This is a genomic window from Pseudomonas sp. Z3-6, from assembly GCF_051131985.1.
GTDB classification, from domain to species: domain Bacteria; phylum Pseudomonadota; class Gammaproteobacteria; order Pseudomonadales; family Pseudomonadaceae; genus Aquipseudomonas; species Aquipseudomonas zanjanensis.
Genome location: NZ_CP071644.1, coordinates 2,463,362 through 2,517,650 on the forward strand (window position 1 = coordinate 2,463,362; position 54,289 = coordinate 2,517,650).

A 54,289-nucleotide genomic window follows, 5' to 3' on the forward strand; every position below is an offset into this window, starting at 1 on the left:
TGATAACTTCTGGGTGTAAAACGCAAATCTGGAAAAGGGGAGCGGACTGTACTCCCCTATGATTTTCATGAAACTCGATGATAGAAGGTCCGCTTCTGCGGGCCTGTCCGGTTAAATGAACTTGATCAGCAACTTGGTGACGGTGGCCACCGTGCCGATCCTGTCGGTGGCGATCGCGACTGGATACCAGAAAGTTTCGCGAGAGAGTGGGTCATAGATGGCTCGCAGGCGCGCTGGTCGTGTGTACCTTGGCCAGGCGCAAGCGCCAGTCGCCGCCATGCCGGAGGCGGCATTCTTCTTCGGAGTCGAAACTGACGCAGCGGGCCATATGGGGGACGTGTACGCCGACGTCGTTCAGGGCGACGGCGGTCAGCTCACGCATGCGTTTGTCTGCCCCCGTTGAGAGGGCGTGTTCCTGGCTGGCGCGGCTGTCGAAAATCCAGATCACGCGCGGTGTGTCAGGCTAATTGAGTTGACGACATGGGTCTGCTGCGCAGCCCAACGGGAGCAAGCTCCCTCGCCACAAAGGCAATAGCTTGCACCTGATGAACTGACCCGCCACCGAACCGCTCTTGTGGCGAGGGAGCTTGCTCCCGCTGGGGCGCGAAGCGGCCCTGAAACCTGGCACCCTTGGCTTTGGGGAAAGGCGCGATAGTCGACGGTGTGGGTGAGCCAGGCGAAGCCAGGGATTTCAGTTTTGGCGGTTTCACAGGCTTCGGTCAGGGTGGCGATGAGACGACGCTCAATACGGGCGTCGTCATCGTTTCATGGTCCGGTCCATTCATTTCTGCATGCCTGTTGTTTCCAACGTCGAAGCAATAAGCTCGCGTAGCCACATGTGGGCAGGATCGCGATGCAGTCGCTCGGGCCATAACATCAGCATTTCAAACCCGGGGATGGCGAGGGGAGGTGGCTGGACGTGAAGCGCTGGCTCATGTTTCACCAGGCTTTCCGGCACCACCGCAACCAAATCGCTGTGCATCAATGCTGAGACCAGCGAGTTGAAATTGGACACGGACAATACCACTCGCCGTTCCAGACCTTCAGCTGCCAGCGCGTGATCGGTACTGCCAACGAAGCCGGCGCCATCAGGTGACATGATGGCATGTTCAAGGGCGCAGAACGCTTTGAGCGACAGCTTGGTTGCCAGAGCGGGATGGCCGCGCCGCGCCGCAAGCACATAGCGTTCGTGAATCAAGGAGCGCTGACGCAACTTGGGCGGCGCTTCATCGCGGGTGTGCAGCGCCAGATCGATAAGGCCGTTCTCCAGATCCTTGGCATAGTCGCCAGTCGGTTTATTCATAAGCGCCAACCGCGTGTACGGGGCCAGGTGCCTGAGCTGCGAGAGCGACGGCCAGATCAAGGCAGTCGTCGCATAATCACTGGCAGCGATCTTCCACGTTTGATGGGACCGTCCGGGTTCAAAAGCGGCAACAGGACTCAGTGCGCTTTCCAGCGCGGCCAACGCGTCACGCAGGGGCCCCTGCAACTCGCGAGCTCGCTCGGTGGGCGACATTCCTCGGGGGCCAGGCAGCAAAAGCGGATCATCAAGCAGATCTCTCAGCCTGCCCAGCTGCAGGCTGACGGTCGGTTGCGCGAGATTGAGCAAGCGCGCCGCCCGCGTCACATTCTGCTCGGCCAGCAAGGCATCCAATGTGACCAGCAAATTAAGATCCAGACGGCGCAAGCTATTGTGCATGCAAATACCATGTGTTTCGGGAATTCATTTCTATCATAGCGGATGCATGCTTACGCTGAGGGACAAACTCAACGCGGAGCCCTCATGAACATACTGCTGATCTACGCCCACCCCGAACCTCGTTCGCTCAATGGCGCACTCAAGGATTTTGCGATCACTCACCTGGAAACAGCAGGCCACGAGGTCCAAGTCTCGGATCTCTACGGCATGGGGTGGAAAGCATCCCTCGATCCGGACGACGCCCCAGGCTATGACGCAGAAATGCCTTTCAACCCGGCGCTTGAATCCCAGCGTGTATTTGCCGCTGGCAGCCAACCGGCGGACATCCAGGCAGAGCAGGCCAAATTGCGCTGGGCCGATGCCGTCATCTTCCAATTTCCGCTGTGGTGGTTCTCGATGCCCGCGATTCTCAAGGGCTGGATCGAACGCGTCTACGCTTACGGGTTTGCCTATGGTGTCGGCGAACATAGCGAAAACCACTGGGGCGATCGCTACGGCGAAGGCAGCATGACAGGCAAGCGCGCCATGTTGGTGGTCACCATGGGTGGTTGGGAATCCCACTACAGTGGCCGAGGGGTGAACGGCGCGTTGGATGACCTGCTATTTCCCATCCAGCATGGGGTGCTTTTCTATCCTGGCTTCACGGTCATGCCGGCCTTCCCAATCTATAAGACCAGCAAGATGGACGCCGCCCGGTTTCAATCCATTTGCACGGCTTATGTCGCTCGCTTGGATACGCTTTTTAGTGATCAACCCTTGTCATTTCGTCGCCAGAATCATGGCGATTATGAAATCCCGGCGTTGACGCTTAAGCCGCATCTTGCAGTTGGTCGTTGTGATCTTGGTATTCATATCGGTGACGGTGAGAGGGTTTGAGGTGAAATACGCATTGGAGAAAGTGGCCTAGCGCGCGACTTGGCGCGTAGCTGGAGGCTTGAGCCCAAGGGTGCTGGTAGCCGGGTTGTGTGCCTCAGGATTGATCATTCCTGGAGGTCAGAACGAGAAAGGGGACGGATTTAATTGCTTTTAAATATATCCGTCCCTTTTTGGTGGTAGGGGACCACTTCGGGTATCGTAATTTGGACATCGTCTTTGCCGAGCCGGGGGCCTGTCCGGTTAGATGAACTTGATCAGCAGCGTGGTGACAGTAGCCACCGTGCCGATCAAACCGGTGGCGACCGCGACTGGATACCAGAAAGTTTCGCGAGTCATTTTCCCGGCTTCGGCGTTGAGCTTCTTCGTCTCGGCCATCAACTTAGCGATTTCGACGTGGACCTTTTCCAGCTCTGCGCCGCTCATATTGAATTCCTGCATGGTGTTCATCCTTTCGGGTCAAGTCGCGCTTTGTGCGCTGCCCATGAGACCCATGCGGTCTATCTCTTGCGGGACACGTCCGGTGAGCACCAGGAAGCGTCGCCAAACGCCATAGGGCGGGGCCTTGCTGCCGTTCATAAAGCCCTAACCCGGCGATCCGATGACAGCCCCAACAGCATAGAAAAGGGGACGGGTCTATTTGCTTTGGCTTTTTATACTTGAAACAGACTGCCGTCATCGTTCAGTGGCCGAAAGTAACCTTTGATGCAGCTGATTTCACGTATGCAGATTTGTATATGAGTTTTTTCCCGAAAGCTTGTCCCCGGATAAAGTTCTAATCCTTCATTAAATGGTGAACGCACTGTTTCATAGGAAGGGACGTCAAGTTTTGTACGGGCTGCATGCATGTTCTCAAATACAGCGCAGTCCAAATGACGTTTCAGCAAATCCAAGTCGCCGTGGAACCCTGGGCTGTTTATTGGTAGAGGATTACCGGTGGCGGCTGTGGTTGCTTCCAATAGTGCATAAGCCCCCTGAAGCTCCAACAAGGCGCCTTCCTCGGTCAAGTTGAAGCAGAGTCCAAGATCAAGCACTGCACCAATGACATAAGGGTTCTTGATCGCTCCCTTGCCTCGTTTCTTGTAGCGTCTGATGCTTTCGGCGTAACTCAGGGCGCGCTCTGGACTGTTTTCCCAGAAATAGATCCCTTGCCCTAACCAGTCATAATCGTTCGTGCTTGGTGTGAGAGACTCGCCAGCAAGGACTGCCTCACCGACATCTCGATCACATCCATGAAAGCCCAAAACAAATGACGGGAGGTTTTGATACATTATCGATACGCAGCCGTAAGTTCGCCCGAATTAGTGTAGACCCCCGTCTTTTTAGCGAACACCTTGGCTTCTTCAGGATCCTGTGACAGGAATTGAGCTAACTGCATCATTCGTTCCGCCACGTCAGAATGAGAATTGTGCATTCGCTTTGAAGCAACGGCCTTTGCTCGGGGAGCCTTCGCTTTGGAAGCGGTCTTTGGTTTGGCGGCGAGATTTTTCACCGGCTCGGCGGTATGGGCTTTCGCGGCTGCGATCTTAGGTTTTTTGGCCATCACGACCTCCTGCGATGTTCAGTTCTACGGGTTGACTCTATCGTCAAAGCGACCAGAAGTCAGCCACATTGATATTCTGCAACGTTTTGAAGCGCGAGTAGGAAGCGGCCACTCTCAACGTAAGGACCTACTGGCGAAGGCAGGTGGCCAAGTCGGTGCATTTTTTAGTCTGTCTAAAACACAAAAAAACGGGCGCTCTCAGGCGCCCGTCGCGCCATTAGCTCTCGACCCGCGCCTGAAGCCGCCGACCAATCACCTCCAGCAAATCACACCCATCGCGTAACGGAATCACCAAAAGCTGAGCGAAGTCCGAAAGCACCACCGTATCGCTGGTGATCTCAGAGCGAAACGCAATGTTCTCCAATACCTGCGTCACCACACGGATGCGGTAATCAGCGGTTGCATGCAGGACGTCCAGCGGGGCTTGGGTGTCGATGAGCAGGGAGGCGGGGGTACAGTCGATGCCAGTGATAGGGACGTATCTTTCCATGTTAAAAACTCCGATCTAATGAGGTTTTAACCACTCAATCGTCGCCAAACAATTAGGTGGCAGTTGTACGCAGGTTGGCGAACCGGGATCGAAAACCGGCAGACCCGAAGGCCTCCCACGCACAACTGCCGTAACGGGCAGCCGTGCAAGTGTGCCAAAGCCTCCGCAAAAAACGCAGTACTTTCGCACTCGATCCTCAGGTCGCCAAACCTGATCGCCATTGAGCGATGGGCATCACTATAGATTTTGTCGGATTGGGTGGGGAAGGTGACGGGTTCCTAAAGCTTCGTAGGAGTTGCGATCGTTTTTTGCCGGAGGGATCTGACGAGGTCGAATCGACTTATTCAAAATCATCAACGGGCCGAGCTGTCAGCTTGCCTGGGCTTCAGCAGTTCCCTCTCAAACACAGTCCCAAGTTTCCAGTCTGAAAAAAACACCTTCAGTCCGCCTCTCTTGAAATCGGCGAAGCCCCGAACGCCTCCCGCAACCTTTCAATCACCTGGCTAATAGAAGGCCCTTGGATCGCGGGCGGCGTAGGGCTCTCACCAAACTCACGCCAGATGAACAATGTCAGCTCCGCACCATCGGTCAATGCCTGGGCGTTTTCTTGAACCCCAAAGGTTTCCAGCAACCTGTACCGCGCATCTTTCCAGAACAGTGCCTCGACCCAGTCGTACACCGGGATGAAATGGAAGTGGATGGGATAGCGGGGATCGTGGCCGAAGCGGCTGATGTAAAGCCATTTGGGGTTCAGTTGTGTTTCAAGAACGCTCTGGATGTTTGCCATCAGGCTGCCCAGCTCTGCGAGTGCGGGTTCGGGCAATTGGGCCAGTGAGTTAACGTGGTGCTTGGAGCCGAACATGAGGTAGCCGGGTAGGGCGGAGGCCAGGTGGTGGTTGACTATCCAGTGGGTGGTTTCGTGGAGGATGAAGTGGGGGGCTAATTTCAAAGCTGACTCCCTGTTAATTTGAAATCTTCGTTTATCAGGATGATCGGGTATTGGGACTGCTTCGCAGTCCAGCGGGGATAAATCCCCTCGCCACAGGGGAGAGTGCTGCAATTAGCCTTCGAACTCCGTTTGTAACATCGTCAAAAACGCCTCCCGGGCAGGATGCCGGCCGGAGTTTTCGTGCCAGTAGAAAAGGTTATCGATGCCCGTCAGCTCGGGAAACTCATACCCTGTCCAACCCGCCCCCTGGCGATATTGCTCATAGATCCCTCGGGGCACCAGCGAGACGCCGGCACCGGCGCTGACACAGCCAACAATGGCGCCATAACTGGCGATGCTGATGATCGGTTGCACTTGGTCATGACGCAGCAGCCACTGCTCCAGCGCCAAGCGGTACGGACAGCCTGTGGGCCACATGAAGATCGCCTTGCCTTGCAGATCGGCGGCGCTGCGCAACGGGCCATGGGATTCGGAAGCGATGAGCACCAGGTCTTCGCGGTACATCACGGCTCGCTTGAGTCCAGGCCGTTCGATGTCCACCGCGACGATCACGCCGTCGAGCCGGTGATGCTGGATATCGTCCAGCAGCTGCGCCCAGGTGCCCGTGCTCAGTTCCAACGACACCTGCGGATACTGCGCGTGGTATTTGGCGAGCAGCTGGGGTAGGCGGCCCGTGGCGCTGGACTCGATTGCGCCGATACGCAGTGGGCCACTCGGGGCGCGGGTGGGAGCGACTGCGCGGCGGGCTTCTTCCGTCAGGCTCAGGATTTTGGTCGCGTACTCCAGAAACACTTCGCCCGCCGGGCTGACCCGTAGCCCGCGGCCTTCGCGGAAAAACAGCGGCGTGCCGAGTTCCCGTTCCAGGGCCTTCAGGCGTGCGGTGATGTTGGACGGCACGCAGTGCAGCACTTCGGCGGCGCGGGCGATACTGCCGGTGTCGCAGACCGTCTTGAGCATGCGCAGTTGGGACAGTTCCATAGCTCACCAAAAGTGAATGGTGGGCTGAGTTTAAGTCACTTGTGCTGAGGTTGGGTGGTTTCGATACTTCGAGGCAAATCGGCCAGTGAGCAGGAACTCTAGATGGAAACGCGTTTTGCGCTGGTTGAAGGTTCCTCCGGCAAAACCGGTGTGAAGGTCATTCTGGCAACGATGTTGGTGATTGTTTGCTGGGCCTATTCGCCGATTGGTATCCGCATTGGCTTGCAGGCTTATGAGCCGGGTCAATTGGCGTTGATGCGGTTTCTCATCGCGTCAGTGTTCATGGGCTTCGTTGCGATGGTGAAGGGTATTTCCTCGCCGCGTCTCAGGGATTTGCCGTTGCTGGCGGTGTTGGGTTTCTTTGCCGTCAGCCTGCACCACATCGCTCTCAATTACGGTCAGCGGGGCGTCAGCGCCGGGGCGGCCAGTGTGCTGGCCCAGTCCACACCGTTGTTCAGCACGCTGCTGGCGCATTTTGTCTTCAAGGACAGGGTCAGTGGTTGGCAGTGGGGGTGTGTGCTGTGCGGCTTGCTTGGCGCAGGCGTGGTGGTCGCGGGGGATCGTGGCTTGGGTGACATGGACGCTCATGGGCTATTGATCCTGTTGGCGGCGCTGTCCTGGAGTTTGTATTTCGCTTTGCAGAAGCGCCATGCCCATCGTTATGACGGTTTGACCGTGGTTTGCTACACCGTTTGGTCGGGCACGATCCTGTTGTTCATTTTTGCGCCGGGGGTGTTGAGCGCGGCGCGACAGGCTTCGGCTTCGGTGAATCTGGCGGTGTTGGTTCTCGGTATTTTTCCCAGTGCGTTGGCGTACCTTGCTTGGGCTTACGTGTTGGCGCACAGCAACGTGAGCCGCGCTTCCATGGCGCTTTACCTGATACCGCCCACGGCGATGTTGATGGCCTCTTTGGTGCTGGCTGAGCGCCCGTCAGCGATGGTTATTGTGGGGGCGGTGATTGTGTTGATGAGTGTGGTGGCGTTGAGGCTTGAGCCGGGGAGTGGGGCAAAAGTCGGTTGATGCTGTCGTGGGTTTAGACAATGAAGGGGATGTTGTAGCGGCTTTTTTTGGGGCTGCTGCGCAGCCCAGCGGGAGCAAGCTCCCTCGCCACAGGGTGTGTTATGGCTACAACTTTTTCCATCCTCGTCCATCGGTCGTGTGGTAGGTTCCCCCAGTGGTGGCGGGCCCTTGAAAACGAGCTCAGGTGGCGCGTCGAGCAGGGCGGTTTTTAGCGCGTCTGGCTCTGAGCTGTACTCGCAAGCCGTTAGCGTGCACATGGCGAGAACCAGGCACGCTTGCCAGCACGCTGCGGCATTACTTCTTGACCGGGTAATCCTCCCCCCACATCCGCACCGTGCTGACCGCCTCGTTCATGCCTTCAAACACGAACTTCTGGCGCACGGCGGTCTTCGGCGGGATGGTGACTTCGTCCGGGTTGTCCAGGCCGGTGAGGCGGTTGGAGTAGCCCGCCTGGTCAATCGCCAGCAGCACGCCGGTCTGGCCGAGGTTGACCACGCGCAGTTGGGTGTCGGTGCTGTTCTTGAAACCGAGGGTAATGCTGACGTTTTCGTCGCTGGGTTCGAGCTTCAACACTTCAACGGCGATGCGGTCTTTCATTTGCTCGCCGGAGGAAATGATCGCGGCGCCATCGGTGCCTTGGGCCGATTCGCGGCCATCGAGCACGCCTTCGCTGACGCCGCCCAACAGGTTCTTGCCGGCGGTAATGAACGTTGAAACGGCGGCTTTGGTCGAGTCCTTGATGAGGCTGCCGTCGGTTGGCTCGCCTTCGGCAAAGCACAGGGAGCTGAGCAGGAGGCTGGAGACGAAGAGGGTGGTGCGTGACGGCAGAAAAGTCATACCTGGATCCTTGAGGGTGGCCTGCGACATCGCCTGTCAGAAGGGCGAGCGGCAATCATAGCCGTGATCGAGGACCGTTAGCGATTTACCTGCTTGAGTTTTCGGTCGTGCGCCAGGGCCCAGTCCCGGGTTAATTGCATTGAGCGAGTCCTGTGCTGGCCTGGGGGGCGTCTGATCCGTACTTTCCTGCCTCAGGTGCCTCTGTAACGCGCCCAGTCCCCACCCCAGAATAACCACCCGTTGGCCTATCGGACGGCCCGTGTACTGCAATTTCTTGATTCAGGAGTGCTCATGGCAAAGATGGCGATTTTTTTAGGTGGGTTTTTGGCACTGACGCTTTTGATCGGCGTACTGGCGACGATTTCGCCGGTATAGGCAAGGTGGTTGGCGCTTTTTCCGGGCGACGACGTGACGATTTCATTGAACACTGCGGTGCCCATAACGACTAATTCCCAACAGGCCACTTGATTTGCGCAAGGGATCAAGCGGCGTTTGACCTGGCGCGGCTCCATCACTCATGCGCAGCCGCAGGATTTCAAGGGTGGGGCGATGATTGAGGGTTTCGAGGCGTTTTTCACGGGGTACATGATTCTAGGTATTTCACTGGCTAGCTGGATCTTTGCATGTTGTGCGGCTGTGCTCAGCTACGTGCTTGCAAAAACCGCGATCCGGTTTGTGTTCAGGAGAATCCAGGCAAGGGCGAAAGCGGGCAATGGTCATCTCAGCTACATTGCCAGCCAAGTGCTCTCAGCGACCAGTAACACGCTGCTGTTATTGGCGTCGATTCTGGTGGGGATAGGCATCCTTGATTTGCCTGAGCGTTGGCTCAGTCGCGTCAGCAGCCTTTGGTTCGTGGTGGCGGCGTTGCAGGTCGGCTTATGGACGAACCGAGCGTTGGCGCTGTTGCTGCATCGCTATTTCTCGGTCCATGGTGCGAACGGGACATTCCAGGCAAGTGCCTTGGCGACCCTGAGCCTTTGGGGCGCAAGGGTGCTCCTGTGGGCGGTGATCTTGCTCGCGATGCTCTCGAACGTTGGCGTTAACATCACCGCCTTCGTGGCGAGCCTTGGTGTGGGTGGTATCGCCGTGGCACTGGCGGTGCAGAATATTCTTGGCGATGTGTTCGCCTCGCTGTCGATCGCCGTGGACAAGCCATTTGAGGTCGGCGATTTCATCGTGGTGGGTTCGCTTGCCGGTACGGTGGAGCACGTTGGCCTGAAAACCACCCGGATACGAAGCCTGGGGGGCGAGCAAATCGTCATGGCCAACGCCGATATGATCGGCAGCACCATCCAGAACTACAAGCGGTTGCAGGAGCGTCGGATAGTCTTCGAGTTTCGCCTGACTTATGAGTGCTCCACCGAACAGATCAGGCAGATCACGCAACGGGTTGAAGCGATCATCAGGAATGAAGACAAAGCCCGGTTCGACCGGTGTCATTTCAGAAGTTTTGGCGAAAGCGCCCTGGAATTCGAGACGGTGTATATCGTTCTGGACGCCAGTTACAACGTCTACATGGACGTCCAGCAACGGATCAACCTGGCGATAATGGAAGCGGTTGCAGAACTCGACACGCAGTTCGCTTTCCCGTCACGCATGGTCCATGTCGCGTCATTGCCCGACTCGGTGGCACTGCGCCCGGTCACACAGCATTCGTCGCGTGCCGGGCGTGCTTGATCCATTCCGTTGCTAGCGATGCAAAATCACCTGCGCAATCTCCTGCAACCCCATCACCCGTTGCGCGGCATTGAGCTTGATCGCTTCCTTGGGCATGCCGAAGACCACGCAGCTGGCTTCGTCCTGGGCCACGGTGCTGGCGCCGGCGTCGAGCATTTCCTTCAGGCCGCGGGCGCCGTCGTCGCCCATGCCGGTCATGATGATGCCGGTGGCGTTGCGGCCGGCGAACTTGGCCACGGAGCGGAACAACACGTCCACCGAGGGCCGATGGCGGTTGACCAGCGGGCCGTCCACCACTTGCACGTGATAGAACGCCCCGCTGCGAGTCACCATCATGTGTTTGCCGCCCGGTGCGATGAGCGCCAGGCCCGGGTGGATACGGTCGTTGTTGCGGGCTTCGCGCACTTCGATCTGGCACAGGCTGTTGAGCCGGGCCGCGAACGAAGCGGTGAATTTTTCCGGCATGTGCTGGACGATGACGATGCCCGGGCTCACGCGCGGCAGGGCGGTGAGCACCGCTTCCAGCGCCTGGGTGCCACCGGTGGACGTGCCGAGGGCGACGATGCGTTCGGTGGTCTGCGCCATGGCGTGGCCGTTGGCGGCGGGCAGCATGGCGTCGGCGGTGAGTTTGGTCGCTGGCGTCAACGCCGCCGGGGCCGGGCGCTTGCCCAGGTTGCGCACGTTGACCTGGGCCGCGGCGCGGATCGCCGAGACCAGTTCCGGTGCCGATTCCAACAGGAAATTCTTCAGCCCGGTGGTGGGCTTGGTGATGATTTCCACCGCGCCAGCCGCCATCGCTTGCAAGGTGGTTTCCGCACCCCGGGGCGTCAGGGACGAGCAGATCACCACCGGCGTGGGCCGCTCGCTCATGATTTTCTTCAGGAAGGTGATGCCGTCCATGCGCGGCATTTCCACGTCCAGCACGATCACGTCGGGCCATTCCTTGGCCAGTTTGTCCATGGCGAAAATCGGGTCGGACGCCGCGCCCATGACGTGGATGTCCGGCGTGTCGCTGAGGATCGCCAGCAACACCTGGCGAACCACGGCAGAGTCATCCACCAGCAGTACATTGATCTTTTTTGACATGGTCAGTGCCGGGTCCTTATGGGTTGGTGCCTGACCCACACATCGCCACTGCACAGGTCGAAGATAATGCTGCGGTGGCCGGTGCTGCCCATGTCCTGGGCGATCAGGTCGAGGCGATAGAGGGCGGCCATTTCCAGCGCGGCGTTGACGTTGAGCCGCGCCACATCGCCATAGGGCACGTGGCGTTGCAGCTCGGGGAACATCTCGCCGCCGCCGAACAGCTTGAGTTGGTAGTCCTCGGGGTCGGTGCGATGGGCCCTGGCCTGGCGGATGAACAATTCGATGGCTTCGTCGGCGTAGAGGCCGTTCAGTGCGGTGGAGCAGCGCACCCGACTGGGCAGCATGAAATGGCACATGCCGCCGATTTTGCGTTCCGGATGCCACAGCGTGATCGCCACGCAAGAACCGAGGATCGTGCGCAGGCGGGTCGGGCAGGTGGCGAAGCGAAATTCCCCGGGCGCCAGGTACACCTCGGCCACATCCCTGATGGCGGCGCTCATGGTTTGCGGTAGATCGAGGGCGCCACCAGTTTCAATGCATCGGACACGCCGTTGAGGCTTTCCGAGTGGCTGACGATGAAATAGCCGCCGGGCTTGAGCCGGGGGAGCAGGCGGGCAACCACTTTGCTTTTGGTGGGCTGGTCGAAATAGATCATGACGTTGCGCAGGAAGATCACGTCGAACTCACCCAGCTCCGGCAAGGTGTCGTTGAGGTTGACCTGGATGAAGTCGACTCGGCTGCGCAACGCCCGGTCGATGAGGAACGTGCCTTGCTGGCTGCCGGTGCCCTTGAGGCAGTATTTCACCAGCAACGGCTGGGGCAGGGTACGGGCGCGTTCCATCGGGTAATGCCCCGAGCGCGCCTTGGCCAGCACCTGGCTGCTGATGTCCGAACCGATGACTTCCCAAGGCGTGGTGCCGAGCCCTTCGGCGAGGGTCATGGCCAGGCTGTAGGGTTCTTCCCCCGATGAGCTGGCCGCGCTCCACAGGCGGAAGGTCTTGCCGGGCGTGGCGTGGGGCAGTACGTGTTGGCGCAGGAAGTCGAAATGCTTGGGCTCGCGGAAAAAATAGGTCTCGTTGGTCGTCAGCAGGTCCAGCGCCACCTGCAATTCATCGGTGCGCTGGCCGTTCATGATCAACTTGAAATACTCGCCGTAGCTGTCCAGCCCATAGTGCTTGAGGCGCTTGAACAAACGCCCGGCCACCAAGGCTTTCTTGGCCTCGGACAAGCTGATGCCGGCGGCTTGGTACAGCCAGGACTGGAACTGGCCGAACTCTCGGTCGGTGAGCGCCTGCGCGTTCAGCGTGCGTTCCTTGCAGGTATCGGCGTTCACGGGGCATCCACTTCCAGCGCGTTCGGGCTGGCTTCGGCGAGTTGGGACATTTCGTCGATGGACAGCACGCGGTCCACCTCCAGCACGATGACGAACTTGCCATCGACCTTGGCCATGCCACTGATGAAGTCGGCACGAATCTTCGCACCGAAGCTCGGTGGCGGCTCGATCTGCGAGGCCGGGATTTCCAGCACCGCCGACACCGTGTCCACCAGCAAGCCGATGTCCTGGGCGAGGCCGTCGGCGCTGGACGCTTCGATGATCACCACGCACGAACGCCGGCTGATCGCCGAATTCGGCCGACCGAAACGGGCCGACAAATCCACCACCGGGACCACCGCGCCCCGCAGGTTGATCACCCCGCGCACGAAGGCCGGCATCATCGGCACCACGGTGAGGTTGCCGTACTCGATGATTTCCTTGATGCACAGGATGCCGATGGCAAACATCTCCGTGCCCAGCATGAACGTCAGGTATTGCGCTTCTTCCTCGACCGCGAGGGCGGTTTGACGTGTGGTCGCGATGGCGCCCATTGCCTTTTCTCCTTTAAGCAAACCTGTGGAACCGGGCCATCAGAACCGGGTGAACTCGGATTCGTCCGGGGCGCTGGCCATGTTGTAGGCAAACGCCTTGGGCATGACCGGTGCCGGAGTCCGGGCCGGTTTGCGGCTGGACGGGCCGGGGGTGTTGTCGATCCGAGCGACCTGGACGGCGGATTTGGGCGGCGTGTCCAAGGTGAAGAAACTCATGGCCTGTTGCAGTTGCTCGGCCTGGCTGCTCATTTCCTCGGCGGTGGCGGCCAGTTCTTCGCTGCTGGAGGCGTTTTGCTGGGTCACTTGGTTGAGCTGGGTCATGGCGGTGTTGATCTGCGCCACGCCGGCGGCCTGTTCTTCGGAGGCGGCGCTGATTTCCTGCACCAGGTCCGAAGTCTTGTTGATGGAGGGGACCATCTCGTTGAGCAGGTTCCCGGCTTTTTCTGCCATGTCGACGCTGCTGGAGGACAGCTCGCCGATTTCCTGGGCGGCCACCTGGCTGCGTTCGGCCAGCTTGCGCACTTCGGCGGCGACCACCGCGAAGCCTTTGCCGTGTTCGCCGGCACGGGCAGCTTCGATGGCGGCGTTGAGCGCCAACAGGTTGGTCTGGTAGGCGATGTCGTCGATGATGCTGATGCGCTGGGCGATTTTTTTCATCGCCACCACGGTCTGCTGCACCGACTCGCCGCCGTCGGTGGCTTCCTTGGCGGCCTTGCTGGCCATGCCGTCGGTCACCTTGGCGTTTTCGGTGTTCTGGTTGATGCTGGCGCTCATCTGCTCGATGGAGGCACTGGTTTCCTCGACGCTGGCCGCCTGTTCGCTGGTGGCCTGGCTCATCGACTGCGCGGTGGCGCTGACTTCTTCGGAGGCGCTGGCCAGGTTGTCCGCGGCGTTACGCACTTCGCCGATGATGTGCGAGAGCTTGCCGACCATGTTCTGCATGGCGTTGAGCACCATGCCGGTTTCGTCCTTGGAGCCGCCTTCGATTTTTGCGTTCAGGTTGCCTTCGGCCAATTGTTCGGCGACAACCGCCGCCTGTTTCAACGGACGGGAGATGATGCGCGAGATGAACAGCGCCAGGCCCAGGCCCACCAGCAGGGCGGCAACCAGCACGGCGATGATCGACAGGCGTGCGTTTTCATACAGCTTGGTGCCGTGTGCACTGGCGACATCAGCGCCAGCCGCGTTGAGCTCGACCAGTTTTTGCAGGTCGCCGGTCACCAGGTCGAACCGACGCTTGGACTCGCCCTTGAGCATCGCATTGGCCTGCTCGGCCAGGTTCTGCCGCGACAATGCGAGGAGGTCTTTGCTGACCGCCAGATAAGCAGCCCAGTCGTTGCGGGTGGTGTCGAATACCTGCCGATCTTCAGCGCTGGAGAGCAATTTTTCGTAAGTGTCCAGGCGCGTGTCGAAGGCCTTCTTGGCTTCCTCGGCTTCTTGCTCGAGGGTGATTCGCTCTTGCTCGGAGTCGGCGACAATATGGCGGTTTTCCTTGAGGCGATAGCTCGCCGCATAGAAGCGCATGCCCGAGGCGGCGCGCATGGACGGCATCCAGTTTTCACGGATGTCGAGGGCGGTGTGGTTCACCTGGCCCAGTTGAATGATCGAGAACACCCCCATGACGGCGGTCAGCGCCAGCACCACAAGAAATGAAGTGATCAGTTTGGTGGCGATTCTAAGGTCGTAGAACCATTTCATTGGGAAGTACCTCTCCATGGAGTTGCTAAAAGCGTCAGCGAGCGTTGGCTTGTTGTAATTGGGTCGGGTTGAAGCGGTTTTCGGCCTGGGCGATCTGCGTGAGCAGGGCCGGTACGTCGAGAATCAACGCCACGGCGCCACTGCCCAGGATGGTCGAGCCACTGATGCCGCGAAGGGCGCCAAACAGTTTGCCCAGGGGCTTGATCACGGTCTGGAATTCACCGAGCAAGTCATCCACCACCAGCCCGGCCTTGAGTTCGGCGTAGCGCACCACCACCACGTTCTGCCGACGCGCGGGCGGGCCTTCATGGTTGAAGTGATCGCGCAGGTAGACCAGGGGCAGCACCTCGCCACGCAGGTCGAGGTAGCCTTGTTCGCGGCTGGCGAGCCCATCGTCTTCGCTCAGTTCGATGCATTCCTGGACCATGTCCAGCGGAATGACATAGGTCGACTGACCGATGCCCACCAGGAATCCATTGATGATCGCCAGGGTCAGCGGCAGGCGGATGCGCACCACCGTGCCCCTGCCGGGCTGGCTGTCGAGGTCGACGGTGCCGCGCAGCAGGGTGATGTTGCGCTTGACCACGTCCATGCCCACGCCACGCCCCGACAGGTTGGTGACGGCCTGGGCGGTGGAGAAGCCGGGTTCGAAAATCAGGTTGTAGATCTCCTGGTCGGTGGGGCTGGCACCCTGGGGCACCAGGCCACGTTCCTGGGCTTTTTCCAGGATCCGGTCGCGGTTCAGGCCGGCGCCGTCGTCGGCGATTTCCAGCACGATGCTGCCGGAGTCGTGGTACGCATTGAGGTGCAGGTGCCCCTTGGCCGGTTTGCCGGCGGCCAGGCGGGCCTCGGCGGTTTCAATGCCGTGGTCCATGGCGTTGCGCAGCAGGTGCATGAGTGGGTCGCCGATTTTTTCCACCACGGTCTTGTCCAGCTCGGTCTCGGCGCCGCTGATGATCAGGTCGATGTCCTTGCCCAACTCCTGGCTGACATCGCGCACCACCCGACGGAAGCGATTGAAGGTTTCGCCGATGGGGATCATGCGCAGGCGCAGGGCGCCGTCGAGGATTTCTTCCACCAGCCCGGAGACTGACGAAGTGGCTTCCTGCAACGGGTCGTTGTGGCAGGTGCGGGCCAGCAGGCTCGCACCGGCGCTGGCGATGACCAGTTCGCCCACCAGGTTGATCAACTCGTCGAGCTTGTCGGCATTGACCCGCACGTAGGTGCCGTCCTTGCCCTTGCTGTCGCTGGTCACCGGTTGTTTGTCGGTGGCGATCTGGGCGGGCATGCGCGGCGTCTTACGCTGGTCGCCGAGCAATTCGCCGGTGGCGACTAACGCGGTGTTTTCCTCGGGCGGCTCCGGCGAGGTCGTGACCAGGCCAGTGTTTCCCTGTGGCGCGGCGGCGTCATCGATGGCAACGATGTCGATTTCGCAGTCTTCCCGGACGAAGTCGAACACTTCGTTGATCGCGCTGTGACTCGCGGCCGAGCGAAACGCGATGTCGAAGCCCAGGTAACAGGACTCGGCGTCCCAGGCCTCGGCGGCGGGCAGGGCGTCGGTCAGGGTGGCGATGTCGACGATTTCACCCAGGGTTTGCAGGTAGCGCAGGAACGACAGCGGGTCCATGCCGTTGCGGAACACGTCCTGGCCGAAGCGCAGGGAGATGTGCCAGAGACGCGTTTCGCCGGGTTCGCTGGGGTTGGTTTCAGGGGCTGGTGTCGGGGCCGCGGCGGGCGAGGGCGCCTGGTACTCCTGCAGGATCTGGCACAGCTCCACTTCCCGTTGCAGGGCCGGCGGCGGCAGCGTTCCGCCCTGGTTGGCGGCCACGTTGATCAGTTCCAGCATGTGATCGCTGGACTTGAGCAGCACCGCGATCAGGCCGGCGTCCACCTCGACGCTGCCGTTGCGCAGGCGATCGAGCACGTCTTCGACGATGTGAGTGAAACTGACGATCGGTTCCAGGCCGAACAGCCCGGCCGAGCCCTTGATCGTGTGGGCCGCCCGGAAGATCGCGCCAATGGCGTCATCGTCGCCGGGGTCGGTTTCCAGTTGCAGCAGCGACTCTTCCATCGCTTGCAACTGTTCCCGTGCCTCGACGATGAAGGTCTGTTGTGCCTGATCGAGATTGATGCTCACGCTCATATCCTTTGTCGTGTCCGACGTCCCTAGGCAACCAGGTTGCACAGGGCAAGTGTTTCGGTGACGGCCTTGCTTTGGCCGGTCAGGCTCAGTTGAGTCCCGGCCCTGGAGGCCTCGCGCTGTACCATCAACAGCAGTTGCAGGCCGGCGCCGTCCATCTCGGTGATCTGCGACAGATCCAGGGCCATCCGCGGTGTTGCGCCCAGGTGCGGCAACCATTGCGCGGCCAGTTCGGCCGCGGTGTAGATCGTCAGCTCGCCGTCGATGTGCACCTGGGCGGTGTCATCGGTTGTTTCGTAGTGCAACGGCATCTAAGCCTCCGGCCATCAAGGAAGAATCAGCTTGGAGACCGCCGCCAGCATCTGCGCCGGCTGGAACGGCTTGACCACCCAGGCTTTGGCCCCAGCGGCCTGGCCTTCCTGTTTCTTCGATTCCTGGGATTCGGTGGTGAGCATGATGATCGGCGTGAACTTGTAGCTGGCCAGCTTCTTGACCTCCTTGACGAAGGTGATGCCGTCCATGTTGGGCATGTTCACGTCGCTGATGATCAGGTGCACTTTCTGGCCGTTGAGCTTGCCCAGGGCGTCCCTGCCATCGCTGGCTTCGATCACGTCATAGCCGGCACTTTTCAACGCGATGCCGACCACCTGCCGAACGCTCGCGGAGTCGTCGACAACCAATACACTTTTAGCCATGAACGGCTCTCCTAAAAGAAGGTTATTTCCTGTGAAGTCTGTTGCGCGCTCGAGTCGCCGTGGTGATTGCGGCGTTGCTCGTCGGTGGCGTAAGTGGTTTCCATGCGCGCCAGCCATTGGCGGGCGTCGATGGAGACGGCCTGTTCGGGCGACTGACTGGCCTGCTGCAAATGCACATGCAGGTCCTCGATGTTGTCGCGCACGTGGCTGAGGATCTGGCTGACCCGGTCTTGGAATTGCAGGCTGACCAGCACCTCGGTGAGCTCATCGCGAATGCCGAAACTTTCTTGTTGCAGCATGTCGGCCGAGTCGGCCAGCCGGCCAGTGACACTCTTGAAGCGCTCCAGCACTTGCTGGATGCTCTGCTCGGAGGCGCTGACGGAATGGCTGTCCTGGTCGGCACCGCTGGACGCGGCATGGACCAGTTGGGTGATGGCGGTGTTGATGATGTCGACCTTGGCCGACATCTGCTGGCCGGTCTCGCTGGACTTGCTCGACAGGCTGCGCACGGCGTCGGCCACCACGGCAAAGCCACGCCCGGCTTCGCCGGCACGGGCGGCTTCAATGGCGGCGTTGAGGGCCAGCAGGTTGGTCTGCGCGGCAATCGCCGCGACGTCGGCGGCCATGGTCCGCAGTTCGCCGGTATAGGCCGTCAGGTTGCGCACCTGGGCCAGGGTTTCGTCGCGGCTGGCCTGGGTGGCCTTCAGGGAATCGATGACCTTGACCAGTTCGCCTTCGCTCTGGGCCAGCACCTGCACAGCGCCGCCACTGCTCTGCCCGGCCAGTTCACCGGCGGCCAGTTGCGAGGCTTGCACGGTGTCTTCCAGGCGCGACGAAATGCCGGTGAAGCGGCTGGTCAGGGAGACGATCGCGGTTTCGGTCTGCTGTCGGGAGCTTTCGACTTGCTTGGCCCAGATCGGCATGGCACCGAGAATGACTTCGTTGAATTGTGCGTGGGTTTTATGAGCCTGGTGCTCGCTGCCCTGCAGGTCGTGGTCGGCCATGGCGGCGGCGAGGGCGCTGTCGAACTGCTGGCGTTGTACGCGCGCTCCCCATATGCCACTAACCACGCCCAAGGCCAGGATCGCCACGCTCAAGCCGATGTTCGATGCACTCGCGCCATTGAGCGCGAGCACGCCAACGCTCGCGGCAATGGCCACCAGCACGGCACTCCAGAGGATGCGCGGTTGTGGTTGGGAAAGGGAATGACCGTGAGAATACGACGTCATGGTTCGGTCCTTGAACAGTGTTGCTAACAGGTTATTTGCGAATAACTGGTTATCTGCGACCCTTACTCGGACTTTAAGACCGGCTGTCCGATTCCGGTATTGCGGTAGGCATTGGCCTACCCAGTACGTGGCACTGTGCCTTCAGATTAGACGCTGTGTGGGAAATGTCGAATGGCCCCGACGAAGGTATGAACCCCATTGGCGAGATAGCGGGTGCGCGGGGCTTTTGTGGCGAGGGAGATGGCTCAAGGGAACCTTTGTGGTGAGGGAGATGGCTCAAGGGGCCTTTGTGGCGAGGGAGCTTGCTCCCGCTGGAGCGCGAAGCGGTCCCAAAAGCGGCTGGCGAGGTCAGCCTGATACACGGCGTGTCCAGGTTTCGGGGCCGCTGCGCAGCCCAGCGGGAGCAAGCTCCCTCGCCACAAGAGCCACAAGAGCCACAAGAGCCGCAAGAGCCAAAAGAGCCAAAAGAGCCAAAAGAGCCAAAAGCCAAGAGCCACAAGAGCCACAAGAGCCACAAGAGCCACAAGAGCCACAAGAGCCATAAGAGCCACAAGAGCCATAAGAGCAGCCTGCGCCGAATCTTCTGAAACGAGTTGTATGGATTGAGCTAAATTACCGGCACCCGGATTTTCAAACCTGCCATCAGAGTCCTCATGCCCACCCAGCCTCTCTGGAAAACCTATCTCCTATTCCTGCTTCCCATGGTCCTGTCCAACTTCCTGCAGTCCATGTCCGGCACGCTCAACAGCATTTACATCGGTCAGATGCTGGGGACCCAGGCGTTGGCAGCGGTGTCGGGCATGTTTCCCATCGTGTTTTTCTTTATCGCGTTGGTGATCGGCCTGGGCGCGGGGGCCGGGGTGTTGATCGGGCAGGCCTATGGCGCCGGCGAAACCGGCAAGGTGAAGGCGATTGCCGGGGCGACCTTATTGCTGGGGGCGATCATCGGCCTGGCGGCGGCGGTGCTTGGCAGTGTCTTTGCGCGGGAGGCGTTGCAGGGGCTCGGCACGCCGGCCGATGTGCTGGAGGACGCCGTTTCCTACGCCCGGGTCATGCTGTGGATCTTGCCGATGTTGCTGGTATTCGTGCTGTTCACCCAACTGCTGCGCGGGGTGAGCGATACGGTGTCACCGATGTTGGCGCTGCTGGTGTCCACCAGTGTCGGGCTGCTGCTCACGCCGGCGTTGATTCGCGGCTGGCTGGGTTTGCCGCAGATGGGCATCCAGAGCGCGGCATGGGCGGGGCTGGTGGGGACGACGTCGGCGATGCTGATGCTGGCGTGGCGCCTGAATCGTCGCGAGCATGCCCTGGCGCCGGACCGTGCGTTGTTCGCCGCGATGCGCCTGGACAAGGACATCCTTGGCAAAGTGCTGCGCATTGGCCTGCCCACAGGGTTGCAGATGGTGGTGATTTCGTTGTCAGAGTTGGTGATCCTCGCGCTGGTCAATCGCCACGGTTCCGAGGCCACGGCGGCCTACGGCGCGGTGACGCAGATCGTCAACTACGTGCAGTTTCCGGCGCTGTCGATTGCCATCACCGCCTCGATCCTCGGCGCCCAGGCCATCGGTGCCGGACGCCTGGAGCGCCTGGGGCCGATCCTGCGCACGGGGCTGGCGATCAACCTCTGGCTCACCGGTGGGCTGGTGCTGCTGGGCTATCTGTTGTCCCACTGGCTGTTGGGGCTGTTCATCACTGACCCGGCGGCGCGGATCCAGGCCGAACACCTGCTGCATATCATGCTTTGGAGCTTGCTGGTGTTCGGTTTCCAGGCAATCGTTGGCGGCATCATGCGCGCCAGCGGCACGGTGCTGGCGCCGGTCGCCATTTCGATCTTCTGCATCGTCGCCGTGCAAGTGCCGGCGGCGTATCTGCTGGACGCCCGCTTCGGGCTGCAAGGGGTGTGGATGGCGTTTCCGGTGGCTTACCTGAGCATGCTGCTGTTGCAGACGCTGTACTACAAGCGGGTGTGGCAGCATCAGCCGATCGAGCGGTTGGTGTAGATCGCTGCTGTGTGACACAACTCAAATCCAAATGTGGGAGCGGGCTTGCTCGCGAATGCGGTGTTGCATTCAACAACAACATTGACTGATCCACCGCCTTCGCGAGCAAGCCCGCTCCCACAGGTTCGGGGCATAGCGATGTTACAGTGGCCGTCATGCGCCCCTTCATCATTGAGGATCCGATGCCTGTCACTCTGCGCTCTAACATCGCCTACCGCGCCTTCCTGTTCGACATGGACGGCACGCTGCTCAATTCCATCGCCGCCGCCGAACGGATCTGGACACGCTGGGCCCTGAGCCATGGCGTGGACGTGGCGACGTTCCTGCCGACCATCCATGGCGTGCGCGCCATCGACACCATTGCCCGCCAGCAACTGCCGGGAGTGGATGCCGAGGCGCAGGCCGAGAAGATTACCCGGGAAGAAATCGAAGACGTCGAAGGGGTGGTGCAAGTGCCCGGTGCGCTGACGTTCCTGGAAAGCCTGCCGCCGGAGCGCTGGGCAATCGTCACCTCCGCCCCCATGGCGTTGGCCTTGCGTCGCATGGAAGCGGCGGGCATTCCCCGTCCCGCCGTGATGGTCACCGCCGAAGACGTCAGCGACGGCAAGCCCAACCCTACCTGCTATCGCCTGGCTGCCGAACGCCTGCACGTGGCGCCCCAGGAGTGCCTGGTCTTTGAGGACGCCGAGGCCGGAATCCGGGCAGGCGAGGCCGCCGGGGCTGACGTCCTGGTGGTGACGGCAACGCACACGCACCCAGTGGTGACCCTTCATCCGCAGATCAAGGATTACCTCGGGCTAGGCCTTGAAGTGGATGAAGCCGGGCTGATGCGACTGACCCCTCTTTCGTAATCTCAGCAGATCCCCTTTATGGATGCGAGCCTAGGGGCAAACCTGTGGGAGCAAGCTTTGCTCCCACCTTGGACCTGCAGTGGTCTTTGAACCGGTCAGGTCACCACGCGATAGCACGGCACATACGCCGCGCCGCCCGGCAGTTTCATGCGGTGCTGGGCGACGAAGGCCTGGAGCAGGCGGTCGAGGGGTTCCATGATGGCGGGGTCGCCGTGGATTTCGTAAGGGCCGTGTTCCTCGATCAGGCGGATGCCCTTGTCCTTGACGTTACCGGCCACGATTCCCGAAAACGCCCGGCGCAGGTTGGCGGCCAGTTCGTGGGCCGGCAGGTCGCGGCTCAGGCCCAGGCTGGCCATGTTGGCGTGGGTCGGGTCGAACGGGCGCTGGAAGCCCTCGTCGATCTTCAGCAGCCAGTTGAAGTGGAAGGCGTCGTTGCGCTCGCGGCGGAACTGCTTGACCTCCTTGAGCCCCTGGGTCATCTGCCGGGCCACTTCGGCCGGGTCATCGATGATGATCTGATAGTGCTTCTGCGCCGCCTCGCCCAGGGTGGCACCGACAAACGCGTGCAACTGGTCGAGGTACGGCGCGGCGCTTTTCGGCCCGGTGAGCACCACTGGGAAGGGCAGGTCCTGGTTGGCCGGGTGCATCAGGATACCCAGCAGGTAGAGGAACTCTTCCGCCGTGCCGGCGCCGCCCGGGAAGATGATGATGCCGTGGCCGACCCGCACGAAGGCTTCCAGGCGTTTCTCGATGTCCGGCAGGATCACCAGCTCGTTGACGATCGGGTTCGGTGCCTCGGCGGCGATGATGCCCGGCTCCGTCAGGCCCAGGTAGCGCCCGCCATGGATGCGCTGCTTGGCGTGGGCGATGGTGGCGCCTTTCATCGGGCCTTTCATCACGCCCGGGCCGCAGCCGGTGCAGATGTCCAGGCTGCGCAGGCCCAGTTCGTGGCCGACCTTCTTGGTGTATTTGTATTCTTCGGTGTTGATCGAATGACCGCCCCAGCACACGACAATTTTCGGCTCGACACCCGGGCGCAGGGTGCGGGCGTTGCGCAGCAGGTGGAACACGTAGTCGCTGATGCCCTGGGACGAGCTGAGGTCGATGCGCTGGCTGTCCAGCTCGTTCTCGGTGTAGACGATGTCGCGCAGGGCGCTGAAGAGCATTTCCCGGGTGCTGGCGATCATTTCACCGTCGACGAACGCATCGGCTGGCGCGTTCAGCAGCTCCAGGCGCACGCCCCGGTCCTGCTGGTGAATGCGGATCTCGAAGTCCTTGTAGGCTTCCAGGATGGTCTTGGCGTTATCGACATGGGCGCCGGTATTGAGGATGGCCAGGGCGCACTGGCGGAAGAGGTCGTAGATGCTGCCGGAGCCGGCTTCGCTCAGTTGTTGCACTTCGCGCTGGGACAAGGTTTCCAGGCTGCCTTTCGGGCTTACCGAAGCGTTGATTACATGTCTTTGAGTCATTCAGCTTTCCTTGAAAACGATGCCATGCACACAACGACGGCATCTTGAAAAAAACGTCCACACCGAAAGATCGCACGATCCTTGCGCCATCGCCATGGACTTCGATCCTCGCCCGGCGAGTCGGTAGCGATACAAAATGAGCCCCAGCATAGCTAAATCGACCGGGCAGGCGATAATGCGTGACTCTTTTGATGCCGTACAAGGAAATTGCGCCACGATGTTCGAGATCAAACCGTGGGATGGCGACACCTACCGCAGGCAGACCCGCCGCAGCACCCTGATCATCGCGGTGGTGTTCCTGGCCCTGGCGATGTTGCTGTCCAGCCTGGCCGTGATGCTGTTGGGTACGCCCGGAGGCGATAACTTTCGCTTCAACCTGGGCGGAGTGATGGTCGCCGTGTTGGCGATGGCGGTGCTGATGCGCCAGTATTTCTGGTCGCAGCCGTGGATGGCCGCCGCGGTGTACGGCTGGCAGCTCAAGCGCAGCCTGATGAAAATCACCAACGTCATGCACCAGGTGACGGCCGGTGTGCAGGCCCAGGACCCCGCCGCCATGAAGCTGCTGCGCTTCTATCACCTGGGGCTGGCGCAGATGCATCAGCTGGACGCCAACTCCAGCGCCCAGGGTTCCCTGGCGCGAGAGGCCGACGCGCATCTGGCCAAGATGCAGGCGTTGGGCCTGGACCCTGAACAGTCGCGCCTGGACCCGAGCTGGATCGAGACGGTGAAGCAAATCCATAGCGCCGGTTGATCGCAGAGTTGCCGAGGCGCGCCATTCGTCGGTAGGCCGCCAGGAAAATCAAACCCGCCCCCGGCACTGTCTTTCTCATGAACAGTCATGAAAAGGAGAGATGACATGCCAGATCGAAGCGTTTATGGCGTCTGGACACTGCTTTGGGCGACGGCTTTGGGATTGACCGGTTGCGCGGGCGGCACGAGCGGCTCGCCCGTCGATGCGCCGGGCGCTGCGAAGACCCCGACCACCGCGACGCTGGAAACCGGAGCGCGGCTCATGCAGGACAAACCGCCGTTGCGGGCCCTGGACACCTACCTCGATGGTTTTCATTTCTATAACGGGCGGATGTCCGGGCAAATGGAAGCGCATCACTACTGCACGGCGCTGAACGAGGAAGTCTTTCAGTGCGCGATCTTCGACGGCAACACCGCCAGCGCCAAGCTGATGGGCGTCGAGTACATCATCAGCAAGCGTTTGTTCGAAGGGTTGCCAACCAGTGAAAAACAGCTGTGGCACAGCCATGTGCATGAGGTGAAATCCGGACAATTGATCGCGCCGGGGATCCCCCAGGCCGCGGAAACCCGGCTGATGGAAAACCTGGTCGGCACCTATGGCAAGACCTGGCACACCTGGCATACCGAACAGGGCAACGCACTGCCTTACGGTGTGCCTCAGTTGATGATGGGGTTCACGGCCGACGGGCAGATCAGCTCACGGCTGGTACGCGAGCGGGACGGTCGGATGGGCATCGACAGCGAAGCGAAAAAGCGGGCCCGAGCGGGTATTGAAGCGCCGGCGATCGATCCCGGTGCGGACGCCTGGCAGAAAGGGCAGGTGTGGCAAATCAAGGATCCGACTGGGGATCACACCCATTAAGAGGTTGTCGAAATTCCGCTTTTTTGTGGCGAGGGAGCTTGCTCCCGCTGGGCTGCGCAGCAGCCCCATTAACCCTCAGGCATATCACTGACCGAGTTGAGCAATAGAGGGGGCTGCTTTGCAGCCCAGCGGGAGCAAGCTCCCTCGCCACAGGGTATTCGGAGTAATAAAGGGAGTAAGTGCGTTTCGGAATAGTTTGAACTACGGCTGTTTGAAATGCCCCGGCACACCATGTTCTTCTTCGTTGGGCCGGGTTTTTTTCTGAACTTGGACATCGCTGAGTTCAACATCCTTGAGTTCACTGAACGTCGCCCTCAAGAGTGCTTCGGCTTCGTCGGCACTCAATGTCTCGGTGCTTGCCTCCACCACACGATTGTCAGGTTGGTTGTTGCTGATGAAACTGATGATGAATCGATCCTGGTTGCTCATGGGCGGCCTCGCTGCGGTTAAGCGCCAGGGCGCAGCAGTACTGCGCCCCGACGGTTTTCCAGGTTACGATTTCCTGCCGCCGCCATGGCTGCGTTCGCCACCTTTGCGGCCGGCTTCAGAGGCTTTTTCCCGGTCATTTGCAAAATTGCCGCCCGAAGCGTGTCCGCCTTTCTTGCCGGCTTCCGAAGCTTTCTCACGGTCATTTGCGAAATTACCTGGGTTCTTGTTTCCGGTGTTAGCCATTTTGAGAATCCTCATTTTGGTTAAAGCGAGCAAAAACTGCCTCGCCTAACTGTGAAAGAAAATTCCCGAGGGAAGTTTAAAGAAAACGTTTCGTTGGCGACGAACGGTAATCAGCTTGTTAAGCGCAGGGGGAAAGTTATACAGCCGCTTCGCTTGGAAGTTGTACAAGATTGCCGCTTTTAATTGAAAATCCAACGAACATGTTATTTGTTAATGCCATGGTTTAATCTTCACCACCACTGACTTTCCAATGCTTGGCTTGCGCAGGGAACACCACTTGTTCGACCCGGTGGGCGATGCCAAAGGCCAGGGAATTCTCGGCCGGAATCACTCGTTCCTCGGCGCACAGGCACTTGAAAATATCCAATTGGGTCGCCGCGCCGGCGGTTTCCTTGACGTAGATCTCCACGTACCGCGCCACGTCGTTGTCCAGGCTGGACAGGTACTCGCGCAAGCGTGAGTGGTCCACGGATTTCTGGCCGAAATACCAGTTCATCGGATGAATCAGGAAGCGCGAATGGGGGGTGGTGGTGCGGTCGCTGGCGGCCAGGAACATGACGATGCCCATCGACTCGATATTGCCGGCATTGACTGCACGCACCGGCACCGGGAGGGACTTGATGAAGGTATACAGCGTAAAACCGAAGTTGGTGCTGCCGCCGACGGTGGAGAGGTTGAGCATCAGTGAGTCGGCGCCTTGCTCGATGGCCTCCAGGCAGTTGTCGCGAAAGCGTTCCGTGGTTCCCTGGTCGATCTGGCAATGAAAATGGACGATGTGTTCGGACATCTGAAACTCCTGTCGATTTCACCCTTTTTGAATACCTGCGCAGTGGTCGTGCCCTACAGTTGGGAGTCCGGTGGTCTGCCGATGTTCCACCGCCTTGACTCGCCGCGGGTCCATTGCGTTAACCCGATTGCGCCTGTTCGCAGGCCTCGGCCGTTTGGGTCATCCGCTTCAAGAATAGCGCCAGTCCGGCTTCTTCTTCGCTGAGGCCTTTGCGGGCCCGGGGTTTGGGCAAGGCCTTCAGGGCACCGAGCAGGAAACCTTCTACTACTGCGGGGTGGATGTAGCATTTACGACAGACGGTCGGCGTGTTGCCCAGCTGTCGAGAGACCTGCCTGACCATCTCGGTGACGTGTTTCTTGGCTTCGGTCTCGGTTTCCCAACGCAGCGCCCGCAGCCCGGCCAGCGCCGCTGCGCTGCCGGCCCAGGTGCGGTAGTCCTTGGCGGTGAAATCGGCGCCGGTCAGCGTCTTGAGGTAGGCGTTGATGTCCGAGGAGCTGATGGAGTGGCGCTCGCCATGTTCGTCCAGGTACTGGAACAGGTTCTGCCCGGGGATCTCCTGGCAGCGCTTGATGATCCGCGCCAGGCGCCGGTCCTTCACGGTGATCTGGTGCTCGACGCCGCTCTTGCCACGGAACTGGAAGGCGATGGCGCTGCCGTTGACCTCGACATGTTTGTTGCGCAGGGTGGTCAGGCCGTAGGAGCGATTGGCGCGAGCGTATTGGGGGTTGCCGACGCGAATCAGGGTCACGTCCAGCAGGGTGATGACCGTGGCCAGCACTTTGTCCCGGCTGAAGCCAGGCGTGGCGAGGATTTCTTCCAGGCGTTTGCGCAAGCGTGGCAGGGCGCGCCCGAACTCCAGCATCCGCGAATACTTGTCCGCGTCGCGCACCTCACGCCAGCGCGCATGGTAGCGATATTGCTTGCGCCCGCGGGCATCGCGCCCGGTGGCCTGGAGATGACCACGGGGGTCGGTGCAAATCCAGACATCGGTGTAGGCCGGCGGCACCGCCAGGGCGTTGATGCGCTGGATCTCGGCGGCGTTGGTGATGCGTTGGCCCTGCGGGTCGAAATAACAGAATTTGCCCCGGAGCTTCTTGCGGGTGATGCCCGGGGCCGTGTCATCGACATAATGCAGGTCGGCCGGCAGTGCATCCGGCGGCAGGGTGTCGGGCATGAAAAAAGTCCTTGGCAACGAATCCGGTGGCCTGTGAATTCATTGACCGCAGCCCGTTGCGGTCGTGCCAAGATTCTGAGGTCCCCCCAAACCTGTGGGAGCGGGCTTGCTCGCGAAAGCGGTGGGTCAGCCAGCAAAAGTATTGAATGTGCCGTCGCCTTCGCGAGCAAGCCCGCTCCCACAATAGAGTGGTGTGGCTCGATACCCTAAGCCAACACCGCCACCGCCTTGATCTGCGCCCACAACACCTGCCCCGGGTGCAGCTTCAACTGGTCGCGGGAGTAGCGAGTAATGCGCGCCAGCAGCGGGGTGCCGGCCGCTTCCAGGCGGATCAGCACATGGGCGGCGTTGTCGGCGGCCTGTTCGCTGATCACGGTGACCGGCAGGCGGTTGAGAATACTGGTCTGGGCATCGTTCGCCAGGCTGAGGCTGACATCCCGGGCCTGGACCTTGAAGCGCAGCGATTGGCCGAGGGCCAATGAGGTATGGGCCACGCGAACGTTCAGTTGGCTGTCGGGCAGGTTCAAGGTCAGCAATTGATACGCCGGGTCATAGCCGCTGACCTTGCCTTCGATCACCACCCCGGCGTCATCTCCCAAGGCCAATGGCAGGTCGAGCCGGGCCAGGGTTTCCCCGACGGGGCCGCTGGCCTGCGCGCGACCAGCGTCGAGCAGCACGATGTGATCGGCCAGGCGCGCCACTTCGTCCTGGGAATGGCTGACGTACAGCACCGGGATGTCCAGCTCATCGTGGAGCCGTTGCAGATAAGGCAGGATCTCGTTTTTACGTCGGGTGTCTAGGGCCGCCAGCGGCTCATCCATCAGCAACAGACGCGGGCTGGTGAGCAAGGCGCGGGCGATGCCCACCCGTTGGCGTTCGCCGCCGGAGAGGTTGTGCGGCTGCCGATCGAGCAAGGGCCCGATGCCCAGCAGGTCGGTGGCCTGGTCCATGTCCACCCGCCGTTGTGCCGGTGCAATGCGCTTGAGGCCGAATGCAAGGTTGGCCCGCACCGACAGATGGGCAAACAGGCTCGCCTCCTGGAATACGTACCCCACGGGACGCTTGTGGGGCGGCACGAACACACCGTGCTCAGTGTCCTGCCACACCTGGCCGTTGACCTCGATAAACCCCTGGGCCGGCCGTTCCAACCCGGCAATGCAGCGCAGGCAGGTGGTCTTGCCGGAACCGGAAGGCCCATACAAGGCTGTCACGCCACGGCCCGGCAGTTGTACATCCAGGTCCAGGGAAAACGCCCCATGGTCGAGCTGCAAACGCGCGTGAATCATCGATCAGCTCCAGCCAGCGCGGGCTCGGCGGCTGGAGTACAGCGCCAACAGCACGAGGAATGAAAACACCAGCATCGCCGCCGCCAGCCAGTGGGCCTGGGCATACTCCAGGGCTTCGACATGGTCATAGATCTGCACCGACACCACCCGGGTTTTCTCCGGGATGTTGCCGCCGATCATCAGCACCACGCCGAATTCGCCAACGGTGTGGGCGAAACCGAGGATCGCCGCGGTGATGAAACCGGGGCGGGCCAGGGGGAGGATCACGCTGAAAAACGTGTCCCAGGGCCCAGCCCGCAAGGTGGCGGCGACTTCCAAGGGGCGACTGCCGATGGCGGCGAAGGCGTTCTGCAACGGCTGCACCACAAACGGCATGGAATAGATCACCGAGCCGATCACCAACCCGGTGAAACTGAAGGTGAGGGTGCCCAACCCGAGGGCTTGGGTGAACTGGCCGATCCAGCCGTTCGGCCCCAACGCCAGCAATAAATAGAAGCCGATCACCGTGGGCGGCAGCACCAATGGCAACGCCACCACCGCACCCACCGGCCCGCGCAGCCAGGAGCGGGTGCGCGACAGCCACAAGGCGATGGGCGTGCCGATGAGCAGCAGGATCACCGTAGTCAGTGACGCCAGTTTCAGGGTCAGCCAGATGGCGGCGTAATCGGCGCTGGTCAGGGGCATTTAGCGTTGGTAACCGTAGGTCTGGATGATGGCGGCGGCTTTCGGGCCTTTAAGGTAATCCACCAGGGCGGCGGCGGCGGGGTTGTCCCGGCCTTTGTCGAGGATCACCGCGTCCTGTTTGATCGGATCGTGCAGGTCGGCAGGGACGATCCATGCCGAACCGCTCGTGACTTTGCCGTCCTTGTACACCTGGGACAAGGCGACGAAGCCCAGTTCAGCGTTACCGGTGGAGACGAACTGATAGGCCTGGGTGATGTTCTGGCCTTCGACCCGTTTGCCTTTGACCTGGGCGGTCAAGCCGAGCTTGTCCAGCACCTGGGTCGCGGCCAGGCCATAGGGCGCGGTTTTCGGGTTGGCGATGGACAGGTGTTGGAAGTCGCCATGCTGGAGGACCTGGCCCTTGTTGTCGACATAACCGGCCTTGGCCGACCACAGCGCCAGGGTGCCGATGGCGTAGGTGAAACGCGAGCCCTTGACGGTGTCGCCTTCGCTTTCGAGCCTGGCCGGGGTGGTGTCGTCCGCGGCGAGGAACACTTCGAACGGCGCGCCGTTCTTGATCTGCGTGTAGAACTGCCCGGTGGCGCCGTACGCGGCTACCAGTTTATGCCCGGTGTCTTTTTCGAAAGCGGCGGCGATGGCCTGGATCGGCGCGGTGAAATTGGCAGCGACCGCCACCTGCACCTCGGCGGCCTGGACGGCACCAATCGTCATGAACGGGAACAGTAACGGCGCGAAGTGGGTGAGGCGCATGGGTGAGGCTCCGGGGCAGGTTCGCTATATACCGGAATATATAGCGAATGACCGACAAACGGAACGCGGCATTTTGCCTGGGTAGTGAGGATGCCAGGGCTGACCCCATCGCGAGCAGGCTCGCTCCCACAGGTCCGGCGGTGTATCCAGATTTGGCGGTTGCCCCCCTATCCCTGTGGGAGCGGGCTTGCCCGCGAAGACGGCGGCACATTCAACACCATTGCCAACTGACCCACCGCTTTCGCGAGCAAGCCCGCTCCCACACGAGGCCTGAGGAGGCAGCAGGATTTATGTTCACCCCAGAACCCTGTGGGAGCGGGCTTGCTCGCGAAGACGGCAGCGCAATCAACACCTATGCCAACTGACCCACTGCTATCGCGAGCAAGCTCGCTCCCACAGGTACATTGGCATCACCCAATGTTGTGGTTGCCAGCAATCCCTTGTGGGAGCGAGCTTGCTCGCGATAGCGCTCGATCAGACATTCGCCCTGTGGAGTCGGGCCAATGCCTCCTCGGCCAACCGCCGCGTCAACTCGGCCGCCGGCAACTCGCGGCCCAGAGGGAAGGCCTGGCCGGCCCAGAGGTTGCTGAAGTCCGCTTCGCCCTTGGCCCGCAGCGGCATCAACGCGCCGCCGGCCAGGGGGAACGCTGGGGCCAGCGGACTCATCGGGCCCACTTCGCGCATCACCCGGTTGACGATGCCCCGGGCCGGACGGCCGGTGAACAGGTTGGTGACCGCGGTCTGGCTTTCCTTGGCCGTGCGCAACGCCCGGTGATGGGACGCGCTGATCTTCGCCTCGGGCGTGAACAGATAGGCGCTGCCCAATTGCACCGCCGAGGCACCGAGGGCGAACGCCGCGACAATCCCCCGCGCATCGCCAATGCCACCGGTGGCGATCACCGGCACCTTCACCGCATCCACCACCTGCGGCAACAAGGCAAACAGCCCGACCTGGGTGTTGAGGTCGTCGCTGAGGAACATTCCGCGATGCCCCCCGGCTTCATAACCCATGGCAATGATCGCGTCGCAACCGTGCTGTTCAAGCCAGATGGCTTCCTCGACGGTGGTGGCCGAAGAAAGGATCTTCGCCCCGGTGGCCTTGACCCGGTCCAGCAGGGATTTTTCCGGCAAACCGAAGTGGAAACTCACCACTTTGGGACGGATCTCCTCCAGCACCCGGCAGGCTGCATCATCGAAAGGCGTGCGGTTGGACACTGGCGTCGGTGCGTCGAAGTCGACGCCCAATTCCTCGTAGTACGGCTTGAGCCGTTGCTTCCAGGCCTCGGCCCGTTGTTCGTCGAAGGCCGGTGGCTGGTGAGCGAAAAAATTCACATTGAATGGTTTGTCGGTCTGCTCGCGGATGGTCGTCAGCGCCTGGCGCAGTTGTTCGACATCGAGCATCGCCGCCGGCATCGAACCCAGCCCGCCGGCATTGCAGGTCGCGACCACCATGGCCGGCCCGGTCACCCCGGCCAACGGCCCCTGGATGATGGGCAGCTCGATGCCGAGCAAGTCAAGAATGCGAGTGTCTGGCCACTGGCTCATGTACGGGTCTCCGACGGCAGAAGGAAACAGCGTTTTTAACAGGTGTGGGCCGGCGACGGCCAGTCGAGTTTTTCAATCGAGTACTCGCCGCTTGATCCCGGCGCCGTGAGGGTTACCATGCGCGCTTCATACACAAGGAGCCTGACCCATGGATGTGAAACTCAAGACTGTCGAACCCTTCACCGTGGCCGGTTTGCAGGTGCGCACCCGCAACGCCGACGAGCAGCATCCCGACACGGCGAGGATCGGCCCGTTGTGGCAACGATTCTTCACCGAAGGGTTGTTCGACACGATTCCGGCCCGGCAGTCGGAGTCGTTCGTCTACGGTGTCTATTCCCATTACGAGTCCGACGCCACCGGCCACTTCGACGTAACGGCCGGGGTGCAGGTGGATGCGACCAGCGCAGGCTACCCCGCCGTGGACATCGAGGGTGGGGATTACCTGGTGTTTTCGGCCAAGGGGCCGATGCCCGATTGCGTGATCCAGACCTGGGGCTTGATCTGGGCGTACTTCGCCGATAACCCGCAGACGCTGCGCCGTTTCACCACCGATTTCGAGGTCTACAGCGGCCCCGAATCGGTGGCGATCTACATCGGCATTCAATCCCCGGACGAGCGCTCCAGCGCCAGCAACTGACGCTTGCGCTCCACGCCCCAGCGATAGCCCGACAGGTTGCCGTCGCTGCGCACCACCCGGTGGCAGGGGATCGCCACTGCCAGGCTGTTGGCGCCACAGGCCTGGGCCACGGCGCGCACGGCCTTGGGCATGCCGATGCGCTGGGCGATCTCGGCGTAGCTGGCGGTGCTGCCGGCGGGGATGTCCCGCAACGCTTGCCAGACTCGCTCCTGGAAGGCGGTGCCGCGCAGGTCCAAGGGCAGGTCCAGGCCCAAGGCGGGTGCTTCGATGAAGCCCACCACTTGGGCGATCAACTGCTCGAACTCCCGGTCGGCACCGATGAGGTTGGCCCGGCGGAATTTGTCCTGCAGGTCCCGCACCAACGCATCCGGATCGTCGCCCAGCAGGATCGCGCACACGCCACGCTCGCTTTGCGCCACCAGGATCGCCCCGAGGGAGCACTGGCCGACGGCGAAACGGATGTCGGTGTTCTGCCCGGCGGCGCGGTAGTCGGCGGGCTTCATGCCCAGCACCTTGTCGGCTGCCTCATAGAAGCGGCTGTTGGAATTGAAACCGGCGTCGTACAGCGCCTCGGTGATGGTGCCGCCATCGGCCAGGCGTTCGCGGACCTTGCGTGAGCGGTGGGCGGCGGCGTAGCCCTTGGGCGTCAGGCCGGTGACGGCCTTGAAGACCCGATGGAAATGAAAGGGACTCAAGCCGGCGCGGTCTGCCAGTTCATTCAGGCCGGGCAGCGCCTCGGCCGCCTCGATCTGCCGGCAGGCCGCCGCGACCCGGGCCGCTTGTTGGGCGGCGACCTGGGTCTGGTCCCGGGCCACGCGCTTGCTGGGCCGGTAGCCGGCGGCCTGGGCCTGTTCCGGCGTGTCGAAGAATTCGACGTTGCGCGGGTTGGGCAGGCGCGACAGGCTGCTGGGGTGGCAGTAGATGCCAGTGGTTTTCACGCCATAGACAAATGTTCCGTCGGCGCGCGGATCGCGGGCGAGCACGGCGGCCCAGCGGGGATCCTGTTCAGGGGCGAGATTGTTTGAAGTGCTGTTCATGGTCGTTATTCCATTGGCCCGTTTTGGCTACATTAGCCAGCCTGCGAGAGGGCGACACTCCGGGTCTTGCGGTCGAATTCTGCACCTTCACCCGGCGGTGCGAAACGTCAGGTTGATCCGCTGGGCGCCCAGGCGCGGGTGTTGTCCTTCCTTGAGCGGCAGCACGCCGTGGTAACGCAAGCGGTCCACGCCGCCCCAGACCACGATGTCGCCATGGAACAGCGGGATGCGCAGGCTTTTGTCGCTGCGCGCGAAGCCGCCGAACAGGAACACCGCCGGCAAGCCCAGGGACATCGAGACGATGGGGGCGTCGAGGGAGCGCTCGTTCTTATCCTGGTGCAGCGACATTCGCGCGCCGGGCACATAGCGGTTGATCAGGCAGGCGTCGGGCTCGAATGCCTCGAACCCCGCCTGGCGGGCGGCGGCCTGGGCCAGTTCGCGAAACACCGTCGGCATGTCGGGCCAGGGGCGGCCGGTCTGCGGGTCATGGGCAGTGTAGCGATAGCCGCTGCGGTCGGTGGTCCAGCCCAGCGCGCCGCAACTGCTCAAGGCCACCGACATGGTAAAGCCGCCGGGCGTGACCATCTGCCGGAACGGCGCAGCTTGCAAGACGTTCTCCAGGGCCGGCAGCAAACGCTCGAGCCAGGGCAGGGCGAACCCGCGCAGCACGAACGCTTGCTGGCCGATCTGTTCGACCTGGCCGGGCGTGGTGGGCGCCTGCTCGGCGAACAGGTCCAAGGTGACCGGTGTGTCGTCATTGCGCATCATGAAAAATGATTCCCAAGGTGTGCCGTCTGCCGCTGCGCACGCAGCTGACGCCATGGCGCATGTTCACCCGATAATAACCGCGAACGCCTTTGACCGGCCGCTGGTGCACAGCAAACACCAGCGCATCGCCCTGTTTCAGATCCATGACCAGGGGCCGCGACTGCATGCGCGGGCGTTGTTCGGTGAGGACAAACTCGCCACCGGTAAACTCCCGGTCCGGTTCCGACAGCAGGATCGCGACCTGCAAGGGGAACACCTGTTCGCCGTACAGATCCTGGTGCAGGCAGTTGTAGTCCTGCGGACCGTATTGCAACAACAACGGTGTGGGGCGCGATTGTCCGGCGGCGTGACAGCGCTGGATGAAGTCGGCGTGTTTGTGGGGGTAGCGCACGTCCAGGCCCATGCATTCATTCCAGCGGTTCGCCAGCGGCACCAGCATGGGGTACAGCGACTGACGCAGCTGTTGGACGAGGTCCGGTAGCGGATAGCGAAAATACTGATACTCACCGCGCCCGAATCCATGACGGGCCATGATCACCCGTGAACGGAAAAGACTGGGGTCGGTGTACAAACCACTCAGTTGTCGACACTGCGATGGCGGCAGCAGGTTGCGAATGATTGCACAGCCGTCCTGGTCGAGGCTTTGCTCCAGGGCGGGCCAGTTCAGGTTGGCGAGGTGTTGGGGCAGGGAAGGCGGAGGGGGCACGATGGCAATCCTTGTTGGAAGGACTGTTCAGTCTGCGCAGTGCTGCGTTGCCGGGCACTCCGATTCTTGCGGTACACCATTGAGCACAATGCTCTTGTGGCGAGGGAGCTTGCTCCCGCTGGGCGGCGAAGCCGACCCAAAATGACTGATGTGTTCTTGCAGGCAGGCCGCGCCAGCAGGTTTTGCGACTGCTGCGCAGCCGAGCGGGAGCAAGCTCCCTCGCCACAAAAGCATCGTGCCCACCCAGTGGCTACAAAAAACAATCAGGATGAGCCGTTACAGCGCCTTGCTGACTTTGACCTCGCTGATCACATCGTCGGTCTCGCCGTGCAGTTTTTGCAACGCGGCCAGGGCTTCTTCCTCGGTACCGGTTTCCAGTTGCGCGAATTCGAAGCGGCGTACGCCGTTGAGCTTGTAATTGATAACGTATTTGGTCGTCTGGGCCACGGTTTTGCCTTTCTTGAAAGGGCGATGTTCAGCTCAGTTTCGAGCTGGAGCGCCGGATGATCTTGATCTTGTGGGTCAGGGTCGGCTTGCGCGTGACGCTGATTGCACGGCGGTTGACGGTGTCGATGGTGATGTTCCAGAAACCGGTGCTCGGCGCCGTGATCCTGGCCGGGAAGGTGTCGAACGCGCCACCGTGATACGTGTGCCGGCCGCCGTTCTTGAAGCTGCGGAAGTTGGCGTCGTTCATCAAACGGATGTTGCACATCTGCGAGCATTCGATGACGACAATGTCGTCTTCGTTCAGGTGCTCGCGCTGGTGAATGAATTTCATGGGCGCCTCCAGAAGGGCTTTTTCTACAAAATCAAAACGATAGCAAGGGGCAATGAGGCGCAGTTTATCAGCCCCGAGTGTTAATATCCGGCCCGCGCGCCAGGCTTTGTTCATTTATCGCAGGTAGCGGGAAAAAAAAGCGGTCCGGCACCGGAGCAAAACGGTGTTTGCACTGTCGGAGCATCTTTATTGGAGGAAACATATGAAGCGCAGCGTGTGGGTGTTGGCATTGGCCATGAGTGGATGTGCATCGGTATCGGACATCAACCAGACGCCCCCCACCATGAGCGTCATCTCCGGAAAGAAACCCCACGAATATGCCAAGTGCGTGGCCGACAAGCTGGCCAGCAGCCGTGGCTCGCTGCAAATGGAGCCGCACAAGAATGGCGTGCGGCTGATCGTCCCAGGCAAACTGTCGGCCCTGCCAGCGGCAGTGTTCGACATTGACGAGCGTTCCAGTGGCAGCAGCATCAAGCTGCACGAAAGCATGTCCAACGTGCCCGTGCGTCCGGGCGACGTGCAGGATGCCGCCAACGCCTGCATTTCCGGCTGAACACCGTCAGCGCCTGACGAGCGGACCGGCCATCGGATAAACTGCTGTCCCTCGACAAAAAATGCCGCCACGGTCAACGTTGGCGGCATTGTCATTCATGGAGTCACTCGATGAAACGCGAGCAGGTGCGCGAGCGCCATGCAGAAGGCCTTATCTTTGCTACCCACGTGATCCAGAACCCGGCGAGCCCGGGCGAATGGATCGTATTCTTCAAGAAAAGCGCCGGGCGCAGTTTTTTCCTGGTGGATGAGCAGGACGAAGTCGAGTCCTTCAGCCAGCTCGATGACCTGGTCGAGACCATACGTGGGCTGGGCATCAAGTTCGCCGAGATCCACATCTGATTTCTTTGCAAACTTATTTGCAGACCACCACGACACTGCGGCTGCTGAAGTTGCCGACGTCGACGCCCAGGGTCTTCTCGCTGTCCTTGGCCTGGGGCGTGCCGTCGGTGCCGACGATGCGGTAGCCAGTGCCGGCACAGGACGCATCGGCCTTTTCATAGCAAGTCGCCCAGGAATTGGCCTCGCCCGAACAGTCGATCGCCAAGCCTTGCTCACCATTATCGAGATAGGTTTTTTCGGCCGAGGCACAGCCCGCCAGGGCCAGGACTGTAAACAGCGCCAGAAGTGTTTTCATGGGATCGTCATCGAGGAGGGAAGGGCAATGGCGAGGTTATAGCGAATGGCCATTGCGGTACAGCTAAACAAGCCTCGTTCGATGCGCGGATGGCATTTACCAGAGGCTCGTCTGTTTATTTCCTGCGGCTCATTTCTTGCGGCGGGGGCTGCGGGCGGGGGCGCTTTCGCGTTCTTTTGTCGCTGGAGCCGCGCGTTCGTCCTGGAATACCGCAGCCACTTCCACGGCCATGGCCTTGCTGGGCAAGGGGCCGGCGACCTGCTCGCCGTGGTAGTTGATAATCCACCACTGGCCGTCCTTGCCCTGGCTGACCGAATAACCGTTTGCGTTTCTTGCCGACATCTAGCTGCCTCAGTTGGCGTGATCAAGGCCGCCATGATACGTCAAATGCTCGCAAACAGCGCTCACTGGCGTACAGTGGACCGCTGCAGCCATCGAAACGAAAGGCGATTGAACTATCCGCCGTTTTTTATTTCTCTATGATGGCACCGGTTGGCCAGTGCGGGCATTGTAAGGTGCCCGTCGCCTGATTAGACTGCGCCGAAACTCGTACACACCGCCTTTTCAAGGACTTATATGATCAAGAAATGCTTGTTCCCAGCAGCCGGTTACGGTACTCGCTTCCTGCCAGCGACTAAAGCCATGCCCAAAGAAATGCTGCCGGTGGTGAACAAGCCACTGATCCAGTACGGCGTCGAAGAAGCCCTTGATGCGGGTCTGACTGAAATCTCCATCGTGACTGGCCGTGGCAAGCGCGCCCTGGAAGACCATTTCGACATCAGCTACGAGCTGGAAAACCAGATCAAAGGCACCGACAAGGAAAAGTACCTGGTCGGCATCCGCAAATTGCTGGATGAGTGCTCGTTCTCCTACACCCGCCAGACCGAAATGAAAGGCCTGGGCCACGCAATCCTGACCGGTCGCCCACTGATCGGTGACGAACCGTTCGCCGTGGTCCTGGCGGACGACCTGTGCGTCAACCTCGAAGGCGACGGCGTCCTGACCCAGATGGTCAAGCTGTACAAGCAGTTCCGCTGCTCCATCGTGGCGATCCAGGAAGTCGATCCGCAGGAAACCAACAAGTACGGCGTGATCGCCGGCGAAATGATCCGCGACGACATCTACCGCGTCCACAGCATGGTTGAAAAACCAAAGCCTGAAGACGCGCCGTCCAACCTGGCGATCATCGGTCGCTACATCCTGACCCCGGACATCTTCGACCTGATCGAACAGACCGAGCCAGGCAAAGGCGGCGAAATCCAGATCACCGACGCCTTGATGAAACAGGCCCAGAACGGCTGCGTCATGGCCTACAAGTTCAAGGGCAAGCGTTTCGACTGCGGTGGCGCCGAAGGCTACATCGACGCGACCAACTTCTGCTTCGAGAACTTCTACAAGACGGGCAAGGCTTACTGATAAGCCTGCGCCACGCCATAAAAAACGCCCCGACTGGTTCGGGGCGTTTTTTTTGGCTTGGGAAAAAATCTCTCGCAAGCCATACAAGGGATTCACCTTGTGGGAGCGGGCTTGCTCGCGAAGAGGGCGGCACAACCAACATTGATGTCGTTTGACACACTGCATTCGCGAGCAAGCCCGCTCCCACAGGTTTTGGGCTTGACCGCTCGACATGATCCAGTCCAGCTGGCTTTTCCATTTTCCGCCCCCATAACCATCGCAACGCTGCCTCAGGCGAAAACAGCAGGTATGCTGGTGACCTGCCGAAGGAGATAGAAGATGGCCTACGATTTTGACTTGTATGTGATTGGCGCCGGTTCCGGTGGCGTGCGGGCTGCGCGGTTCGCCGCCGGGTTCGGGGCCAAGGTGGCCGTGGCGGAAAGCCGCTACCTGGGCGGGACCTGCGTGAATGTGGGCTGTGTGCCGAAAAAGCTGCTGGTCTACGGCGCGCATTACGCCGAGGACTTCGAGCAGGCATCGGCCTATGGCTGGACGGCGGGCGAGGCGAGTTTCGACTGGGCCACGTTGATCGCCAACAAGGACCGCGAGATCAATCGCCTCAATGGTATCTACCGCAACCTGCTGGTCAACAGCGGCGTCGAGCTGCACGAAGGGCATGCCAGGCTGACCGGGCCCCACGAAGTCGAGATCAATGGCCAGCGCTACACCGCCGAACACATCATGATCGCCACGGGGGGCTGGCCGGTAATCCCTGACATTCCAGGTCGCGAGCATGCCATCAGTTCCAACGAGGCGTTTTTCCTCAAGACGTTGCCCAAGCGCATGCTGGTGGTGGGCGGCGGCTACATTGCCGTTGAATTCGCCGGGATTTTCCATGGCATGGGCGCGCAGACGTCCTTGCTCTATCGCGGCGACTTGTTCCTGCGTGGCTTCGACGGCGCCGTGCGCAAGCATCTGGCTGAAGAGCTGCAACGTCGTGGCCTGGATCTGCAATTCAACGCCGACATCCAGCGCATCGATAAAGAAGCGGACGGCAGCCTCAAGGTGACACTCAAGGATGGTCGCACGCTGTCGACCGATTGTGTGTTCTACGCCACGGGCCGACGGCCGATGCTGGACAACCTTGGGCTGGAGAACACGGGCGTCAAGCTGGACGAAAAAGGCTTCGTACAGGTCAACGAAAAGTACGAGACCACCGAACCGTCGATCCTGGCCATTGGCGACGTGATCGGCCGTGTGCAGCTTACGCCGGTGGCCCTGGCCGAAGGCATGGCGGTGGCGCGGCGGCTGTTCAAGCCCGAGCAGTATCGCCTGGTGGATTACCGGATGATCCCCACCGCCGTGTTCAGCCTGCCGAACATCGGCACGGTGGGCCTGACCGAAGAGCAGGCCCGGGAGGAGGGGCACGAGGTTCAGATTTTTGAAAGCCGTTTCCGGCCGATGAAGCTGACCCTCACCGACTGCCAGGAACGCACCTTGATGAAACTGGTCGTCGATGCCAACACCGATAAAGTCTTGGGCTGCCACATGGTCGGACCGGACGCCGGGGAAATCGTCCAAGGCTTGGCCATCGCCCTCAAGGCCGGCGCCACCAAGCGCGACTTCGACGAAACCATCGGCGTGCACCCAACTGCCGCCGAAGAATTCGTGACGATGCGTACCCCCGTCGCCTGACGCGGTATGTAGGCGCCGTGTAGGAGTTCCTACACGGCCCCACAGATTTCTTCTATCTATATAGATTCCTGATAGCCAAAACCAATCATTCACATCAGGTTTGCCAATGAGCCAGCCTGGGGATGAGTGGGTAAGATCCTCTCCATCAACTTTTCAACCCCTGACGGAGAAACATCGATGCCTATCATCAACAGCCAAGTTAAACCGTTCAACGCCACCGCTTTCAAAAACGGCGCTTTTGTCGAAGTGTCGGACGCCGACCTGAAAGGCAAGTGGTCTGTCGTGTTCTTCTACCCGGCTGACTTCACCTTCGTCTGCCCAACCGAACTGGAAGACCTGGCCGATAACTACGCCGAATTCCAGAAACTGGGCGTCGAGATCTACAGCGTTTCCACCGACACTCACTTTGCCCACGCGGCCTGGCACAACACTTCGCCAGCCATCGGCAAGATCCAGTACACCATGATCGGCGACCCGACCCACGTCATCTCCCGCAACTTCGACGTGCTAATCGAAGAAGTCGGCCTGGCTGACCGCGGTACTTTCGTGATCAACCCAGAAGGCCAGATCAAGATCGTTGAAATCAACGACGGCGGTGTAGGCCGTGACGCTTCCGAGCTGCTGCGCAAGATCAAGGCCGCTCAGTACGTTGCCGCTCACCCAGGCGAAGTCTGCCCAGCCAAGTGGAAAGAAGGCGAGGCCACCCTGGCTCCGTCCCTGGACCTGGTCGGCAAGATCTAAACCTGTGAGTCATCCGAGGGCGATCCGCTCTTAATCAAGTAAGCCGCTTCGCCCCACAAAACGCCCGGGCGAGATTCGCTCGGGCGTTGTTTTTTCTGAAATTAAAAAATGGAAATCGCCCGTATGTTGGACGCCAATCTTAAAGCTCAGTTGAAGTCATACCTGGAACGGGTCACCCAGCCGATCGAGATCGTCGCCTCCCTCGACGACGGTGCGAAATCCCAGGAAATGCTCACGTTACTCCAAGACGTTGCCAGTCTTTCCCACCAGATTACGTTGCTCGACAACGGCACCGATGCGCGCAAGCCTTCGTTTTCGTTGAACCGCCCGGGAGCGGATATCAGCCTGCGTTTCGCCGGTATTCCCATGGGGCATGAATTCACTTCGCTGGTGCTGGCCCTGCTGCAAGTCGGTGGCCACCCGTCGAAGGCCAGTGTCGAAGTCATCGAACAGATCCGCGCCCTTGAAGGCGAGTTCAACTTCGAGACGTATTTCTCGCTGTCGTGCCAGAACTGCCCGGACGTGGTCCAGGCGCTGAACCTGATGGCGGTGCTGAACCCGAACATTCACCACGTCGCCATCGACGGCGCGCTGTTCCAGGCCGAAGTCGATGAGCGCCAGATCATGGCCGTGCCCAGCATTTACCTGAACGGCGTGAACTTTGGCCAGGGCCGCATGGGCCTGGAAGAGATTCTCGCCAAGATCGATACCAGCGGTATCGAACGCCAGGCCGAGAAAATCAGCGCCAAGGACGCCTTTGATGTGCTGGTGGTCGGCGGTGGCCCGGCCGGCGCTTCGGCGGCGATCTACGCGGCCCGCAAAGGCATTCGCACCGGTGTGGCGGCCGAGCGTTTTGGTGGCCAGGTGCTCGACACCATGGCCATCGAGAACTTCATCTCGGTCCAGGAAACCGAAGGGCCGAAACTGGCGGTTGCCCTGGAAGAACACGTCAAGCAGTACGACGTGGACATCATGAACCTGCAACGTGCCGACGGCCTGGTGCCGGGCAAGGACGGCGGGCTGCATGAAATCAAGTTCGCCAGCGGTGCGAGCCTCAAGGCCAAGACCGTGATCCTGGCGACCGGTGCCCGCTGGCGCGAAATGAACGTGCCGGGCGAGCAGCAATACCGCAACAAGGGCGTGGCGTACTGCCCGCACTGCGACGGCCCGCTGTTCAAGGGCAAGCGCGTGGCGGTGATTGGCGGTGGTAACTCCGGCGTCGAAGCGGCGATCGACCTGGCCGGTATCGTTGCCCACGTCACCTTGCTGGAGTTCGATGTGCAATTACGTGCCGACGCGGTGTTGCAGCGCAAACTGCACAGCCTGCCGAACGTGACCGTGATCACCAACGCCCAGACCACCGAAGTGACGGGTGATGGCCAGAAGGTCAACGGCCTGCGCTACAAGGATCGTCCGAGCGGTGAAGTGCGCGACGTGGCGCTGGAAGGGATCTTCGTGCAGATCGGCCTGTTGCCTAACACCGATTGGCTCAAGGGCACCGTCGAGTTGTCACCCCGTGGCGAGATCATCGTCGATGCCCGTGGCGAAACCTCGATCCCTGGCGTGTTCGCCGCTGGTGACGTGACCACCGTGCCGTACAAGCAGATCGTGATCGCCGTGGGCGAGGGCGCCAAGGCTTCGCTGAGCGCCTTCGACCACCTGATCCGCACCTCCGCGCCGGCCTGAACAAACCAATAGCGGAAAACACAAAACCCCATGAGCCATTGGCTCATGGGGTTTTTTATTCGAATCACGCATTCTCCTGTGGGAGCGAGCTTGCTCGCGATAGCTGCAGCCCATTCAATATTGATGTGCCAGACAGACCGCCATCGCGAGCAAGCTCGCTCCCACAAGGTAATGCCGTTCACTTAAGAAAAATGCTGACCCTGTGGCGAGGGAGCTTGCTCCCGCTCGGCTGCGAAGCAGTCGTAAACCGGCGGGGGCGGTGTGTCTGATACGCCGCACATGGCAGGTTTTGGGGCCGCTTCGCGGCCCAGCGGGAGCAAGCTCCCTCGCCACGGGGTTGTCGATTGCCTCAAGTGAACAGCATTGGCTTCCACAAGGGGCTGATGTGGTTGTAGAACTTGTGATCCTGCTGTGGATTTACAACGGCGCAGGCTGGATGATCTCGACCCAGTAGCCATCCGGGTCCTTGATGAAGGCCAGGCTTTTCATGCGACCGTCGCTCAGGCGCTTCTGGAAGTTGCAGCCCAATGCTTCGAAGCGCTCGCAGGCTGCGACGACGTCCGGTACCGAGATGCAGATATGGCCGAAGCCGCGAGGGTCGGTGTTGCCGTTATGGTAGGCGAACGCCGGGTCGCTTTCGGTGCCGTGGTTGTGGGTCAGTTCCAGGATGCCAGGGATCGACTTCATCCATTCGGTACGCGCCGCCGCGTCCGCCGGGATCTGGTGCTTGTCCACCAACGCCAGGAAATACAGGCTGAATTCGGCTTCTGGGAAGTCGCGCTTTTCCACCAGCGAGAAACCCAGCACGCGGGTGTAGAAATCCAGGGACTGGGTGATGTCCTTGACCCGCAGCATGGTGTGGTTGAAGACGAACTGGGCCGTGGCGGCGTCAGGTTGGGCGGTGACGCCAGGGAAAGTATTGAGTTCGTGCAGGCTCATGGGCCCTCCGGAGAAAAAGTGGGGCAAACGGCGTCGCAAGCGTGGTCGCGACGGTTCCTGGGCTTGCGTCAACGGCTTCCTTGCAGCTGCGCCCATGATACGCAAGGGACACGGTGCCGCCAAACCGCGCGCGGCTATTGCCTGGTTCTGCCTCGGCCTTCAGACTTCACGCTTCGTCCTTGAGTGCCAATGCAATGATTCGACCGTTCCTTTCGCTGTTTGTCCTGCTGCTGGTGAGCGTCGGCGGCGTCCAGGCGTCCGAACCGCAAATTACCTGGCCCCAGGGCTGGGTCGTCGAACCCATGCCCGCAGAGGCATCGGCCTCGGCAGCCCCGGGGACCCTGCGCCAACGGGCTACCAAGAGTGATCCGGCCGGCAATGCCGTGATGGTCTTGGAACTGACCACGACCCCCGTTGCCCCCGATCACCAAGTCAACTTGCAGGGCGTATTGTTGGAAATGCGCAAATCAATCCAGAAGGATTTTTTCCAGGGCGGTTATCAAAGTGTGTGCACTAAGGTGCATGCTTCCATGTTGGGTGGCGTAACTGCATTGGAAACCACTTGCACGATCACGCAAAACGGACGACATGTATTGTCTCAGGCACTCGTCGCGGCACTAAATGAGGGCAAGGCTTATGTGCTGTCCTATGCCGGGCAGGCGCAGGCGTTTGTTGAAAGCCAGGATGAAATACAGTCGGTGCGAAACAGTTTGAAACTATGATGCCTTCAACGTAATACCCCAAAGGGGTTAACCCTAAAGTTTAGTCCATAAAAAAGCCCTGAATATTCAGGGCTTTTTGGCCTGGGCTGTCAACGCACTGTCAACCACGCAACCAAGAATCAACAGTCGCTGCACCGTATTGTTCTTTCCAGGCTTTCAGGCCGCGGTGATTGCCGCCCTTGGTCTCGATCAACTCACCGGTGTGCGGGTTCTGGTAGACCTTCACCACGCGCGCACGACGGGTCTTGGTAGGCTTGGTCGACTGCAGGCTTGCCTTGGACGGGTTCGGGTCGAGGATCGCGACGATGTCGCGCAGGTTCTTGCCGTAGGTTTTCATCAGTCCCTGGAGCTTTTCCTCGAATTCGATTTCCTTCTTGAGCCCGGCATCGTTCTTCAGCGATTCCAGCTGCTTGAGCTGTTCTTGAAGGGCCTTTTCGGCTGCACGAAATTCAGCGAGTCTGGACAAAATGATTACTCCAATCAAAATATTTGGCTGATACCAACCGCAAACAAAGCTATAAGCCAAGCGCCTTGAAGCGACTCGGTGTTAATGACTCTCTCCTGTTAGGTGGCACAGGTAGAAAAATTGTAGTAGTTAATCCGGAAAGTGTAAATCGTAACTTTTTCGTTATGTAACAACAGCAAGCGTTTTATCAATGGGCAGGTCGTCGTCAATAGATCGACGGCAGTTAACTGCCATTAGTGCCGGTCAACGCCTCAGCGAATGCCTGCCCGCTAATGGGGCGACCAAATAGATAACCCTGCAGAAAGTTCACCCCATTTGCGCTCAGGTAGTCGCTCTGTTCGACGGTTTCGACGCCCTCGGCCACCATGTCCAGATCCAACTTGCCCGACAGTTCGATGATGCTATCAAGGAGGTGACGCGACAGCGCGTCGGCACCGATCATCGCGACAAAACTCTGGTCAATTTTCAGAAAATCCACGTTGAACTGGCGCAAATACGCCAGGCTGGAATGGCCGGTGCCGAAATCGTCGAGCGCGATCTTGACCCCCAGTTCTCGCAGTAGGTCGAACAGTTGCCGGGTCACGGGCGTCGGTTCGATCAGCTCGCGTTCGGTCAACTCCAGCACCAGGGTTATCGCACCCGGCGCGAAGGCGCCGAGAAACTCGCGACAATCGTCCACCAGCGCCAGGTCCTGGCAATGGCGGGCGGTGATGTTGATGCCGACGTGAAACGGCGCTTCGAGTCGTGGCGCGAGCGGCACCAGCAGGCGCATGGTCTGCTGCATCAGCGCACGGGTCATCGGCACGATCACGCCGCTGTGTTCGGCGAAGGGAATGAACAGGTCCGGACGGACCAGGCCTTCCTTGGGGTGGTTCCAGCGCATCAGCACCTCGACGCCGGCCCAGCGTTTGCTGTCGCTGTGCACGACCGGTTGCAGGTAGGGCACGAACTCGCCGGCTTCCAGCGCCCGTTGCAGTTCACGGCTGGGAGACGAGGCGCGCTTTTGCAGCCAGTGTCCGAGTGTCCCCGCCACAGCGCCAAAGAAGATCAGCAGGCTGAACAGTGGAGGATATTCCCTGGCCATGTAGCGCCAGGTTTCACCCTCCTCGAATCCGGCTTCCACATGAAAGGGGTAGCGCGATGAGCCCAGCTCGCTCTGGGCCACCGGCAGCCCGGGCAAGGGCGCTGGCCGGACCTTGCCGTCCGCCGCCAGCCAATTCGGCCCGATTTGCAGCCGCAGCCGGGTCTGGCCGCCGATCAGGCGCAGGACATTGGCCAAGTGATACCCGTCAAGTGTGGCCAAGGCGCCTTGCCGGCCCTCATTGAGCCTGTAGATCAGCAGTGCGGAATCCGGCGTGACCGGGTTGCCATCCATGAGCCACAGCGTGCCCTGATGATAGTCGCTCGGGTTGACCCGCTCCTCGACGGCGCCGAACAGCGAGCTGCAATACAGGCTGTCGTCCCAGATCAGGTTGGTCGAGCGGACAAATGGCCGGCGCGTCACTTGTTCGCGTAGGGCCAGCTTCACCGCTTCGCAGGGCTGGCCGGCCAGGGGCAACAATTCACGGGCCGCCATGGCGGTGTTGTCGAGCATCAGCTCGATCTGCCGGACCAGTTCCTCGGCGGTCTGCCGGGTGTGTTGCGCCAGCGTCCGTTCGGCCTGCATGTTCAAAATAGCCAGCCCTGACAGCATCGGCACCAGGCCGCACAGCAGGGTGGCCAGGTAGCGGCGGGGCCGAGTGTGCGAGCGGGTGGTGGTCAAGGGCATCGGCACGACCTGATGAAAAAGGGGGTAGGGGGAAGCATTGAATGCCGACCATGATAGATGGCCTGTCGGTGACTTGCTGGCACCAGTGTGACTGTGGGAGCAAGGTCTGTGGGAGCAAGGCTTGCCCGCAATGAACGATCATGCGGTCCACCTGGAGAACCGAGGTGCCTTCATCGCGAGCAAGCTTTGCTCCCACAGGTTCAATGCCAGGCTCCCCCAGGTCTGATGCCGGGCTCATGACTGCCGGGCCAGTTCGATGAACGCCAGGGTGGCGGGCGAGGCCTGGCGGCTGTCCAATACCGCCAGGCCGATCTGGCGCGGCACCCGGGGCGACAAGGGCCTGGCGACGTAACCAGGGTTCCTGTCATCTGGCAACGACCCTTCGGACACCACGCTCACCGCCTCGCCACGCCTGACGACATCCAGGGTGCTGAGCAATTGCGAGCAACGCAAACGCACGTTCGGTGTCAGCCGGGCGGCATTGAACAGGCGCGTGACCAACTCCGACGATCCCGCCTCGGTGAGCACGAAGGGGTCGTTGCACAGATCCTTGAGGCTTAGGCTGGCCTGGGCGGCGAGGGGGTGTGCGGTGGGCAGCAGGGCGACCATCTGATCTTCCATCAGCATGTACGTATCGAAACGCTCCTCGGGCAGCACCACGAAACCGACATCGATCCGCCGTTCGTCCAGCCATTGGACCACCTGTCTGTCGGGCCCTTCATCGATGTGCACTTCGATGCCGGGGTGCAAGGCTCGATAGCGCCGCAGGATCCCGGGCAGCAGTTTCATCGATGACGTCGGCCCGAACGAGCCGATGCGCAACGTGCCCCGGCGCATGCCCCGGGCATCGGCGGCTTCCTGGCGCAAGGTGTTCGCCAGCCCGAGCATGGCCCGGGCCCGCAGCAGCAATTGCTGGCCAATATCGCTGAGCTCCACCACCGACTGATGCCGCCTGAGCAATTCCACGCCCAGTTCTTGTTCCAGGGATTTGATGGCGTGGGACACCGCGGATTGACCAATGCCCAAGCGCGTGGCCGCAGCGGTGAAACCACGCAGTTCGGCGACCAGGGAGAAGATTTCGAGTTGGGTGAGGGTCATGAGGGATTGCTCATTTTACGATGATCGAACATGAGCCGAACAATACGGCATCTCAACCGTCCACGGAACTGTGGCCCAGGCGCTTTTCCGTGGCGAGGGAGCTTGCTCCCGCTGGACCGCGCAGCGGGCCCATTGCGGGTGAATCAGAGGGCTGCTTCGCAGCCCAGCGGGAGCAAGCTCCCTCGCCACAGGTCATTCGTCTCATTTCAATGTGGTGAAACCATGAAAACCCTCGAACAAGCCGTCCCAATCCCCTCGGACCTGCCGGTCTACCTGAAGCTCGCCATGGTCACCATGATCTGGGGCGGAACCTTTGTGGCCGGCCGGATCCTTTCCGATGCCCTGGCACCGATGTTTGCCGCCAGCCTGCGTTTCCTGCTGGCAAGCATCGCGCTGCTGGTGTTTCTCGCGTTGGCCGGGATTGCGCTGGTCCGGCCCAGTGTGAAGCAAGGGCTGCAGCTGGCTGCGCTGGGGTTCTTCGGGATCTTTTTCTATAACCTGTGTTTCTTCTACGGCTTGCAGTACATCAATGCATCCCGGGCCTCGCTGATCGTGGCGTTGAATCCGGCGGTGATCGGGCTGGCGTCCTGGTGGCTGTTCAAGGAACGGCTGAGCCGCTTGAAAGTAGCGGGCATCGTGTTGTGCATCGGCGGGGCGGGATTGGTGATCGTCAGTCGTGATCCGTCCTTGTTACAAGGCGCGGCGCAGGCCTGGATCGGCGACCTGCTGATTTTTGGCTGTGTGCTGGGCTGGGGAATCTATTCGCTGTTTTCGAAAAAACTCAACGAAAGCCTCGGCCCCTTGCAGACCGTGACCTGGTCGATTCTGTTGGGCACGCTGATGTTGTGGCTGGCCTGCGCGGCGGCGGGAGAGATTCGTCTCCAAGCCCTGGGCGGGCTGGACGTGGAGCAATGGTTGAGCCTTTTGTACCTCGGCGTGCTGGGCTCGGCCCTGGCTTATATCGCCTGGTACGACGGCATTCGTCGGATCGGCGCGACCCGCTCCGGCGTATTTATCGCGCTCAATCCGCTGACGGCGGTGCTGCTGGGCGCGCTGTTGCTGGACGAACGGCTCACGGCGTTGATGTGCGTCGGTGGGGCTGTGATCCTGCTGGGCATCTTCCTCTGTAACAAACCCCTTGCGCGGTCGAAGGAAAAGGCGATTTGATACAGGAGGCGGACAAATTCGGTTACGCTGTGTAGAATCGATTTACGCATATAAGAATAACGTCTTCTGGCAGCAGAAGCCTCGCCCGCAAGAGCCTTGGGTCGACAATGAAGATACTTGGGTTTCAACTGATCTACGGCGATTTCCTCGCCCGCAGCGTTCGTGGCATTTCCTGCGCGCCGCCCCGTGCCCTCAGCATTGCCTGCAACTAACGTTTTTTTGTTAATTGACCCGCATGATGAGGCGCCGACATGGCAGATCTATACGAAAACCCCATGGGCCTGATGGGCTTCGAATTCATTGAGTTCGCATCCCCGACCCCCAACACCCTGGAGCCGATCTTCGAGATCATGGGCTTCACCAAGGTGGCCACACACCGGTCCAAGAACGTGCACCTGTATCGCCAGGGCGCGATCAACCTGATCCTCAACAACGAACCCCACAGCGTCGCTTCGTACTTCGCTGCCGAGCACGGCCCGTCGGTGTGCGGCATGGCGTTCCGGGTCAAGGATTCGCAGCAGGCCTACAAGCGCGCCCTGGAACTCGGCGCCCAGCCGATCCACATCGAGACCGGCCCGATGGAGCTGAACCTGCCAGCCATCAAGGGCATCGGCGGCGCGCCGCTGTACCTGATCGACCGTTTTGGCGAAGGCAGCTCGATCTATGACATCGACTTCGTGTTCATCGAGGGCGTTGATCGCAACCCGGTGGGGGCGGGCCTGAAGATCATCGACCACCTGACCCACAACGTTTACCGCGGGCGCATGGCCTACTGGGCCGGTTTCTACGAGAAACTGTTCAACTTCCGGGAGATCCGCTACTTCGACATCAAGGGCGAATACACCGGCCTGACCTCCAAGGCCATGACCGCGCCGGATGGCATGATCCGCATCCCGTTGAACGAAGAATCGTCCAAGGGCGCCGGGCAGATCGAAGAGTTCCTGATGCAGTTCAACGGCGAAGGCATCCAGCACGTGGCCTTCCTCACCGATGACCTGATCAAGACCTGGGACCAGTTGAAAAGCATCGGCATGCGCTTCATGACCGCGCCGCCGGATACTTACTACGAAATGCTCGAAGGCCGCCTGCCGAACCACGGCGAACCGGTGGATGAACTGCAATCGCGGGGCATTCTGCTGGACGGTGCTTCCGAGCAGGGTGATAAGCGCCTGCTGCTGCAGATCTTCTCGGAAACCCTGATGGGGCCGGTGTTCTTCGAGTTCATCCAGCGCAAGGGCGACGATGGTTTTGGCGAAGGCAACTTCAAGGCGCTGTTCGAGTCGATCGAGCGTGACCAAGTGCGTCGTGGTGTGCTCGCGACCGAGTAAGGCCTGATGAAAAAAGCCCGTCCGGCAGTGATGCCGGGCGGGCTTTTTTTGTTGCCGATGCAGTCCCGAATGTGGGAGCGGGCTTGCTCGCGAAAGCGGTGTATCAGTCGATATAAATGGTGCCTGACACGCCGCTTTCGCGAGCAAGCCCGCTCCCACAGGTTCGATGCAGGCTCAGGCCCTGCGCCGCTGCCGTACCAGGTGCTTGAACCCTTCGAACACCAGTACCGCCACCGCCGCCCAGATGGGGATATAGGTCAGCCATTCCTCGGCCTTGATGCTTTCCCCCAGCAACAGCGCAACCCCCAGCAGCAACACCGGTTCCACATAGCTCAACAATCCGAACAGGCTGAACGGCAGCAACCGGCTGGCGACGATGTAGGACACCAGCGCGCTGGCGCTGATCACGCCGAGCAATGGGATCAGCCAGGTCAGCCGCGGGTAGTGATCGAACACGGCGAAACCTTGTTCGCCGCTTTGCACGAACCACAGTGCCACGGGCAACATCAGCGTCATGTCCAGCCAGAGCCCGCCGAGGTTGTCGGTCTTGATGCGTTTGCGCAGGATGAAATAGATCGGATAGCCGATCACCACCAGCAACGTTGCCCAGGAAAAACCACCCACTTGGTACAACTCGTTGAACACGCCGAGGGTGGCGAAGAACACCGCGACTTTCTGCAGATAGGAAAGGCGCTCGCCATAGACGAGCCGCCCGGTGAGGACCATCGACAGCGGCAACAGGAAATACCCCAGCGACACGTCCAGGCTGTAGCCATTGAGTGGCGCCCACATGAACAGCCACAGTTGTGCGCCCATCAAGGCCGATGACGCTATCGCGCCCAGCAGCAAGCGCGGTGTGCTGATCAAGCGTGCAACAAGATCCGAAACGAGCTTCCATTCACGGGAAATCAACATGAACGCGGTCATGCACGGCATCGTCAACAACATCCGCCAACCGAAAATCTCCAGGCCGGTCAGTGGCGTGAGCAACGAGGTGTAGTAATACATGACGGCGAACAGCACAGAGGCCGAGACCGATAGAGCGATGCCTTTGGACACGGATGCCTCTTGTTATTGGAATTGCAGCACGATACGGAAAGCCGTTTACCCGTGGCGAGGGAGCTTGCTCCCGCTGGGTCGCGTAGCGGCCCCAAAAGAGCGACTGCTGCGCAGCCGAGCGGGAGCAAGCTCCCTCGCCACAGTCTGTGCATGTTACGACGTACGCGGCACTCGCCCAGGCACGAAATGACTCACATCATTGAACCCCGGCGTCGAAGCGTGCCCCGGCGTCACCAGCGAATCGATGAAGGCTTCATCTTCCGCGCTGATCTTCACCGCTTGCGCCTTGATGTACGAATCCCATTGTTCCTCGGTGCGCGGTCCGACGATGGCCGAGGTCACGGCGCTGTTGTTCAGCACCCAGGCGATGGCGAACTCGACGATGCCCACGCCTCGGCCCTGGGTGTACTGCAGGATTTGCTGGGCAATGCGCAGGGATTCGACCCGCCATTCGGTTTCCAGGATGCGTTTGTCCTGGCGGCCGGCGCGGCTGTTGGCGTCCGGCGCCACGTCCGGCGCGTACTTGCCGCTGAGCACGCCACGGGCCAGGGGGCTGAACGGCACCACGCCGAGGCCGTAGTTCTGGGCCGCGGTGATCTGCTCGGTTTCTGCCTGGCGGTTGACGATGTTGTACAGCGGTTGGCTGATCACCGGCCGGTCGATGCCCAGGCTGTCGGCGATCCGTATCACTTCGGCGATGCGCCAGCCACGGTAGTTCGACAGGCCCCAGTAGCGGATCTTGCCCTGGCGAATCAAGTCGCCAATGGCCGACACGGTCACGTGCAGCGGGGTGTTGTGGTCTTCGCGGTGCAGGTAATAGATGTCCAGGTAATCGGTGCCCAGGCGCGTCAGGCTGGCCTCGATGCCATTGAACAGATGCTTGCGGCTCAGGCCGCTGCGGTTGGGCACGCCGTCCGGCGGGCCGAAACCGACCTTGGTGGCCAACACCCACTCCTGGCGGTGACGGGCGATCGCCTCGCCGACGATCTCTTCGGAACGGCCGTTGGTGTAGACGTCCGCGGTGTCGATGAAATTGATGCCCTGGTCCCAGGCCTTGTCGATGATCCGCAGCGAATCCTCGGCGCTGGTCTGTTCACCGAACATCATCGTGCCCAGGGTCAACGTCGAGACTTGCAACCCGGAATGGCCTAGCGTGCGGTAGCTCATGACAAGATCCTTTTATCCATGGGGAAAGGTCCAATCAAATACCAGAACCGCCGCGTGGATCCAACCGATTTCTCAACCCCTCACCCATCAACTGTGGGAGCGGGCTTGCTCGCGATAACGTCAGGTCAGCCAACATTGATATCGACTGATACACCGCCATCGCGAGCAAGCTCGCTCCCACAGTGGGTCTGTGTTGTATGCAGATCCTGAGTTTACGCAGGCCCATGTGGGAGCGAGCCTGCTCGCGATGAGGCCGGCAGCTTCAACCTGAATTTCCCTGGAAAACCAATTTTTGTAATCTTGAACAATAATGCCCAGTGTCTTTTGTGCGGCGGACCGGCGTCACGGCTGCGGTCAGCTGGCAGCATGCAGTGCATCGGAACCGGAGAATAATATGAAAATAATCATCGCCCCCGACTCGTTCAAGGACAGCCTCAGCGCCCAGGGCGTCGCCGATGCCATCGCCCAGGGGCTGGCCGAGGTCTGGCCGGACGCGCAGTTGATCAAATGCCCGATGGCGGACGGCGGGGAGGGGACGGTGGAGTCGGTGTTGGCGGCCTGTCACGGTGAGTGGCGTCGCACCCGGGTCCGCGGTCCGTTGGGTGTCGCCGTCGAGGCGCGCTGGGGCTGGTTGGCCGAGAGCCGCACCGCGATCATCGAGATGGCCGAGGCCAGCGGTTTGCAATGGGTGCCGCCGGGGCAACGCGATGCCTGTTCCAGCAGCACCTACGGCACTGGCGAGCTGATTCGCGCGGCCCTCGATGCAGGCGCCGGGCGGGTGATCCTGGCGATTGGCGGCAGTGCCACCAACGACGGCGGTGCCGGTGCGATGCAGGCCCTGGGCGTGGCATTGCTGGATGAGCAAAGCCAACCCCTTCCACCCGGAGGCCTGGCCTTGGCGAACCTGTCGCGCATCGACCTGAGCGACCTCGACCCGCGCCTGGCCCAGGTCAGCTTCGAGATTGCCGCCGATGTCGATAACCCGCTGTGCGGCCCCCACGGCGCGTCTGTGGTTTTCGGTCCGCAGAAGGGCGCCACTGCCCAGCAAGTGCAGGCGCTGGACCGGGCCCTTGGGCATTTCGCCGAACAGTGCGCCCGGGCGTTGGCCAAGGATGTGCGCGACGAGCCGGGTAGCGGCGCCGCCGGTGGCCTGGGCTTCGCGGCCAAGGCGTTCCTGGGGGCGCAGTTTCGTACCGGGGTGGACGTGGTCGCCCAGTTGACCGGGCTGGCCGAAGCGGTCAACGGCGCCGACCTGGTGATTACCGGCGAAGGCCGTTTCGATGCCCAGACCCTGCGCGGCAAAACCCCCTTCGGTGTGGCCCGCATCGCCCGGGAGCATGGCGTACCGGTGGTGGTCATTGCCGGCACGCTGGGGGAGGGCTACCAGGCGCTGTATGAACATGGCATCGACGCCGCCTTCGCCCTGGCCAACGGGCCGATGACCCTGCAAGAAGCCTGCACCGACGCCCCGCGCCTGCTGAGCGAGCGCGCCCGGGACATCGCCCGGCTTTGGCGGGTGGCCGCGCGGTAAGCTCGATAGGCACTTGGCCCAGGAGTAGGGTGAACCTGTGGCGAGGGAGCTTGCTCCCGTTGGGTTGCGAAGCGGCCCCAAATGGAAGTGCCGACCAGATGCATTGAAGTGAATGGTTTCAGGGCCGCTTCGCGCCCCAGCGGGAGCAAGCTCCCTCGCCACAAAAGCGCTGCGAGGGTGGCGTGGTGTGTGATTTGAGATAGGGTTGAGGCTGGATATCGCGCAATCAGGAGAGATACATGCGCTTCTCAGCTTTGACCCAACGCATCACCGGCGACGGTGCCGCCGCCTGGCAGATTCACGACCGGGCGCTGGCCATGCGCGAACAGGGCATGGATGTGTTGTTGCTGTCAGTGGGCGATCCGGACTTCGACACCCCGCGCGCCATTGTCGAGGCCGCCGTGGGCAGCCTGCGGGCCGGTGAGACCCACTATTCGGACATCCGCGGGTTGCACACCTTGCGGGCCAGCATTGCCCGGCGTCATCGCTTGCGCTGCGGCCAGCCGGTGGGGGCCGAACAGGTCGTCGTGCTGCCGGGCGCGCAGTGTGCGGTGTATGCGGTCGCGCAATGCCTGCTCAACCCTGGCGACGAAGTCATCGTCGCCGAGCCGATGTATGTCACCTACGAAGCGGTGTTCGGTGCCTGCGGCGCGAAAGTGCTGCCGGTGGCGGTCCGCCCGGAGAACGGCTTTCGGGTCGAGCCGGCGGACGTTGCCCGTCTTGTCACCCCGCGTACCCGGGCGATGCTGCTCAACAGCCCGAACAACCCGTCCGGGGCCAGCCTGCCGATGTCCACTTGGCA

At 61.0% G+C, this 54,289-nt stretch carries 59 protein-coding genes and 2 pseudogenes (2 of these 61 cut by a window edge); 20 read left to right on the top strand and 41 right to left on the bottom strand.

What is annotated here, in order from left to right; all coding sequences use genetic code 11:
* On the top strand, positions 1–19 hold the 3' end of the coding sequence (locus tag J3P88_RS11280; protein ID WP_434575248.1) for a M10 family metallopeptidase C-terminal domain-containing protein. It extends 1,970 nt beyond the left edge of the window; the window shows 19 of its 1,989 coding nt (coding positions 1,971–1,989); its start codon lies beyond the left edge, outside the window; it ends in the stop codon at positions 17–19.
* Between the two features lie 192 nt (positions 20–211).
* On the opposite strand, the pseudogene J3P88_RS11285 reads toward J3P88_RS11280, so the two are convergent.
* Together J3P88_RS11285 and J3P88_RS11290 are read right to left on the bottom strand one after the other, a co-directional pair.
* Positions 212–451 (bottom strand): annotated as a pseudogene (locus J3P88_RS11285) (hypothetical protein); the annotation flags it as partial.
* Positions 452–781: 330 nt separating this feature from the next.
* Positions 782–1,699 carry a LysR family transcriptional regulator gene (locus J3P88_RS11290; RefSeq protein WP_434575251.1) on the bottom strand — a complete coding sequence of 306 codons (918 nt, stop codon included), beginning with the start codon at positions 1,697–1,699 and terminating at the stop codon, positions 782–784.
* 84 nt (positions 1,700–1,783) lie between these two features.
* Between J3P88_RS11290 and J3P88_RS11295 the strand changes: the two genes are divergently transcribed.
* The gene (locus J3P88_RS11295) at positions 1,784–2,575 is read left to right on the top strand and encodes an NAD(P)H-dependent oxidoreductase (protein WP_434575252.1); all 792 of its coding nucleotides are present in this window, start codon (positions 1,784–1,786) and stop codon (positions 2,573–2,575) included.
* A gap of 240 nt (positions 2,576–2,815) precedes the next feature.
* Here the strand turns inward: J3P88_RS11295 and J3P88_RS11300 are convergent, their stop codons facing one another.
* The 6 genes from J3P88_RS11300 to J3P88_RS11325 all read right to left on the bottom strand — a co-directional run bounded on the left by J3P88_RS11300 (position 2,816) and on the right by J3P88_RS11325 (position 6,532).
* Positions 2,816–2,998, bottom strand: a complete 183-nt coding sequence (locus J3P88_RS11300) for a hypothetical protein (RefSeq protein WP_186709347.1) — start codon at positions 2,996–2,998, stop codon at positions 2,816–2,818.
* Between the two features lie 227 nt (positions 2,999–3,225).
* Positions 3,226–3,843: a hypothetical protein gene (locus J3P88_RS11305; protein ID WP_434575254.1), complete on the bottom strand. Its 618-nt coding sequence runs from the start codon at positions 3,841–3,843 to the stop codon at positions 3,226–3,228.
* Positions 3,843–4,115: a hypothetical protein gene (locus J3P88_RS11310; RefSeq protein ID WP_411387161.1), complete on the bottom strand. Its 273-nt coding sequence runs from the start codon at positions 4,113–4,115 to the stop codon at positions 3,843–3,845. The genes J3P88_RS11305 and J3P88_RS11310 overlap by 1 nt, the downstream gene beginning before the upstream one ends.
* Before the next feature lie 217 nt (positions 4,116–4,332).
* A complete protein-coding gene (locus J3P88_RS11315) occupies positions 4,333–4,605 on the bottom strand; it encodes a hypothetical protein (protein WP_434575256.1) in 273 nt (90 codons plus the stop codon).
* 439 nt (positions 4,606–5,044) lie between these two features.
* The gene (locus tag J3P88_RS11320) at positions 5,045–5,554 is read right to left on the bottom strand and encodes an HIT family protein (protein ID WP_434575258.1); all 510 of its coding nucleotides are present in this window, start codon (positions 5,552–5,554) and stop codon (positions 5,045–5,047) included.
* A gap of 111 nt (positions 5,555–5,665) precedes the next feature.
* Positions 5,666–6,532, bottom strand: coding sequence for a LysR family transcriptional regulator (locus tag J3P88_RS11325; RefSeq protein WP_434575259.1), 867 nt, complete (start codon positions 6,530–6,532; stop codon positions 5,666–5,668).
* Positions 6,533–6,634: 102 nt separating this feature from the next.
* On the opposite strand from J3P88_RS11325, the gene J3P88_RS11330 reads away from it, so the two are divergent.
* Positions 6,635–7,552, top strand: a complete 918-nt coding sequence (locus J3P88_RS11330) for a DMT family transporter (RefSeq protein ID WP_434575261.1) — start codon at positions 6,635–6,637, stop codon at positions 7,550–7,552.
* A 294-nt stretch (positions 7,553–7,846) separates the two neighbouring features.
* Here the strand turns inward: J3P88_RS11330 and J3P88_RS11335 are convergent, their stop codons facing one another.
* Together J3P88_RS11335 and J3P88_RS11340 are read right to left on the bottom strand one after the other, a co-directional pair.
* Entirely contained in the window at positions 7,847–8,389 is a 543-nt protein-coding gene (locus J3P88_RS11335) for a hypothetical protein (protein ID WP_186729690.1), read from the bottom strand.
* Between the two features lie 245 nt (positions 8,390–8,634).
* On the bottom strand, positions 8,635–8,829 hold the full coding sequence (locus J3P88_RS11340) for a hypothetical protein (RefSeq protein WP_186709262.1): 195 nt from the start codon (positions 8,827–8,829) through the stop codon (positions 8,635–8,637).
* A 109-nt stretch (positions 8,830–8,938) separates the two neighbouring features.
* Here J3P88_RS11340 and J3P88_RS11345 point away from each other — a divergent pair, with 109 nt between their 5' ends.
* Complete coding sequence (locus tag J3P88_RS11345; protein WP_434576412.1) at positions 8,939–10,066, top strand: mechanosensitive ion channel family protein; 1,128 nt, start codon at positions 8,939–8,941, stop codon at positions 10,064–10,066.
* 12 nt (positions 10,067–10,078) lie between these two features.
* Here the strand turns inward: J3P88_RS11345 and J3P88_RS11350 are convergent, their stop codons facing one another.
* The 9 genes and pseudogenes from J3P88_RS11350 to J3P88_RS11390 form a co-directional block, all read right to left on the bottom strand.
* Positions 10,079–11,152, bottom strand: coding sequence for a protein-glutamate methylesterase/protein-glutamine glutaminase (locus tag J3P88_RS11350; RefSeq protein WP_186709264.1), 1,074 nt, complete (start codon positions 11,150–11,152; stop codon positions 10,079–10,081).
* Between the two features lie 2 nt (positions 11,153–11,154).
* Positions 11,155–11,652: a chemoreceptor glutamine deamidase CheD gene (cheD, locus tag J3P88_RS11355; protein ID WP_186709266.1), complete on the bottom strand. Its 498-nt coding sequence runs from the start codon at positions 11,650–11,652 to the stop codon at positions 11,155–11,157.
* Positions 11,649–12,485 (bottom strand): CheR family methyltransferase, encoded by an 837-nt coding sequence (locus tag J3P88_RS11360; RefSeq protein WP_434575265.1) that lies wholly within the window; start codon positions 12,483–12,485, stop codon positions 11,649–11,651. Before J3P88_RS11360 ends, cheD begins: the two co-directional genes overlap by 4 nt.
* A complete protein-coding gene (locus tag J3P88_RS11365) occupies positions 12,482–13,018 on the bottom strand; it encodes a chemotaxis protein CheW (RefSeq protein WP_186709271.1) in 537 nt (178 codons plus the stop codon). Before J3P88_RS11365 ends, J3P88_RS11360 begins: the two co-directional genes overlap by 4 nt.
* Before the next feature lie 39 nt (positions 13,019–13,057).
* Positions 13,058–14,716 carry a methyl-accepting chemotaxis protein gene (locus J3P88_RS11370; protein ID WP_250964940.1) on the bottom strand — a complete coding sequence of 553 codons (1,659 nt, stop codon included), beginning with the start codon at positions 14,714–14,716 and terminating at the stop codon, positions 13,058–13,060.
* 34 nt (positions 14,717–14,750) lie between these two features.
* The gene (locus J3P88_RS11375; RefSeq protein WP_434575267.1) at positions 14,751–16,853 is read right to left on the bottom strand and encodes a chemotaxis protein CheA; all 2,103 of its coding nucleotides are present in this window, start codon (positions 16,851–16,853) and stop codon (positions 14,751–14,753) included.
* 29 nt (positions 16,854–16,882) lie between these two features.
* On the bottom strand, positions 16,883–17,167 hold the full coding sequence (locus J3P88_RS11380) for an STAS domain-containing protein (RefSeq protein WP_186709274.1): 285 nt from the start codon (positions 17,165–17,167) through the stop codon (positions 16,883–16,885).
* A 15-nt stretch (positions 17,168–17,182) separates the two neighbouring features.
* Entirely contained in the window at positions 17,183–17,551 is a 369-nt protein-coding gene (locus tag J3P88_RS11385) for a response regulator (protein ID WP_186709275.1), read from the bottom strand.
* A gap of 11 nt (positions 17,552–17,562) precedes the next feature.
* Positions 17,563–18,504: pseudogene (locus J3P88_RS11390) on the bottom strand (methyl-accepting chemotaxis protein); the annotation flags it as partial.
* Between the two features lie 929 nt (positions 18,505–19,433).
* Between J3P88_RS11390 and J3P88_RS11395 the strand changes: the two are divergent.
* Both J3P88_RS11395 and J3P88_RS11400 read left to right on the top strand, forming a co-directional pair.
* Positions 19,434–20,780 carry an MATE family efflux transporter gene (locus tag J3P88_RS11395; protein ID WP_411387174.1) on the top strand — a complete coding sequence of 449 codons (1,347 nt, stop codon included), beginning with the start codon at positions 19,434–19,436 and terminating at the stop codon, positions 20,778–20,780.
* A 182-nt stretch (positions 20,781–20,962) separates the two neighbouring features.
* Positions 20,963–21,631 carry an HAD family hydrolase gene (locus tag J3P88_RS11400; protein WP_434575269.1) on the top strand — a complete coding sequence of 223 codons (669 nt, stop codon included), beginning with the start codon at positions 20,963–20,965 and terminating at the stop codon, positions 21,629–21,631.
* A 95-nt stretch (positions 21,632–21,726) separates the two neighbouring features.
* On the opposite strand, the gene ppnN is transcribed toward J3P88_RS11400, so the two are convergent.
* Entirely contained in the window at positions 21,727–23,100 is a 1,374-nt protein-coding gene (gene ppnN / locus J3P88_RS11405) for a nucleotide 5'-monophosphate nucleosidase PpnN (RefSeq protein ID WP_053122984.1), read from the bottom strand.
* A gap of 217 nt (positions 23,101–23,317) precedes the next feature.
* Here ppnN and J3P88_RS11410 point away from each other — a divergent pair, with 217 nt between their 5' ends.
* Together J3P88_RS11410 and J3P88_RS11415 are read left to right on the top strand one after the other, a co-directional pair.
* Positions 23,318–23,851: a DUF3087 family protein gene (locus tag J3P88_RS11410; protein WP_434575270.1), complete on the top strand. Its 534-nt coding sequence runs from the start codon at positions 23,318–23,320 to the stop codon at positions 23,849–23,851.
* A gap of 105 nt (positions 23,852–23,956) precedes the next feature.
* Positions 23,957–24,712 (top strand): OBAP family protein, encoded by a 756-nt coding sequence (locus J3P88_RS11415; protein WP_434575272.1) that lies wholly within the window; start codon positions 23,957–23,959, stop codon positions 24,710–24,712.
* Between the two features lie 201 nt (positions 24,713–24,913).
* Here J3P88_RS11415 and J3P88_RS11420 read toward each other — a convergent pair whose 3' ends face one another.
* The 8 genes from J3P88_RS11420 to J3P88_RS11455 form a co-directional block, all read right to left on the bottom strand.
* Positions 24,914–25,141 (bottom strand): hypothetical protein, encoded by a 228-nt coding sequence (locus tag J3P88_RS11420; RefSeq protein ID WP_434575273.1) that lies wholly within the window; start codon positions 25,139–25,141, stop codon positions 24,914–24,916.
* 63 nt (positions 25,142–25,204) lie between these two features.
* Entirely contained in the window at positions 25,205–25,384 is a 180-nt protein-coding gene (locus J3P88_RS11425) for a general stress protein (RefSeq protein WP_082343568.1), read from the bottom strand.
* A 223-nt stretch (positions 25,385–25,607) separates the two neighbouring features.
* The gene (locus J3P88_RS11430) at positions 25,608–26,171 is read right to left on the bottom strand and encodes an ATP-dependent Clp protease proteolytic subunit (protein WP_186709285.1); all 564 of its coding nucleotides are present in this window, start codon (positions 26,169–26,171) and stop codon (positions 25,608–25,610) included.
* A gap of 118 nt (positions 26,172–26,289) precedes the next feature.
* Positions 26,290–27,345 carry a DNA topoisomerase IB gene (locus J3P88_RS11435; protein ID WP_434575275.1) on the bottom strand — a complete coding sequence of 352 codons (1,056 nt, stop codon included), beginning with the start codon at positions 27,343–27,345 and terminating at the stop codon, positions 26,290–26,292.
* A gap of 206 nt (positions 27,346–27,551) precedes the next feature.
* Positions 27,552–28,631: a molybdenum ABC transporter ATP-binding protein gene (gene modC, locus J3P88_RS11440; protein WP_434575277.1), complete on the bottom strand. Its 1,080-nt coding sequence runs from the start codon at positions 28,629–28,631 to the stop codon at positions 27,552–27,554.
* A gap of 3 nt (positions 28,632–28,634) precedes the next feature.
* The gene (gene modB / locus J3P88_RS11445; protein ID WP_186729699.1) at positions 28,635–29,315 is read right to left on the bottom strand and encodes a molybdate ABC transporter permease subunit; all 681 of its coding nucleotides are present in this window, start codon (positions 29,313–29,315) and stop codon (positions 28,635–28,637) included.
* Entirely contained in the window at positions 29,316–30,065 is a 750-nt protein-coding gene (gene modA, locus J3P88_RS11450) for a molybdate ABC transporter substrate-binding protein (protein WP_434575279.1), read from the bottom strand.
* Between the two features lie 474 nt (positions 30,066–30,539).
* A complete protein-coding gene (locus tag J3P88_RS11455) occupies positions 30,540–31,610 on the bottom strand; it encodes an NAD(P)H-dependent flavin oxidoreductase (protein WP_434575281.1) in 1,071 nt (356 codons plus the stop codon).
* Between the two features lie 148 nt (positions 31,611–31,758).
* On the opposite strand from J3P88_RS11455, the gene J3P88_RS11460 reads away from it, so the two are divergent.
* Positions 31,759–32,247, top strand: a complete 489-nt coding sequence (locus tag J3P88_RS11460) for a GyrI-like domain-containing protein (RefSeq protein ID WP_434575283.1) — start codon at positions 31,759–31,761, stop codon at positions 32,245–32,247.
* On the opposite strand, the gene ada is transcribed toward J3P88_RS11460, so the two are convergent.
* The 5 genes from ada to J3P88_RS11485 form a co-directional block, all read right to left on the bottom strand.
* Entirely contained in the window at positions 32,211–33,284 is a 1,074-nt protein-coding gene (gene ada / locus J3P88_RS11465) for a bifunctional DNA-binding transcriptional regulator/O6-methylguanine-DNA methyltransferase Ada (RefSeq protein ID WP_434575285.1), read from the bottom strand. The genes J3P88_RS11460 and ada overlap by 37 nt on opposite strands.
* Positions 33,285–33,371: 87 nt before the next feature.
* A complete protein-coding gene (gene alkB, locus J3P88_RS11470; RefSeq protein WP_434575287.1) occupies positions 33,372–34,052 on the bottom strand; it encodes a DNA oxidative demethylase AlkB in 681 nt (226 codons plus the stop codon).
* Complete coding sequence (locus J3P88_RS11475) at positions 34,039–34,758, bottom strand: 2OG-Fe(II) oxygenase (protein ID WP_434575289.1); 720 nt, start codon at positions 34,756–34,758, stop codon at positions 34,039–34,041. Before J3P88_RS11475 ends, alkB begins: the two co-directional genes overlap by 14 nt.
* A 276-nt stretch (positions 34,759–35,034) precedes the next feature.
* Positions 35,035–35,205, bottom strand: coding sequence for a hypothetical protein (locus J3P88_RS11480; RefSeq protein WP_434575290.1), 171 nt, complete (start codon positions 35,203–35,205; stop codon positions 35,035–35,037).
* Between the two features lie 28 nt (positions 35,206–35,233).
* Positions 35,234–35,536 carry a DUF1883 domain-containing protein gene (locus tag J3P88_RS11485; protein ID WP_003182962.1) on the bottom strand — a complete coding sequence of 101 codons (303 nt, stop codon included), beginning with the start codon at positions 35,534–35,536 and terminating at the stop codon, positions 35,234–35,236.
* A 202-nt stretch (positions 35,537–35,738) separates the two neighbouring features.
* Between J3P88_RS11485 and J3P88_RS11490 the strand changes: the two genes are divergently transcribed.
* Entirely contained in the window at positions 35,739–36,089 is a 351-nt protein-coding gene (locus J3P88_RS11490) for a hypothetical protein (RefSeq protein ID WP_186709305.1), read from the top strand.
* 110 nt (positions 36,090–36,199) lie between these two features.
* Positions 36,200–36,430, top strand: a complete 231-nt coding sequence (locus J3P88_RS11495) for a hypothetical protein (RefSeq protein ID WP_186709307.1) — start codon at positions 36,200–36,202, stop codon at positions 36,428–36,430.
* 13 nt (positions 36,431–36,443) lie between these two features.
* Here J3P88_RS11495 and J3P88_RS11500 read toward each other — a convergent pair whose 3' ends face one another.
* Both J3P88_RS11500 and J3P88_RS11505 read right to left on the bottom strand, forming a co-directional pair.
* Positions 36,444–36,725 carry a hypothetical protein gene (locus J3P88_RS11500; RefSeq protein ID WP_186709309.1) on the bottom strand — a complete coding sequence of 94 codons (282 nt, stop codon included), beginning with the start codon at positions 36,723–36,725 and terminating at the stop codon, positions 36,444–36,446.
* Between the two features lie 129 nt (positions 36,726–36,854).
* Entirely contained in the window at positions 36,855–37,067 is a 213-nt protein-coding gene (locus tag J3P88_RS11505) for a hypothetical protein (protein WP_060741669.1), read from the bottom strand.
* Between the two features lie 234 nt (positions 37,068–37,301).
* On the opposite strand from J3P88_RS11505, the gene galU reads away from it, so the two are divergent.
* The 4 genes from galU to ahpF all read left to right on the top strand — a co-directional run bounded on the left by galU (position 37,302) and on the right by ahpF (position 42,242).
* Positions 37,302–38,141: a UTP--glucose-1-phosphate uridylyltransferase GalU gene (galU, locus tag J3P88_RS11510; RefSeq protein ID WP_003182953.1), complete on the top strand. Its 840-nt coding sequence runs from the start codon at positions 37,302–37,304 to the stop codon at positions 38,139–38,141.
* Positions 38,142–38,459: 318 nt separating this feature from the next.
* Positions 38,460–39,815, top strand: a complete 1,356-nt coding sequence (gene gorA, locus J3P88_RS11515) for a glutathione-disulfide reductase (protein ID WP_434575293.1) — start codon at positions 38,460–38,462, stop codon at positions 39,813–39,815.
* Between the two features lie 177 nt (positions 39,816–39,992).
* Complete coding sequence (gene ahpC / locus J3P88_RS11520; protein ID WP_053122943.1) at positions 39,993–40,556, top strand: alkyl hydroperoxide reductase subunit C; 564 nt, start codon at positions 39,993–39,995, stop codon at positions 40,554–40,556.
* 123 nt (positions 40,557–40,679) lie between these two features.
* Entirely contained in the window at positions 40,680–42,242 is a 1,563-nt protein-coding gene (ahpF, locus tag J3P88_RS11525) for an alkyl hydroperoxide reductase subunit F (RefSeq protein ID WP_434575295.1), read from the top strand.
* A 417-nt stretch (positions 42,243–42,659) separates the two neighbouring features.
* On the opposite strand, the gene gloA is transcribed toward ahpF, so the two are convergent.
* Positions 42,660–43,181, bottom strand: coding sequence for a lactoylglutathione lyase (gene gloA, locus J3P88_RS11530; protein ID WP_186709321.1), 522 nt, complete (start codon positions 43,179–43,181; stop codon positions 42,660–42,662).
* Between the two features lie 194 nt (positions 43,182–43,375).
* Between gloA and J3P88_RS11535 the strand changes: the two genes are divergently transcribed.
* Positions 43,376–43,903, top strand: a complete 528-nt coding sequence (locus tag J3P88_RS11535) for a DUF4946 domain-containing protein (RefSeq protein ID WP_434575297.1) — start codon at positions 43,376–43,378, stop codon at positions 43,901–43,903.
* Positions 43,904–44,003: 100 nt separating this feature from the next.
* Here the strand turns inward: J3P88_RS11535 and J3P88_RS11540 are convergent, their stop codons facing one another.
* From J3P88_RS11540 to J3P88_RS11550, 3 genes are all read right to left on the bottom strand, one after another.
* Entirely contained in the window at positions 44,004–44,369 is a 366-nt protein-coding gene (locus tag J3P88_RS11540) for a histone-like nucleoid-structuring protein, MvaT/MvaU family (RefSeq protein WP_072411532.1), read from the bottom strand.
* 223 nt (positions 44,370–44,592) lie between these two features.
* Positions 44,593–46,137, bottom strand: coding sequence for an EAL domain-containing protein (locus tag J3P88_RS11545; RefSeq protein WP_434575299.1), 1,545 nt, complete (start codon positions 46,135–46,137; stop codon positions 44,593–44,595).
* A 234-nt stretch (positions 46,138–46,371) separates the two neighbouring features.
* Positions 46,372–47,235, bottom strand: a complete 864-nt coding sequence (locus tag J3P88_RS11550; RefSeq protein WP_434575301.1) for a LysR family transcriptional regulator — start codon at positions 47,233–47,235, stop codon at positions 46,372–46,374.
* Between the two features lie 222 nt (positions 47,236–47,457).
* Between J3P88_RS11550 and J3P88_RS11555 the strand changes: the two genes are divergently transcribed.
* Both J3P88_RS11555 and hppD read left to right on the top strand, forming a co-directional pair.
* Positions 47,458–48,402, top strand: coding sequence for a DMT family transporter (locus J3P88_RS11555; RefSeq protein ID WP_186709332.1), 945 nt, complete (start codon positions 47,458–47,460; stop codon positions 48,400–48,402).
* Between the two features lie 251 nt (positions 48,403–48,653).
* Positions 48,654–49,730, top strand: a complete 1,077-nt coding sequence (hppD, locus tag J3P88_RS11560; protein ID WP_434575303.1) for a 4-hydroxyphenylpyruvate dioxygenase — start codon at positions 48,654–48,656, stop codon at positions 49,728–49,730.
* A gap of 174 nt (positions 49,731–49,904) precedes the next feature.
* Here hppD and rarD read toward each other — a convergent pair whose 3' ends face one another.
* On the bottom strand, positions 49,905–50,789 hold the full coding sequence (gene rarD / locus J3P88_RS11565) for an EamA family transporter RarD (protein WP_434575305.1): 885 nt from the start codon (positions 50,787–50,789) through the stop codon (positions 49,905–49,907).
* Between the two features lie 153 nt (positions 50,790–50,942).
* Positions 50,943–51,956, bottom strand: a complete 1,014-nt coding sequence (locus J3P88_RS11570) for an aldo/keto reductase (protein ID WP_186709346.1) — start codon at positions 51,954–51,956, stop codon at positions 50,943–50,945.
* A gap of 394 nt (positions 51,957–52,350) precedes the next feature.
* Between J3P88_RS11570 and J3P88_RS11575 the strand changes: the two genes are divergently transcribed.
* Positions 52,351–53,487 (top strand): glycerate kinase, encoded by a 1,137-nt coding sequence (locus J3P88_RS11575; RefSeq protein WP_434575307.1) that lies wholly within the window; start codon positions 52,351–52,353, stop codon positions 53,485–53,487.
* A 239-nt stretch (positions 53,488–53,726) separates the two neighbouring features.
* On the top strand, positions 53,727–54,289 hold the 5' portion of the coding sequence (locus J3P88_RS11580) for a pyridoxal phosphate-dependent aminotransferase (protein ID WP_434575309.1). Its footprint extends 622 nt past the window's final position; the window shows 563 of its 1,185 coding nt (coding positions 1–563); it begins with the start codon at positions 53,727–53,729; its stop codon lies off the right edge, out of view.

What these genes read in the sequence shown, in the direction of transcription:
- J3P88_RS11570 (WP_186709346.1), bottom strand. Translation starts at nt 51,956, where the DNA reads ATGAGCTACCGCACGCTAGGCCATTCCGGGTTGCAAGTCTCGACGTTG.
- hppD (WP_434575303.1), top strand. Translation starts at nt 48,654, where the DNA reads ATGGCAGATCTATACGAAAACCCCATGGGCCTGATGGGCTTCGAATTC.
- ahpC (WP_053122943.1), top strand. Translation starts at nt 39,993, where the DNA reads ATGCCTATCATCAACAGCCAAGTTAAACCGTTCAACGCCACCGCTTTC.
- J3P88_RS11295 (WP_434575252.1), top strand. Translation starts at nt 1,784, where the DNA reads ATGAACATACTGCTGATCTACGCCCACCCCGAACCTCGTTCGCTCAAT.
- J3P88_RS11430 (WP_186709285.1), bottom strand. Translation starts at nt 26,171, where the DNA reads ATGTCCGAACACATCGTCCATTTTCATTGCCAGATCGACCAGGGAACC.
- alkB (WP_434575287.1), bottom strand. Translation starts at nt 34,052, where the DNA reads ATGATGCGCAATGACGACACACCGGTCACCTTGGACCTGTTCGCCGAG.
- ppnN (WP_053122984.1), bottom strand. Translation starts at nt 23,100, where the DNA reads ATGACTCAAAGACATGTAATCAACGCTTCGGTAAGCCCGAAAGGCAGC.
- J3P88_RS11425 (WP_082343568.1), bottom strand. Translation starts at nt 25,384, where the DNA reads ATGGCTAACACCGGAAACAAGAACCCAGGTAATTTCGCAAATGACCGT.
- J3P88_RS11290 (WP_434575251.1), bottom strand. Translation starts at nt 1,699, where the DNA reads ATGCACAATAGCTTGCGCCGTCTGGATCTTAATTTGCTGGTCACATTG.
- J3P88_RS11550 (WP_434575301.1), bottom strand. Translation starts at nt 47,235, where the DNA reads ATGACCCTCACCCAACTCGAAATCTTCTCCCTGGTCGCCGAACTGCGT.
- gloA (WP_186709321.1), bottom strand. Translation starts at nt 43,181, where the DNA reads ATGAGCCTGCACGAACTCAATACTTTCCCTGGCGTCACCGCCCAACCT.
- galU (WP_003182953.1), top strand. Translation starts at nt 37,302, where the DNA reads ATGATCAAGAAATGCTTGTTCCCAGCAGCCGGTTACGGTACTCGCTTC.
- J3P88_RS11340 (WP_186709262.1), bottom strand. Translation starts at nt 8,829, where the DNA reads ATGGGCACCGCAGTGTTCAATGAAATCGTCACGTCGTCGCCCGGAAAA.
- ahpF (WP_434575295.1), top strand. Translation starts at nt 40,680, where the DNA reads ATGTTGGACGCCAATCTTAAAGCTCAGTTGAAGTCATACCTGGAACGG.
- J3P88_RS11380 (WP_186709274.1), bottom strand. Translation starts at nt 17,167, where the DNA reads ATGCCGTTGCACTACGAAACAACCGATGACACCGCCCAGGTGCACATC.
- J3P88_RS11545 (WP_434575299.1), bottom strand. Translation starts at nt 46,137, where the DNA reads ATGCCCTTGACCACCACCCGCTCGCACACTCGGCCCCGCCGCTACCTG.
- J3P88_RS11490 (WP_186709305.1), top strand. Translation starts at nt 35,739, where the DNA reads ATGAAGCGCAGCGTGTGGGTGTTGGCATTGGCCATGAGTGGATGTGCA.
- J3P88_RS11350 (WP_186709264.1), bottom strand. Translation starts at nt 11,152, where the DNA reads ATGTCAAAAAAGATCAATGTACTGCTGGTGGATGACTCTGCCGTGGTT.
- modA (WP_434575279.1), bottom strand. Translation starts at nt 30,065, where the DNA reads ATGCGCCTCACCCACTTCGCGCCGTTACTGTTCCCGTTCATGACGATT.
- ada (WP_434575285.1), bottom strand. Translation starts at nt 33,284, where the DNA reads ATGAACAGCACTTCAAACAATCTCGCCCCTGAACAGGATCCCCGCTGG.
- J3P88_RS11500 (WP_186709309.1), bottom strand. Translation starts at nt 36,725, where the DNA reads ATGAAAACACTTCTGGCGCTGTTTACAGTCCTGGCCCTGGCGGGCTGT.
- J3P88_RS11310 (WP_411387161.1), bottom strand. Translation starts at nt 4,115, where the DNA reads ATGGCCAAAAAACCTAAGATCGCAGCCGCGAAAGCCCATACCGCCGAG.
- J3P88_RS11485 (WP_003182962.1), bottom strand. Translation starts at nt 35,536, where the DNA reads ATGAAATTCATTCACCAGCGCGAGCACCTGAACGAAGACGACATTGTC.
- J3P88_RS11300 (WP_186709347.1), bottom strand. Translation starts at nt 2,998, where the DNA reads ATGAGCGGCGCAGAGCTGGAAAAGGTCCACGTCGAAATCGCTAAGTTG.
- J3P88_RS11575 (WP_434575307.1), top strand. Translation starts at nt 52,351, where the DNA reads ATGAAAATAATCATCGCCCCCGACTCGTTCAAGGACAGCCTCAGCGCC.
- J3P88_RS11330 (WP_434575261.1), top strand. Translation starts at nt 6,635, where the DNA reads ATGGAAACGCGTTTTGCGCTGGTTGAAGGTTCCTCCGGCAAAACCGGT.
- J3P88_RS11435 (WP_434575275.1), bottom strand. Translation starts at nt 27,345, where the DNA reads ATGCCCGACACCCTGCCGCCGGATGCACTGCCGGCCGACCTGCATTAT.
- J3P88_RS11420 (WP_434575273.1), bottom strand. Translation starts at nt 25,141, where the DNA reads ATGAGCAACCAGGATCGATTCATCATCAGTTTCATCAGCAACAACCAA.
- J3P88_RS11345 (WP_434576412.1), top strand. Translation starts at nt 8,939, where the DNA reads ATGATTGAGGGTTTCGAGGCGTTTTTCACGGGGTACATGATTCTAGGT.
- modC (WP_434575277.1), bottom strand. Translation starts at nt 28,631, where the DNA reads ATGATTCACGCGCGTTTGCAGCTCGACCATGGGGCGTTTTCCCTGGAC.
- J3P88_RS11365 (WP_186709271.1), bottom strand. Translation starts at nt 13,018, where the DNA reads ATGGGCGCCATCGCGACCACACGTCAAACCGCCCTCGCGGTCGAGGAA.
- cheD (WP_186709266.1), bottom strand. Translation starts at nt 11,652, where the DNA reads ATGAGCGCCGCCATCAGGGATGTGGCCGAGGTGTACCTGGCGCCCGGG.
- J3P88_RS11385 (WP_186709275.1), bottom strand. Translation starts at nt 17,551, where the DNA reads ATGGCTAAAAGTGTATTGGTTGTCGACGACTCCGCGAGCGTTCGGCAG.
- J3P88_RS11455 (WP_434575281.1), bottom strand. Translation starts at nt 31,610, where the DNA reads ATGAGCCAGTGGCCAGACACTCGCATTCTTGACTTGCTCGGCATCGAG.
- J3P88_RS11395 (WP_411387174.1), top strand. Translation starts at nt 19,434, where the DNA reads ATGCCCACCCAGCCTCTCTGGAAAACCTATCTCCTATTCCTGCTTCCC.
- J3P88_RS11535 (WP_434575297.1), top strand. Translation starts at nt 43,376, where the DNA reads ATGATTCGACCGTTCCTTTCGCTGTTTGTCCTGCTGCTGGTGAGCGTC.
- J3P88_RS11335 (WP_186729690.1), bottom strand. Translation starts at nt 8,389, where the DNA reads ATGACTTTTCTGCCGTCACGCACCACCCTCTTCGTCTCCAGCCTCCTG.
- J3P88_RS11505 (WP_060741669.1), bottom strand. Translation starts at nt 37,067, where the DNA reads ATGTCGGCAAGAAACGCAAACGGTTATTCGGTCAGCCAGGGCAAGGAC.
- J3P88_RS11410 (WP_434575270.1), top strand. Translation starts at nt 23,318, where the DNA reads ATGTTCGAGATCAAACCGTGGGATGGCGACACCTACCGCAGGCAGACC.
- J3P88_RS11370 (WP_250964940.1), bottom strand. Translation starts at nt 14,716, where the DNA reads ATGAAATGGTTCTACGACCTTAGAATCGCCACCAAACTGATCACTTCA.
- J3P88_RS11315 (WP_434575256.1), bottom strand. Translation starts at nt 4,605, where the DNA reads ATGGAAAGATACGTCCCTATCACTGGCATCGACTGTACCCCCGCCTCC.
- J3P88_RS11555 (WP_186709332.1), top strand. Translation starts at nt 47,458, where the DNA reads ATGAAAACCCTCGAACAAGCCGTCCCAATCCCCTCGGACCTGCCGGTC.
- modB (WP_186729699.1), bottom strand. Translation starts at nt 29,315, where the DNA reads ATGCCCCTGACCAGCGCCGATTACGCCGCCATCTGGCTGACCCTGAAA.
- J3P88_RS11460 (WP_434575283.1), top strand. Translation starts at nt 31,759, where the DNA reads ATGGATGTGAAACTCAAGACTGTCGAACCCTTCACCGTGGCCGGTTTG.
- J3P88_RS11325 (WP_434575259.1), bottom strand. Translation starts at nt 6,532, where the DNA reads ATGGAACTGTCCCAACTGCGCATGCTCAAGACGGTCTGCGACACCGGC.
- gorA (WP_434575293.1), top strand. Translation starts at nt 38,460, where the DNA reads ATGGCCTACGATTTTGACTTGTATGTGATTGGCGCCGGTTCCGGTGGC.
- J3P88_RS11495 (WP_186709307.1), top strand. Translation starts at nt 36,200, where the DNA reads ATGAAACGCGAGCAGGTGCGCGAGCGCCATGCAGAAGGCCTTATCTTT.
- J3P88_RS11400 (WP_434575269.1), top strand. Translation starts at nt 20,963, where the DNA reads ATGCCTGTCACTCTGCGCTCTAACATCGCCTACCGCGCCTTCCTGTTC.
- J3P88_RS11415 (WP_434575272.1), top strand. Translation starts at nt 23,957, where the DNA reads ATGCCAGATCGAAGCGTTTATGGCGTCTGGACACTGCTTTGGGCGACG.
- J3P88_RS11305 (WP_434575254.1), bottom strand. Translation starts at nt 3,843, where the DNA reads ATGTATCAAAACCTCCCGTCATTTGTTTTGGGCTTTCATGGATGTGAT.